Genomic DNA, 57,309 nt, shown 5'->3' with positions numbered 1-57,309 from the left:
GCAACTGGATCATGTGACGGGCGATCTTGTCGTCACCCCCAGAAACGAAGCCGAAGTCATACAGGTCCTGCGGGCCTGTTATGCTCATGATGTGCCGGTGACCGCGCGGGGTGCGGGAACGGGGAATTACGGGCAGGCCATGCCGCTCTCGGGCGGTGTTGTGCTCAACCTGGCCGAGATGCGGGCAGTCAAGCAGATCCGTCCGGGTGTCGTTGTTGCCGAAGCGGGTGCCATCCTCTCGGACATCGACGAAAAGGCGGGGGCGCAGTCTGGTCAGGAGTTGCGGATGCATCCCTCGACCTACCGCACGGCAACGATCGGCGGGTTCGTCGCCGGTGGGTCGGGCGGAATCGGATCGATCAATTGGGGGGGCTTGCGCGATCTCGGCAACGTCATCCGCCTTCGGGTCGTCACTATGGAAGCTGAGCCGAAAGTCCTCGACCTTCAGGGGGAAGATTTGCAAAAGGTGCTGCATGCCTATGGTACCAACGGCGTGATTACCGAAGTTGAGATGCCCCTGACGGCTTCCTATGACTGGGTCGATGTGATTGTCGGCTTCAAAACGTTCATGGACAGCGTCCACTTCGCAGACGATCTGGGCAACCGTGACGGATTGCTGCTCAAGGAAATCGCACCGATCGCGGCCCCCCTGCCGCACGATTACTTTCTGAGGCATCAGAAATTTCTGCGCCGGGAAACCTCTGTCGTGGTGTGCATGGTGGCGCCGTTTGCCATGGATGCCTTTACCGCCTTCGTTGCCCGCAACCCCAGGGCAGAGCTGCTTTACCGGTCCGACACGGCGACCGACGCGGAAAAGAAGGGATTGCCGCCCGCATACGAGCTGACATGGAACCACACCACTTTGCGCGGGCTGCGGGTCGATCCTTCGATCACTTACCTCCAGGTTCTTTATCCCTTCCCCAACCAGGTCGAACGCGTGCGCAAGATCACCGAGTTGCTCGGGGACGAAGTCCCCGGTCACCTGGAATACGTGCGCTTCGATGGGAAGGTGACCTGTTTTGGTTTGCCGGTCGTGCGCTACACCAATGAAGAGCGGCTTAACGAGATTATCAAGCTGCACGAAGACAATGGCTGTCCGATCTTCAATCCGCACCGCTACACCCTCGAGGAGGGCGGGATGAAGCAGACCGATCAGGTTCAACTCGATTTCAAGCGCAAGGCGGATCCAAAAGGGCTTCTGAATCCGGGCAAGATGATCGCCTGGGAAGATCCGAGCTACGATTTTTCTTCCGACAAGTTGTTTCTTTTTCCTGGCTTGCAAAGGGGGGAGTCGTGAGGCTGTGTGACATTGCGCCGCAACACCGCACAATGCGGAGCCGGGAAATACGGTGGATAGCCGGTTCTGGTTTCGTGTGGCCAGATCACCACTTCGTGGGAGGCTAGGTGCGGGTTCTTGTGCTGTATGCCCATCCGGTTGAAACCAGTTTTGCAGCGTCCCTGCATCACCGGGTTGTAGAGGGCTTGACCCATGCCGGGCACGATATTGATGATTGCGATCTTTACGCGGAAGGGTTCGATCCGCTGCTTTCCCGCCAGGAGCGGTTGGGCTACCACGACATCCCGGACAACCGCCGGACGGTTGCGTCCCATGTGGACCGGCTGCTCGCAGCGGAGGCATTGGTGATCGTTGCGCCGGTTTGGAATTTCGGGCATCCCGCCATTTTAAAGGGATATTTCGATCGCGTCTTTCTTCCCGGTGTTTCTTTCAAGATGCGCGGCGGTGAGGTGGTTCCAGCCTTGACACATATTCGAAAACTGTCAGTCGTTACCACCTATGGCGGTTCGCGGTTCCGCGTCCTGCTGGTGGGGGATCCGCCTCGAAAGCTCGCAGGGCGGGTTTTGCGGGCGCTTATCCGTCCGGGCGCCGCGTTCCGTTATCATGCGCTCTATAACATGAATCGCGCCGACGCTCCATCGCGTCATCGCTTTCTGGATCGTGTCGGCCGCGCCATGGAGACCTTTTGATGCGTGTGCTGGTTGTCTACTGCCACCCATGCCAGGAGAGCTTCAGCGCAGCCGTTTGTGCCCAGGTTGTCGATACGCTTGAACAGGGCGGAAACGAGGTTCGTGTGCTTGACCTTTACGCCATGGGGTTCAATCCGGCCATGTCCGCCGATGAGCGCCGGGGGTACCATGATGCCGCCAGCAATCAGACACCGGTTGCCGAACACCTGGAGCATCTCGCCTGGTGCGACAAACTGCTTTTTGTCTATCCAACCTGGTGGTTTGGGTTGCCAGCCATGCTCAAGGGCTGGCTCGATCGCGTCTGGGTGCCGCATGTGACCTTTGAGATGCCGACGGAAAGGGCGCCCATGAAGCCAAAAATGCTTCATATCCAAAAGGTTGGCGTTGTGACAACCTGCGGGGCGAGCTGGCTGGTCTCCAAGCTGATGGGCGAACCCGGCCGGAAAACCATTTTGCGGGGGATTCGCGCGTTGTGCGCCCCAAATTGCCGGTCGCTCTATCTCGCGCACTACAAAATGGACAGTTCGACCCCTGAAAGCCGGTCTGATTACCTCCAAAAAATACAGAAAAAGCTTGCCGGCTTTTAAAAAGCTGCGTTCGGGACAGCATTGTCATTTGACGGTTAAACACCCCGATTACTGGTTGTGACATGCGGCGTCTGGTTTTGGCCGCGTTGCGGACCGTTGACGGTGATGGGGACTATCAAAATGGCTTTCAACTACAAGAAAAGCGTGACATTCCGTCTTGTTCAGGCCTCCAAGGCCCTCAGGTCGCGCTCGGGTAGCCATTTGATGCGCATCGGTCTTCACCCGGGTCAGGAGTTGGTTCTGAAGGTCCTGGCGGATGCCGACGGACGGACAATGAGTCAATTGGCCCTGGCGCTGGGCGTCCAACCTCCCACCGTGACAAAGATGGTGACCCGGCTGTCCGCGCAAGGATATGTCCGCCGGCAAGTCTCCGATACCGATGGCCGGCTTGCCCGTGTTCATCTGACCGAAGCAGGCCGCGCCCTCGTCGAGTCCGTTGACAAGTCCTGGAAGCGTCTTGAGCGCGAAGCAATGGCTGGTCTGGATGACAAAGACAGGAAAAAGCTGCGCAAACTGCTTCGCCAGGTTGAGAAGAATCTGGCGCTTTCCGTCGATAATGATCCAGAACACGATGCGGATATGGAAGATGATGAGGGCAAAGCTGGCAGCAAGAGCGACGAGTTGACGGCGGCTTGACGGTTTCCGGGATCGTGCTCGTCCCGGTGGGTACGGAGGCGTACCGTTTGTGACGCAACCGGCCTTGGGAACGTCGACGGTGGTCTTTATTGTTATCAGGCAAGTGCCGCCGCCGTTCTGCCTGCGCCCCTTTTCAAACCGCGCCACTAGGTTCACCGGGTTGACGATCAGGTCGCGCTGCGGAGGTTCCGCTGTCCTAAGAGATCATAGCCCTGCCTGGTTGCTCCAACCACGCCGACAACGAGTTATGCGGATGACCCAGCCGGCCCCTGACACCGGGGACAATACCCCTGCGCGTGCCTCGGCCAATCCCATTCTTGGCATCGCGCTTCTCGTCCTCGCCTGCCTGTGTTTTTCGATTCTCGATGCGACGGCGAAATATCTCGGCAGTCATGTCCCAACACTGCAGATTGTCTGGATCCGCTTTCTTAGTCATGTGGTGCTCGCGTTCTTGATGTTCCGGGTCTGGGCGAACCCGGATATTTTGAAGACGGGGCGGCCTGTCCTGCAGGGCGTGCGCGCGGTCTGTCTTCTTCTCACCACCGTTTTCAATTTTCTGGCGGTTCAATATCTCCAGCTTGCCGAAACCATGTCGATCATGTTTGCCACGCCCTTTGTCGTCACCGCACTGGCCGGCCCGCTTCTGGGGGAATGGGCGGGGCTCAAGCGCTGGATTGCCATCATCGTCGGCTTTATCGGGGTTCTCATCGTCACCCAACCGGGCATGGGCGGGATGCACTGGGCGGCCCTCTACTCTGTTGCCGCCATGATGACCTATGCGCTCTACGCCTTGTTGACCCGTATGTTGACGGAAACCGAGTCTCCGGCGGGCATGCTGTTTATTTCTGGGATTGTCGCGGCGCTGGCGACAGCGCCGGCCGGCTTGGCTGTCTGGGAGACCCCGTCGGAGCTGACGATCTGGCTCTTGCTGCTGTCGACCGGCGTCTGGGGCGCACTCGGCCACTGGCTGTTCATTGCCGCCCACCGGATCTCGCCGGCGCCGGTGCTTGCACCGTTCATTTATGTCCAGATCGTCTGGATGATCGCGCTGGGTTATTTGATTTTCTCGGATGTGCCGTCCTGGGCCACACTTGCTGGCGCCTCTGTCGTCGTTGCTTCGGGCCTCTTCATCTTGTACCGGGAACGGGTCAAAGGGACTGCCGTGGCCACGGAACTTCCTCCCGAACGTTGATGGGGCTCGCGGAATTCGGGTTCTCGCAGCAATGCGAAATCAGTTTACAGTCGCAATTTCAAGAGGGTGGCGCTAACCTCCGCACGCGATCCGGTGCCTGCAGTCCTTGGAAACCGCGATCTGCCACCTGGCGCCAAGACTTGCCGGAGCCATGTTCCGGGCCACATTCGGATTGTGAAACAGACGATGTCAGATGACGCCGGATCTCCCTCGAAACCGTCTGCGGAAAAGGGGCAGGGCGACCACAGTGCCGGGATCTCCCGGGCCGTGTTGGCGGATGAGGAAGGCGTGCCGGTCAGGCCGGGCAAACGCCTGACGCTAGGTCACATCGCTGACGAATTGGGGATTTCAACGGCCACGGTCTCCCTTGCCTTGAGGGACAGTCCGCTTGTCGCTGAAGACACGCGGCTCAAGGTCAAGGAAACAGCTGACCGGGTCGGCTACATCTACAATCGTTCCGCCGCATCGCTGCGGACGTCCCGTTCCCAGATAATCGGTGTAGCGGTTCATGACATCTTGAACCCGTATTTCGCCGAGGTGTTTTCCGCACTCGAAGACGTCATGGAAGAACAGGGGCAGATGATCTTCATCTGCAATCATCGCGACGATGTGAACCGTCAGCGTGCCTTTCTCAAGACACTGCTGCAGCATCGTGCCGACGGGCTGATCCTTTGTCCTTCGGTCGGTACGACGACCGAAGAGATCAACCGGCTGATCGATCAAGGATTGCCAACAACACTCGTCGCCCGCGAGGTCAAGGGCGTTTGGGCTCCCTGCGTCCGCGGTGACGACATGACAGGCAGTTATCGGATGACACGGCATGTGCTTGCGCTTGGACATAAGCGGATCGGCATGATTGGAGGGCGCCGGTCGAGTTCCACCGGCAGGGACCGCCACGCGGGTTGGCTTAAGGCCCTTCAGGAAGCGGGCATTGATCCGGAACAGCAGCTTGATCTTCCAGAGTTGATGACCCAAGCGGACGGACGCGGGGCTGTGCGGGCGGTCCTGGCGCTGGAACAAAGACCGACGGCTCTCGTTGCCTTCAACGACCTTGTGGCCCTTGGGCTGATGACGGGTCTTCGCCGAGTTGGCATAGAGCCGGGGCCGGAAATGGCGATCACCGGGTATGACGATATCGAAGGGGTGGACAGTCGAACGCCGGCACTGACGACCGTTCGCAATCATGCAGGCAAGATCGGACGTCTCGCCGCACTGACACTGCTGAGACAAATCGCGGGAGAGCGGGTGCCCAATAGTCCGATCCTGATCGAGCCGGAACTGCGGATCCGCGAGAGCGCGCCCGCAAAGGGGGTTCGCCTCGCTCCGCAAATCAGCGAATGAAAACGGCCCGCACCGGGAACGTAAAACAGTTTGGGTGACGGGCGCAGACTTCACCCCGCCGTCTTCACCGCCAAGACCAGGTCCATCACGTTGGTTCCTGTTGGTCCCGTCACCAGGACATCCCCCGCCTCGCGCAGATAGCGGCCCGAATTGGCGGTCGAGAGCGCCAGTTCCGGATCGGGTGCCCGGAACCAGGTCTGCCCGTCAACAAGCCCTCCGGCTGACGCTGTCACGCCATCGGTGCCATCTGTTCCGCCAACCAGGATGACAAGGTCCGGGCGGTTTTGGATCCGCTGCGCCAAGAGCAGCGCCAGAGCCTGATTGCGACCGCCCTCGCCGGGGTTCGGTGGCAATTCTATGGTTGGTTCGCCGCCAAAGACATAAAGACCGGGCTGACCATCCGTCCAGATTTCATCGAGCCGGGTCGCCACAGCTCCCACATCGCCGTAAAGGTTTTCGGCTTCCGACCCGATCGCATAGCCCCGCTCCCTACCCGTCGCGACGATCCGGTGCCGTGCAATCGCGTTCGATGCGATGATTTTCCCGCGATAATTGATGTCGCGATTGGAACAAGCGCCTATCCCGGACCCTATGACCCCGATATCGTCCCCTGCAACATCGGAAATGGCCAGTGTCAGGACACGGCCTCCATGAAAGTGGCTCAGGAGCCGCCCGGCCTTGATGCGCGACAGCCTTTTCCGCTGTGCATTGATTTCGGCAATGTCCGCTCCGCCCGAAATCAATCTTTCGTTCAAATTGCGGTATTCATCCAGACTGGTGCCATCCACGAGCACCTCGGCTAGCGCGGATGCACCGCCGGAAACCAAGACCAACAGATTTGTGTTCGAATCACAGGCCTGAACAAAGTCGAGCGCCTTTTGGCCAGCGCTCAGACTGTTGTCATTGGGGATGGGATGGCTGCTTTCCAGGATGTCCGCTGGTGTTCCGGCAAGGCGTGGGTCTTCGGAATGGGCGTATTTTGTGATCACTAGAGCCTGGTGATGTCGGGCGAGGAAGGGCAGCGCGCCCAGATACATGGAGCATGCAGCTTTCCCGATTGCCAATACCGCGTCGAACGGGGCTGTTTTTTCGGCTTCCAAAGCCTCTGCGACGGCGGTTTCTCCCTGGACAGCGGCAATTCCCATCATGAAGAGGTGTTTGAGGTCTTGTTTTGCATCGTCGAGGCGCAAGGCGTAGTCCTTTAGAATTGAAGTTGTTTTGGCCAGGAGCGGCCCTGGCAATCACGGTACGGCGGCGCAACTTTTCCCTGTTCCCACACGTTACGCTCCAAATTGAGCGATGGCGGATTGGGTTGGTTGTGTTTCGACAGCTCTGGCTTTCGGGGTCTGAGTTGGGCTGATGCTCCAAAATGTCGTTGGTAGTTGGAGAGGCGGCCGAAACTTGGCCTTGACCTTCGCGCAAGCTTGCGCGTTCATTTTCGGGCCGAATTGATCGGCTGCACGAAACTGCAGACTCACGCGGGGCCAAGGGTATGGGAAAGGCGGCGAAACTGGAAGTCTTCCGGCGACTCTTGCCGTTGTGCCTGATGATCCTGGGATCCGTCGGAGCGTTCACGTTCATGACCCCGGTCATCGGATTGATCTGCTGGTTGGCGGCGCTGGGCATTTACGCGGCCATGCCCTTGCCGAAGCTGCCAACCGGTGCTGTGCGCCCAGAACCGCCCATGCCGATCTGGGTCACCGATCTCTTCGGTTTCGTCATTGCCGCCGCCTGCCTGTCCTTGATGCTGATTGGCCTTTATTCCGCTGCAGGTGCGGGGCAGGCGGGATATCTTCTGTTGTTCATTCCCGCCAGTCTTTCCATACCCTTCTTTGTGCTCTCGATCCGCCAAAGGACATCCTGGGCCCGTTTTTTTGGAAACGGTTTCGAGTTTGCGGAAACAGGCTTGCGCACCCGGGTGCGCTATGAAGACGTGCGGCAAGCGCGGCTGCGGGACCGCCGCTCGAAGACGGGTCTTGCGGCATATATCACCGCGCTCGGTTCCTCTTCCCGCAACAAGGTCACCCTGCTGACGGCCGAAGAGGAAAGCCGAACGCTCGTCCTGGTTCGCTATGACGGAACCGAGTTCACGATCTCAACCGAGCTCATTCCCGACATGAAAAAGGTTCTCATTGGCATGGACCGGGCCGGTGTGGAATTGCCGGAGGGCCTGAGCGAACGCGAACGGCAGAATATCCGAAAGAGGCGCGAACGGATGGACAGCCGGACCCAGAAACCCGGGCTCTTGCATCTGCCTGAACAAAAACAAATCGCCCGGATCGCCGCACTCGTCAATCATGCCCGGCGGAAGATTTGAGACGGATCAGCTTTGGGCCCATTCGGGTTTGCGCTTTTCGAAAAATGCGGCGATTCCATCCTGGGCTTCAGGTGTTTCCCAGGTGTCTGCCAAACGTTCTATGGTCGCGTCTATCACGCTTTCGCTGATGTCCGGACCCAGGGATCGGGCAAGGGCTTTCGCTGCGGCAACGGCCGCCGGTGCCGCAGCCAGATAGGGTTTGATTTCCGCGTCGATGGCGGCGTCAAGCTCGGCCTCCGGAACAACGCTTGCGACGAGATCCAGATCACGGGCTTCCGCCGCGCCGAAGATGCGGGCGGACATGAAAACCCGGCGGGCCTTGCCTTCGCCCATCCGGGCCAGAACATACGGGCTGATGGTTGCCGGGATCAGTCCAAGCCTCACTTCGGTCAGCCCGAACTTGGCAGTTTCAACTGCGATGACCGTATCGCAGACGCTCATCATCCCCACGCCGCCTCCGAAGGCCTGACCCTGGACCCGTCCGATCAGCGGCTTGGGAAGTTCGTTCAACGCTTTCAGCATCATGGCCAGTTTACGCGCCTCGATCATGCGGGTTTGACGATCCGCATGGAACTGCTCGCGCATCCAGCCCAGGTCGCCGCCTGCACAGAAGCTCTTGCCTGCCCCCGTCAGGACAACAGCACGTATGGTGGCGTCGGTCCCCAGGGTCGCCGCGGCAGCGGTCAGTTCCTCGATCATGCGCGCGGAAAGCGCATTGTGCTTGTCCGGCGTGTTCAGCGTCAGGGTTGCAACGCCGCGGGCATCCGTCTCAACTGAAATTGTTTCAAACGTCATGCTTATCACCCTCTCAAGGAATGCGCGAAACCGGCGGCTTCGCGCAGGCGGTCGAGGTCAATGCCGGTTTGATATCCGCCGCGGTTCAAGAGCTCGACGACCGCCTCGGTCGCCACATTGCCCTTGGCTCCCGGCGCATAGGGGCAGCCGCCAAGTCCGCCGACAGCCGCGTCGAATGTTCTCAAGCCCTTTTCAAGGCTGATTTCAATGTTATCCAATGCGCGGCCCTTGGTGTCGTGATAGTGGCCAGCGAGTTTTTCGGCAGGGACATGGTCCAGCACGGCATCGAGCATTCGGCCAATCGTTTCTGGTGTTCCCGCCCCGATCGTGTCGCCGAGGGAGACCTCATAGCACCCCAAATCGAAGAGCGTTTTTGCCACTTCGGCGACCTTTTCCGGCGGGGTCGGTCCATCGTATGGGCAGTCGGTCACGCAGGAAACGTAACCCCGCACCGGGATTTCGTCGTGCCGCGCTTTTTCCAGAAGCGGCTTGAATCGCTCGATGCTCTCGGCAATCGAACAGTTGATGTTTTTCCTGGAAAAGCCTTCCGAGGCGGAGCCAAAGATCGCCACTTCATCCGCCAAGGCGCGCTTGGCTGCGCCATATCCTTTTACATTCGGCGTCAAGACCGCATATGTCACCGCCGGATGCCGGTAAATCCCTTCCATCACCTCGGCCGCATCCGCCATTTGCGGAACCCATTTGGGGCTAACGAAGCTGGTGACCTCGATCTTGCGGAACCCGCAGGCGGACAGCAAGTCGACGAGGCGGATCTTGTCCGCTGTCGCGATCAGCTTCTTTTCGTTTTGCAGGCCGTCGCGCGGTCCCATTTCAAACAGGGTGACAAAATCTGTCATTGCGGATCACTCATTCTTCTGCTTCTGCGCGGGCGCGCAATTCCTTGCGGATCACCTTGCCTGTGGTTGTCATGGGGAGGGCGTCGACAAAGGCGACTTCGCGGGGATATTCATGGGCCGCCAGGCGGATTTTGACGAAGCTCGCAATCTCCTCCGCCAATGCGTCAGAGGGCTCGATATCGGATTTCAAGACGATGTAGGCCTTGACGATCTCCGTGCGGCGCTGATCCGGCTTGCCAACCACGCCCGCCATCGCGACGGCGGGGTGCTTGAGGAGACAGTCCTCAATCTCGCCGGGTCCAATGCGGTAGCCGGACGAGGTAATGACATCGTCATCGCGGCCGACGAACCGGATCCATCCGTCCGCGTCGCGCTGGCCTGTATCGCCGGTCAAAAGCCATTCGCCGGTGAACTTGCGGCGCGTTGCATCGGCATTGTTCCAGTATCCCAAAAACATGACCGGATCGGGCGACTTGACCGCGATCGTGCCCAGAACCCCATCGGGTGCCGGCTTGCCGGCCTCATCCACAACATCGACCTGATGTCCGGGAACGGCCCGGCCCATCACCCCCGGGCGGGCTTCCATGATGGCCGCGCAACTGGAGACAATCATGTTGCACTCGGTCTGGCCGTAGAATTCGTTGATTGTCAGGCCAAAGGTGCGCCGGCCCCAGTCGATCAGTTCCGCGCCAAGCGTTTCGCCGCCAGAAGCCACCGATCGCACATTCAAGGTCCAGCGGTCTTGCGGCGCTTCGATCTGGCGCATCATCTTCAGTGCGGTGGGCGGCAGGAAGGCGTTGCGGATCTTGTGATCCTGCAACAGCTGAAACGCGGCTTCCGCGGTGAACTTCCGGAACCGGCAAGCGACGACCGGCACGCCGAGATAAAGCGCCGGCATGAGAACATCCAGTAGCCCGCCGATCCAGGCCCAGTCGGCCGGTGTCCAGATCCGGTCGCCCGGCTGGCCCAGGAAATCGTGGCTCATCTCGACACCTGGCAGATGGCCGAGCAGAACGCGGTGAGCGTGCAGGGCGCCCTTGGGCTGGCCGGTGGTGCCGGAGGTATAGATGATCAAGGCCGGATCGTCAGAACGGGTCTCGAATGGTGTGAAGGTATCTTCGTGGCCCCGCATATGGCCCCACAGATCCTCCGCACCCTCAGCTGCCCCGTCGGCACAGAACAGGGTCGAAAGATGGGGCAACTGATCCCTCAGCCCGCTGAGTTTGACCGCGCCGTTCTCATCCGTGATCACGGCTTTCGCGCCCGAGTTTCCGAGCCGGTAGGACAGGGCCTCTTCGCCGAACAATGTGAACAGCGGGATGGTGATCGCCCCCAGCTTCAGCGCGGCGATATGGGCAATAGCGGCTTCCGGGCGCTGCGGCATGAGAACGCCGACCCGGTCACCGGGCTGAACGCCGCGGTCTTTCAAAAGGTTCGCGAGCTGGTTCGAAAGCCGCTTGAGGTCGGCATAGGAATAGGAGGTAACATCCCCACCGTCCTCCGCAAACACAAGGGCTTCCCGGTCCGGGTCCTTGTCCGCCCACGCGTCGCAGATGGCGACCCCGATGTTGAACTTCTCCGGGATCTGCCACACAAAATTTTCCGTCAGGTTCCCGTAGCTGTTCGTCTCAGGCAGAAGTCTCATTCTCCGCCTCCAGCGCCAAGAGGATTGTCCCGTCGAGAACCTGTTCGCCCGCCTGCGCGAACACTTCCCCAATCACGCCATCACGCGGGGCTTTGAGTGTGTGTTCCATTTTCATGGCTTCCAGGATGACCAGCGGCTGGTCCTTGGTCACAGTCTCACCCGGCTGGGCGTTCATCTCCTTCACAAGACCCGGCATTGGCGCGATGATCTGATCGCCCGCCTCGGCGCTGTCCTCGTCTGCGCTCAGAGGATCCGGGCAACCGATGCGGAAGGCCCGTCCATCCAGGAACACGGCCAGACCGCCGACATCCGGTGTCACCACACCGGATTTGCGCAGGCCGTTGCGGTCGAAGGTGATCCGCGCACCGTCGATCGACACCAGCTTGTAGTCTTGCGGAGCGCTGGCAAGGTGAACCGAGAACCGCATGTCGCCGAGCGCATGGACTTCGATGTCCTGACGCTCGCCCTCGATTTCCAGAAGCGCGAATTGGCGCGACGCGCTCCATATGCGCCACCCGGCAAGACGGTCAAACGGATCGGACCCGGTCTGCGGGCGAGTGAGTCCGAGGGCCGCCATTGCAGCCAGGGCAATCGCGTCTTCCGGCGTTGGCGGCTCGGCAATCAGCGTGTCGAGATCCCGGTCGATCAAACCGGTGTCGACATCGCCTTTCGCAAATCCGGCATTCCGGCATAGCGCCGCCAGAAAAGACGCATTGGTGACGCAGCCGGCGACCTCCGTTGCCTCAAGGCTGGCCAGTAATTTGCCGAGCGCCGCTTCGCGGGTCGCGCCATGTACGATGATCTTGGCAATCATCGGATCGTAAAACGGCGAGATTTCGTCGCCTGCGCGCACGCCGCTGTCGATCCGCGCCTGGGCCTCGGGAAGGTTAAGGTGCGTGAGGGTGCCGATGGCGGGCAGAAAGCCCTTGGCGGCATCTTCGGCGTAAAGCCGCGCCTCGAACGCCCAGCCCGAGAAGGAGAGCTCATCCTGGGTCTTCGGCAACGGGGCGCCGGCGGCAACGCGAAGCTGCCATTCCACGAGATCTTCTCCGGTAATCATCTCCGTGACCGGATGCTCCACCTGAAGGCGGGTGTTCATTTCCATGAAATAGAACCGGTCTGCCCGGAGCCCTTCGGACACGTCAGCGATGAACTCGATCGTGCCTGCTCCCGAATAGCCGATGGCCTTAGCAGCCTTCACGGCCGCTTCACCCATGGCGGCCCGCATCTCCTCCGGCATGTCCGGGGCGGGCGCTTCCTCGATCACCTTCTGGTGGCGGCGTTGCAGCGAGCAGTCCCGTTCGAACAGATGCACGACATTGCCGTGGTTGTCGCCAAAGACCTGGATCTCGATATGCCGCGGCTTGGTAAGGTACTTCTCGATCAGGACCCGGCCGTCGCCGAAGCTGGCCTCGCCTTCGCGCTGTGCCGATTTGAGCGCTGACATGAAGTCTTCTGGCCTGTCGACCCGGCGCATGCCCTTGCCGCCGCCGCCCGCGCGGGCCTTGATCAGGACCGGATAGCCGATCTTGCCGGCCTGGATCTGCAAAAAGCCGGGATCCTGCGTGTCTCGGTGATAGCCGGGCACGACCGGCACACCTGCTTTTTCCATCAAGGCCTTGGCCGCGTCCTTGAGGCCCATGGCCCGGATCGCGGCCGCGCTCGGCCCGATGAAGGTGATGCCCGCGGCCTCCAGCGCGTCGACAAAGTCCGGGTTTTCCGACAAAAATCCGTAGCCAGGATGCACCGCTTCAGCGCCGCTTCGCCGGCAAACGTCTATCAGCTTGTCGATCTTCAGGTAGCTTTCAGACACCGGGGCGGGGCCAATGTGGTAGGCCTCGTCGGCCATGGCCACATGCTTGGCATTGGCATCTGCATCCGAGAACACAGCGACGGTACGAATACCGAGCCCTTTGGCGGTTTCCATGACCCGGCAGGCAATCTCGCCACGGTTGGCAATGAGGATTTTCTTGAACATGTGTTGTTTCCTCACATCCGGAACAGGCCAAATTTCGTGTCTTCGATCGGTGCATTGAGGGCGGCCGAGAGCGAAAGTCCCAGAATGTCACGGGTCTTGCGCGGGTCGACGATGCCATCGTCCCAAAGACGGGCGGTGGCGTAGAGCGGGTGTCCCTGCTCTTCGAATTGATCGATGATCGGCTGTTTGAAGGCGGTTTCCTCTTCCGCCGACCATGAACCGCCTTTTCGTTCAATCCCCTCCCGGCGGACCGTGGCCAGCACGCCGGCGGCTTGTTCGCCGCCCATGACCGAGATCCGGGAATTCGGCCAGGTCCACAGAAAGCGGGGATTGTAGGCCCGTCCGCACATGCCATAATTGCCTGCCCCGAAGGACCCGCCCACAAGCATGGTGATCTTGGGAACCGATGTGGTGGCAACGGCCGTCACCAGCTTTGCGCCATCCTTGGCGATACCGCCGCTTTCATAGGTCCGCCCGACCATGAAGCCGGTGATGTTTTGCAGGAAAACCAGAGGGATCTTGCGCTGGGAGCACAACTCGACGAAATGTGCGCCCTTGACCGCGCTTTCGGAAAACAGAACGCCGTTATTCGCGATGATGCCGACTGGGATGCCGTGAATATGGGCAAAGCCGCAGACCAGCGTTGTGCCGTAGCGGGCCTTGAATTCGTCGAACCGCGAGCCGTCGACGACACGGGCGATCACTTCGCGGATGTCGTAGGGCGTTTTCAGGTCGGCCGGAACAACGCCCAGGATTTCGTCCGGATCATAAAGCGGATCTTCCGGTGCTTGCAAACTGACATCTGCAAATTTCTCCCGGTTGAGATTGGCAACAGCCCTTCGCGCGAGGGCCAGCGCATGCGCATCGTCGCGCGCCAGATGATCGGCGACACCGGACAGGCGCGTGTGCACATCGCCGCCGCCGAGATCTTCGGCTGTGACCTCCTCGCCGGTTGCCGCCTTGACCAGTGGCGGGCCTGCCAGAAAGATCGTGCCCTGGTTCTTGACGATGATGGTCTCGTCGGACATGGCCGGGACATACGCGCCGCCGGCCGTGCAGGAGCCCATGACCACCGCGATCTGGGCAATGCCCTTGGCCGACATGTTGGCCTGGTTGAAGAAGATGCGGCCGAAATGGTCCTTGTCGGGAAAAACCTCATCCTGGTTCGGCAGGTTCGCGCCGCCGCTGTCGACCAGATAGACACAAGGAAGGTTGTTCTGCTCGGCGATCTCCTGCGCCCGCAGGTGCTTCTTGACGGACATGGGATAGTAAGTGCCGCCCTTCACGGTGGCATCGTTCGCCAGGATCATGACCTCCTGGCCCTCGATCCGGCCGATGCCGGCGATCATGCCGGCGGACGGGGCCGCGCCATCATAGAGCCCGTGCGCGGCCATCATGCCGACTTCGAGAAAGGGAGAGCCGGGATCGAGCAGCCGCGAGACACGCTCGCGCGGCAGGATCTTGCCCCGGGACACGTGGCGCTCACGCGCGGTTGGCCCACCGCCATCAAGGGCGACTTGCGCGGCGGCTTTCACAGCCTCCATCGCCTTTTCATGCGCCGCCCGGTTCGCGGCAAAGGCCTCGCTGCGCGGGGTCAGGCCTGATTTCAGGATGCTCATGTCATCCGTTCTCCCGTTGAGTTTTGCCAGGCTCAAGGCTTACGGCCCGGCAGACAAGATTGATGTAGTAATCCTCGACAGTTTGCCGGCTCAAAGTGCCGCTTGCCCGATACCACGTTGCAATCCCTGTGAGCATTGCGATCAGGGCGCGCGTGGTCACCTTGGGATCGTCAAGAGCGTAGCGGCCGTTGGCCGCCCCATCTTCGAGAATGCCGGTGAGGATGGCCTCATACCTCCGGCGTTCGGCATCCACGGCCGCGAAATTGTCCGCTTCGAGGTTTCTGAGTTCCATGTAGGACACGAACACCTCGTCGGCCCGCTCCATGTGATAGCGGATATGGAACCGGGCGAAGGCCACCAGTGGGTCGGTTTGAGGATGTGGTTTGGCACTTGTCCAAGCTGTCAGAAGCTCTCCCATATGGGAGAGCATCAGGTCCTTGAGTATATCCTGTTTGGTGGGAAAGTGATTGTAGAGCGCGCCGGGCTGAACACCCACCTCGGAAGCGATCTGGCGCATCGACACGGCGGCATAGCCATACCTGGCAAACAGGGTCAGGGCGGCCGCCCGGACCTTCGACGCTGTTTGTCTTCTCTTTCCCTGAACCGGGCGTTGCGCCTTTGAGGGCATGTGCCGATCCTCCCTCCCTCAAGAAATAAATGAACGATCATTCATTTTCAAGTGGGTTTGACGGCATTTCCCGTCCTTCGTCCAACCATTTCGCATAAAAGCGGTTTGGCTGGCCTGGATGTAAAAAAACGGACACACTGCCGGGGTTCACAGTAGTGGTCCGGGTGAAGGCCACCTGGTGCATCATGAGGAGCGACGATGAGCGACGACAGCGCAAAAACCTGGGTGGAAGCCGAATGGGCGGACGGCCTTGATGAAGAGCTGGAGATGGAGATTGACGACAATCTGATCGCCAAGGATCTGGCATTCATTTCGGACAAGAAGCACAAGTCGACGCTGGACCGGAACGTCTATTTTCACGAGCTGCTGCGCTTGCAGTCGGAACTGGTCAAGCTTCAGGACTGGGTGCAGCATACCAACGAAAAAGTCGTCGTGGTCTTTGAAGGCCGGGATGCGGCGGGAAAGGGCGGGGTGATCAAACGGATCACCCAGCGGCTCAATCCGCGTGTGTGCCGGGTCGTCGCGCTTCCCGCGCCCAGCGAGCGGGAGAAGAGCCAGTGGTATTTTCAGCGCTATGTGCCGCACCTGCCCGCGGGTGGTGAAATCGTGTTGTTCGACCGTTCCTGGTACAACCGGTCGGGCGTCGAACGCGTCATGGGGTTTGCCTCCGACGATCAGGTGGAGCAATTCTTCAATGACGTACCCGAGTTTGAGCGCATGCTCGTGCGTTCCGGTATCCGCCTTATCAAATACTGGTTTTCGATCACCGACGAAGAGCAGCAACTGCGCTTTCTCATGCGTATTCACGATCCGCTCAAACAGTGGAAATTGTCGCCGATGGATCTGCAATCACGGGTCCGCTGGGAAGACTACACCAAGGCCAAGGAAGACATATTCGAGCGGACGAACATTCCAGAAGCACCCTGGTTCATTGTCGAAGGCAACGACAAAAAACGCGCGCGCCTGAACTGCATCAGCCACTTCCTGTCCATGATTCCCTATCACGAGATCGCACACGAGCCGATCACGCTGCCGGACCGGGTGTTCAATCCCGATTATGAGCGCAAGGTCCTGCCCGACCACCTTTATGTTCCTGAAAAGTACTGAGAAGCTCGCCACCGGTGTGGCCTACAGGGGCGTTGCAGTTGCGGATCGGTCAGTTAACAAGTTAGGACATACCGACCGATCCAAACTGTGAGGTGCGTACATCATGGGCGATGCGAGCAAGGTGGTCCGCTGGGGCATTCTGTCGACCGCGAAAATTGGCCGGGAGAAAGTCATTCCGGGTATTCAGAACTCCAAATACGGAGTAGCGGCAGCCATCGCTTCCCGGGATCTCGGTCGGGCAATGGAAACCGCATCGGCCCTCGGCATCGCGAAGGCTTATGGGTCCTACGATGAGCTTCTCTCGGATCCGGATATTGATGCGATCTACAATCCGTTGCCCAACCATCTGCACGTGCCCTTGACCTTGCAGGCCGTAGAGGCGGGCAAGCATGTGCTGTGCGAGAAGCCGATCGCCCTGAATGCGGAAGAGGCCCGACGGCTCATGAACCTGCCGGAAGGCCGGCTGGTGGCTGAAGCGTTCATGGTCCGGGCGCATCCCCAATGGATCCGGGCACGGGAGATCGTCCGCTCCGGTGCCTTGGGTGAACTGAAGGTGGTGCAGTCCTTCTTCAGCTACTTCAATTCAGATCCGGCCAACATCCGGAACATGGCCGATATTGGTGGCGGCGGCCTGATGGACATTGGCTGCTACCCGATCGTGGCTGGCCGCTATTTCTTTGAAGCTGAACCGAAACGGGCCATTTCCCTGATTGATCGGGACCCGCAGTTTGGAACAGATCGCGTCGCCAGCGCCCTCGTTGATTTTGGGAATGGCCGCCGTCTCGACTTCACTGTGGCGACACAACTGACCCCCTATCAGCGGATCCAGCTCGTCGGAACAGAAAAGCGTCTGGAGATTCTCATTCCGTACAATGCGCCGGGCAATGAAGGCATGGTACTGCGGTTGGATGACGGATCGAAGTTTGCGGACGCTGCCGCAATCTGCGAAACGCTTCCGGTGAGCGATCAGTATGCGGAGTTGACGGATATCTTTGCCCTTTCGTTTTTGGGGGAAATCGATCCGCCCTACGGTCCTGCCGATGCATTGCAGAATATGAAAACGCTGGATGCCCTTTTCGCTTCGGAAAAGACGGGAGCCTGGGCCGAGATCGAGTGAAGTGTAACGTCCGCGCAGGCAAGCGTGTCAAAGCAAAAACCCCACCATTTGGCGGGGTTTTCCGATGTCTGTCCGGCGGGATCTGCAGCGCGCTTATTTCAGCGGCGCCAGAACCATGACCATTTGGCGGCCTTCAAGCCGTGGAGAGGATTCGACTTTTGCGATTTCCGCCGTTTCTTCGCGAACCTTTTCCAAAAGCTTCATGCCGAGGTCCTGGTGGGCCATCTCGCGGCCCCTGAATCGCAGCGTTACCTTGACCTTGTCGCCGTCGTTGAAGAAGCGCAGCATGTTCCGCATCTTCACCTCGTAATCGTGGGTGTCGATGTTAGGACGCATCTTGATCTCTTTGATCTCGACGGTCTTCTGCTTTTTGCGCGCCTCGGCGGCTTTCTTCTGAGACTGGTATTTGTAGCGCCCATAGTCGAGGATCTTGCAGACTGGGGGCTGTGCGTTTGGTTGGATTTCAACCAGATCCATTCCGGCTTCGGCGGCGATATCCATCGCCTCTTCCGTCGGAATGATGCCGCGGTTGTTGCCCTCGTGATCAATCAACTGGACTTCACGGACGCGAATTTCATTGTTGGTGCGCGGACCTTCCTTGGTCGGAGGCGGGGCGCGGAACGGACGGCGAATGGTCGCGATCTCCTCTGTCGTTTCTCTTTAAATGCGATGCATCCGCATGCGGATGCACAAAAACCCTCGTACGCAAGCGCCGAGGTGAAGCTTGACCTCATCAATCTGGCCAAGCCAAGAAACTCTGGTCAAACCGGCCAAAAGTCAACCGGAATCCATCGGTTCCGCCGGAAATGGCGGGTCTTTTTCATCATTTGCATATCTTAGGGTCACCGGCCTTCCGGATGCCCCCTGGCGACCGCGCCGCACCGTCTGAGTTTGGCCGGCTATGGCGCAGCGGTCGAAATCCCCTTATGAAGGCGCCATGCTGCACAATCCCAAGGAGGCGTATTCATGATTTCGGGCCGCCTTTTTGTTCTTCAGACTGTTCGCATCACTGCAGGGCTGATCCTGGCGTTTCTGGCTGCCGGCCTGTTTATCGCCTGGGGTTTTTTCGAAGTGGTATCCGCGCAACCGAATCTGGCGGGGTTTGCAGCGGTTATCGGAACCGGTTTTATGGTGACGGGGGCTATCGGCGCTACCTCTCTCCTTCCGGCTGTTGTTCTTGCAGGTTTTGCGGAAGTGTTCCGGTGGCGCAGTTGGGTCTACCATGTTGGCATGGGCGGTGCGGTGGGGGCGGTCTTGTGGATTGTCGGCGATCCGTCGGGTGGCGCCGATGGTGTCAGACCGGGGCTGCCGGTCGCGCTTGCCAGCGGATTTTTCGCAGGCACCGCTTATTGGATATGCGCGGGGCGTTTTGCCGGATGCTGGCGCCTGCTTGGTTCGGGCGCCGGTGTCACAAACAATGATTGACATTCAGCGTTTTGCGGAAAAATCCGGGTCAGGCAAGGTGTCCTCCTCCAGTGCTTCCTTTGCCAGAGCGTAGTGCTCAGGGCGCAGATGGGCGCGGATCATCGTCAGCGTCGCCATTAGGATTGTCGCGTCGTCGCCAAACCCGAGTCCGACTACAAAATCCGGGACAACATCGATTGGCAGAACGAAATAGGCCAGTGCCGCAAAGATGGAGGCCCGGACCTTTGTCGGCGTGGCCGGGTCAAGGGCACAATAATATCCGGCAACCACGTCCTGCATGAATGGAACGTATTTCGCGGCCTTCCGCATCGTGCGCAGGAGCTTCAGCCGCACAGACTCTTTCTGCTCCTCCTCGGGGCCGAGGATTTCAGGATCAAAACCAAGGTCTTTGAAGGAAGAAGATGCGGTCATGACCTTTCTCTATCGGGGCATGCATTTAGATGGGGGATCCACGGCAAAAATCAATGCGTCCCGAAAACGGCTTCTCATGTGTATCAGCACAAGCGGCGCTGCGCCGCTTGTGCTGTGATTGTTGATCTACTCTTCAGTCAAGCCCGCGTGTCTCAAGCAGCCTGCGCGCGATCACCTGCGCCTGGATTTCCGCAGCGCCTTCGAAAATGTTCAAAATGCGGGCGTCGCACAGGATGCGGGAGATCGCATATTCGAGCGCAAACCCATTGCCACCGTGGATCTGCAGCGCATTGTCGGCCGCCGCCCAGGCAACGCGGGCCCCCAGCAACTTGGCCATGCCGGCCTCCAGATCGCAGCGGCGGCCAGAATCCTTTTCCCATGCGGAGAAATAGGTCAGCTGCCGGGCGACCATGGTTTCCGCAGCCATGATGGCAAGCTTGTCGGATACGCGGGGGAAAGCGATGAGCGGTTTGCCGAACTGAACGCGGTCCTCGGCGTATTTCAACCCGATATCAAGCGCGGACTGGGCCACCCCGATCGCCCGGGCAGCGGTCTGGATCCGGGCGCCCTCGAAAGTCTGCATCAGCTGCTTGAAGCCTTGGCCTTCGACTTGGCCGAGAAGATTCTCAGCGCTGACTTCGAAATCGTCGAAAGCAATCTCGTATTCCTTCATGCCGCGATAGCCCAGAACCTCGATCTCGCCGCCGGTCATGCCCGGCGCGGGGAACGGGTCCTCATCCGATCCGCGTGGTTTTTCCGCGAGGAACATGGACAGGCCCTTGTAACCCGGTTCGTCGGGATTGGTCCGGGCCAGGAGGGTCATCACGTCAGCCCGAACGGGATGGGTGATCCACGTCTTGTTGCCATTCACCTTCCAAACGTCCCCGTCCTTCACGGCACGGGTTCTGAGAGATGCCAGGTCGGAGCCGGTGTTCGGTTCCGTAAAGACGGCGGTCGGGAGGATCTCGCCGGAGGCAATTCTGGGAAGCCATTTCTGCTTTTGGTCTTCCGTGCCCCCGCACAAGATCAGTTCCGCCGCGATTTCCGACCTGGTCCCGAGCGATCCGACGCCGATATAGGCCCGGGACAATTCTTCCGACACGACACACATTGCCTCCTTTCCGAGGCCAAGCCCGCCGTATTCCTCCGGGATGGTCAGTCCGAAAACGCCAAGTTCGGCCATTTGAGCGATCACATCGAGCGGGATGTAGTCGTTTTTCAAATGCCACTCGTGGGCGTAGGGGGTAACCTTGTCCTCCGAAAAGCGCCGCATTTCATTGCGGATCTGCTCCATTGTGTCGTCCAGCCCCGTCGCGCCAAACACGGATTCACCAGCTTTGTGGCGAATGAGATCTGTGATCCGGTTCCGGATTTCGGTCGTGTTGCCCGTCGCGATCAGTTCTTCAACGTCGTTCGTGCGGGCCTTTGCGCAATCGGCCGCAGATAGGCCGAGATCCGCGGGGCGGACGAATTCCCCCTGGTTCATCGGTATGCCGCCGAAGGTCTGGGACAGGTATTCGGAGAAACTGAGCCGGACCAGAAGTTCTTCAAGCTCGCCGAACGCACCCGCCTCGCTCAACCGGACCGCATACCCGTGCATCTGACGCAGTGCTTCCGCATAAGTGGCCAGCCAAGCCAGGCCATGCGTGGCCCGCTGCTCCCGCTCCAGCGCGCTGGACGAAATGCGACCGTCGGCAGAGACGTTTTCGCGAATTTTCCGCGCTGCGGTATCGACAAGGGCGTCAAGGCTCCCGACGGCACGCTCCGTCATGTCGAGAAAGGAATGACCGGGATCCGGGACAGGCATCACTGCACTTGACATTCAGGCTCTCCGTTTTCGAATGTTTCTTTCTTATCGCTGTTTGGGTAGCTATGTTGCGCCGCGGTAGCTCCGATGTCGAGCCCGCATTTATAAGCCTTTGGGATGATGAGTTGCCTCATGGCCTGCCGGCTTGACGTTGTTACGCTGGAACCGCCACAACAAGATCATGTTACAGATGCTTTTCAAGTCGGGTGCGTATCGTGTTCTATCGGATGCGGTCGGCCATTTCAGCCGCGATGACGGGTTCGCCATGGCCTCCCATGTCGCTCTGTCAGGCCTTTTGGCCTTGTTTCCGCTGCTGATTTTCATCGCGGCTCTGGCGGGTTTCATGGGGCTCCACAATGCGGCCGATCAGGCTTCGAGCCTTCTTTTTGACACCTGGCCCCAGAACGTCGCGCAGCCCGTGGTCAACGAGGTTCAGCGCGTTCTGACCGAACCGCGCGGGGACATTCTCACGTTTGGTGTTCTTGCCGCGCTCTGGTTCGCTTCGAATGGCGTCGAAGCGCTGCGCACCGCTTTGAACCGCGCTTATCGGCAGAATGAGACGCGGAATTTCATTTTCCTGCGCTTGCAGTCGCTCGGCCTTGTCATTCTTGGCGCCATCGTCATGATCGGTTTCACGTTTCTGGTCGTCCTCGCGCCGCTCGCGATCAGGGCGCTGACGCAGTGGATGCCAAGTGTCGAAAACTTCCTGCTGTCGATCGGCGTCGCCCGGTACGTGGTTGCCGGTTCGCTGGTAACCATCGGCTTGTTCGTGGCCCATTGGGCCTTGCCGATTGGGCGGCGGTCTTTTTTCGAACTTGTTCCCGGCGTGCTGGCGACCCTTGTCATGTGGATGGCGGCTGGATCGGCTTTTGGCGCATACCTCGCCAGTTTTGCTAATTATGTGACCACCTATGGGGGCTTGGCCGGCATCATGTCGGCATTGGTCTTCCTCTATATCTGTTCCGCGGCTTTCATTCTCGGTGGTGAATTGAATGCCGCTTTGGTGCGGCAACGCAAACCCGAGCCTGCCCGATGAGAGGGGCCTGAGGCGGGATCCATGGCGAACGTCCGGCGGGGAGCGGCTTGTCCTTGCTGCAGGGCCGGTGAAAAGGACCGCAGCCGCTAATTCGGTGTTTCGAACAGGCGGCTCCGGATGATCAGGACCGCGCCGACCACCAGCGCCATGCCTGCGATCTGGATGGGCATCAGCACTTCGCCGAACAGGAAGTAGCTCTCGATCGCTGTGGCGACCGGCACGAGGTAGAACAGCGAGGCAACCTGTGAAACCGCCCCTTGCCGGATAAGCAACATAAGCAGCAGGATTGCCCCGATTGACAGAACGGCAACGAGCCATCCCAGGGCAAAGAGAAACTGTCCCGACCATTCGATCGTCCAGCTTTCGGCCGCCGACAGGGGCAGCGTGACCGCGAGTGCTCCGATATATTGCCAGAAGGTCGCGGCAAGCAAATCCGTATTGGGGACGAAACGCTTCTGGTAGACGGTGCCGATGCTGATGGCCAGAACGGCGATGAAGGCGGCCCCGATGGTCGCCGGACCTATGCCCGATCCCGCGGTCTGAAGTTTGGGTCCAAGAACGAGAACCAGTCCAAGCCCGCCAAGCACCAAACCGGCCCAGTGTTTCGGCCGGATCTGCTCGCTCAACAGCGCTGCGGCTGTGACCGCGCTCAACACAGGCTGCAAGCCGACCACAATCGCACTGGCGCCTGCCGGCATTCCCTGGTCGATTGCCCAAAAAATGCCGCCCAGATAGATGCCGTGCACGAGCATTCCGGTAACAATACAATGGCCGATGGCCACCCCGTCCTTCGGCCAGCGCGCGCCCAGAAACAGACCGATCAGGACAAGACACGGCAGGACCGCCAGGAAGCGGACACTGAGAAACACCATGGGGTCGGCATAGGGGGCGCCGAGTTTCGAGCCAATGAAGCCGGTGGACCACAGGAGAACGAATAGGAAGGGTGCGGAGCTGACTAGAAAGGGGCGCAAGAAATGGCCTGCATTCAATTAGGGTTGGATTTGCACCACCTATAATCAGGTGCGGTTTCGCAGTGAAATCTGCTGGCTGGAGCTTGAACAGGAGCACTTCTTTAACGGTTAAACGCCAACTTGTCCAAAGTAACGTTCAAAGCGACAGCGGAGCAGGCGATCGATGCGCACACCTTCCTTCACCGGTGCCGGTTTTCTGGGAAACCTGACCGTCAGGGCCCGGATCTTGTGCTTGAGCGTCTTGACCGCATTCGGGCTGATCGTCATGGGGTTGGTGTTCTGGTGGAGCCAGAACGCGGTCGGCACAGCGTTCCGCAGCTTTGAAGCGAGCGCCATGATGGCTCATGATGTCGCGGATTTGACGGCGCGCGCAAATGACATGCGGGTTATCGAAAAGGCCTATTTATCGAGGCCTGGCGCGGATCTATTTGCCGAGTTCAATTCCACTCTTGCCAACGCGAAAGAAGTGCTGGCCGAAATCGGGCAAAAGCCGGCGGCCGCCGGCTTGTCCGCTGAAATCGCCGATGTTCGCGATACGCTTGAGGGTACGCAGGGGGCGTTCGAGATGCTCGACACGCTGCAGAACCGGATCGGCTACACCTCCCAAAGTGGCCTGCGCAAGCAGCTGGACGAATTGTCGGGGGCGGTGCAGGACCGGTTGCAAGAGGAGTTGAAGTTCGGTGGCGGACCTGATTTCGAGAAGCTGGCCCGGGCCATTCTGGCTGTTCAGCTTTCCGAAAAAGAATACACGCTCAACCGCACTCCAGAGGCCAAGGAGGCGTTCGATACGGTATTTGCCAGCTTCGAGGAACTTCTTGGAAAAGCCTATATACAAAATGCGATCAAGGATGAAATCGCGCAGAACATGACCAGCTACCGGGCGACCTTCGACGACTACACGCAGGCGCTTGCCGAGTTCGGCGACAGTCTGGTTTTGCTTGAAGACCTGTTCGCCTTGATCCCTCCACATATCAATGCGTTAAACGAAGCTGTTCGGCAGAGCGAGATTGTGGCCGGGGATGAGTTGGCCGCCGCGCGATCGGTCTCGACGGCCATTGTTGGCAGTCTGATTGCGGGTTTGCTCGTTGTCCTGACCGGGTTTGCTGTTGTGATCGGCGGATCGATTTCCGGCCCGCTTGCCCGGCTTCGTCAGGCTATGGAGAAATTGGCATCCGGCGAAACGGAAGTCGACCTGCCAGCGTCTGGCGGACGAACGGAAATCGCGGCCATGGCAAGGAGCGTGCAGGTCTTTCGCGACAATGCCATTGAACGGCGACATCTGGCTGCTTCGCAGCAAGAAGAGAACCGCAAGCGGGATGAGCGCGTGGATCGTTTGGAGCATCTGATCGCCGGTTTCGAGGCAACCGTGGCAGCTGCGCTGGGCAATCTCGATACAGCGACCGAAAATTTGCTGGAGACGTCCAGGTCCATGGAAACCGCGTCCGACGACGTGTCGAACGAGGCCGCGAGCGCGGGAGCCGCAGCACAGGTGGCCACTGAGAATGTGGCCCGGGCGAGCCAATCGACGGATGAATTGGCCGCCTCGATCAATCAGATTTCGAGCCAGGCGACAAAGTCGACATCGGTTGCGCAAAAAGCGGTCGAAAGCGCGAGCGGGACGTTTGAGACCATGCAAACGCTGTCGGCGGCAGCCGATCGCATTGGTGAGGTCATGGGATTGATCCGGGATATCGCGAACCAGACCAACCTTCTGGCGCTCAATGCGACAATCGAGGCCGCCCGCGCCGGAGAAGCCGGAAAGGGGTTCGCGGTGGTAGCGGCGGAGGTGAAGCAATTGGCTGAACAAACCTCGAAAGCGACCGAAGAAATCGCGTCCCAGGTCGAATCCATTCAAGGATCGACCAGCGATGCCGTTGTTGCCATCGAGCAGGTCAGCGAAATCATTTCCGAAATGGAGGGCCTGGCGTCAAGTGTGGCCAGCGCCGTCGAAAATCAGGAAAACGCGGTCCGGGTGATTGCGGAAAATGTCAGCCATGCCTCCGAGAAATCCCGGGAAGGTGCAACCCGCATGTCCGCGGTCGGCTCGGCCGCCCACCATGCCCGGGCAACCGGGGATCAGGTGGAACAACTCGCCAATTCACTCGCCGAACAGGGCCGGGTCATCCGTCAGGAAATCTCCGAATTTCTCGCGGATGTGCGGGCTGCTTGAACCGGCGGAAACTGGACCAAGCGCTGAAGGGCATGTCGCGGGCCGCCGCCGTGGTGTGGTGACGCGCCTGCGGCTTGATCGTTTGGAAAAAACCGCGGCCCTATGCTACGCAACGCATTCCATCAATGACCGAAGCAGGCATGTCAGGAATGCAGGAAACAATCGTTATTGTCGGCGCGGGCCAGGCCGGGGCCCAGGTTGCCCAGTCTTTGCGTGCGGAAGGTCATGAAGGTCCGATCCGTCTGATCGGTGAGGAGCCCCATCCGCCCTATCAGCGGCCACCTTTGTCGAAAAAGTACCTAGCCGGAGATCTGGGTGCGGAGGCGTTGTATCTGCGCCCTCCCGCGTTCTACACGACCCACAATATCGATCTGATCCCGGACACGCGCGTGACCGGAATTGATCGTGCAGCCAAAAGAATTCGGCTGGCGAACGGCGATACGCTTGATTACGGCCGTCTGGTTCTTGCCACCGGAACACGATCCCGCACCTTGGACTTGCCCGGAAGTGATTTGCCCGGTGTGATGACCCTCCGTGGCATGGTGGATGTGGATGCCATCCGCATGCGCATGGTGGCTGCCAAGACCATCGTTATCATTGGAGCCGGTTATATTGGGCTCGAGGTCGCGGCTGTTGCGCAAGGCATGGGCAAGGCGGTGACCGTTGTGGAGGCGCTGGACCGGCCGATGAAACGGGTGGTTTCGCCGCAGGTATCCAGCTATTTCGCCGGTCTGCACCGGGCCAGAGGCGTCACGTTGCTTCTCGATACCGGTGTTGATGCAATCGAGGGCACAGCCGAGGGTATCGACGGCGTCCTGTTGTCGTCAGGCAAAACCATCCCGTCGGACCTGATTCTCGTTGCGGTCGGTGCGCAGCCCAACGATGAGCTTGCGGCCGAAGCGGGTCTTGAAACGGACAACGGCATTCTCGTCGACGGCGCCGGCCAGACAAGCGATGAGTGCATCTTCGCTGCCGGCGATTGCAGCCGCTTCTTCTCGGCCCGTTACGGGCGATCCGTCCGTATGGAGAGTGTTCAAAACGCGATCGATCAGGCCAAGGCGGTTGCGACCGCTTTGTGCGGCGGTGAGGTCGACTATGATCCCCTGCCATGGTTCTGGTCCGACCAGTATGACATCAAGCTTCAGATTGCCGGGCTCTCGGATGAGTACGACAACACCGTGGTTGTCGGGTCTCCAGAAGACCACAAGTTCTATGTTGCCTATCTGAAGAACGGGCAGCTGATTGCTGTCGACAGCATCAATTCGCCGCGGTCTCACATGATGGCCCGCCGTGTGATCGGCGAGGCTTGGCGCGAGGACCTGTTGCCGGGCGCCTGATTCCCGTGGAACTGTGTGTCCGCAAGATCATTCCGAAGCGGCGTTTTGCTTGATCAGGCGGACCACCTCTGCCGGGACCTCAAGATGCGGCATATGTCCGACCCGGTCAAACACATGGGTCGCGATCTGACCCGGCAGCTTGTGAGCCTGGCGGGTCGGCAGAACGCGGTCTTGTGTTCCCCAGATCACCTTGATCGGCATTGGCAGGTCCGCAAGATCCTTCACTGGCAGTGTTTTCTGGACCGGGCCATCCGTGATTTCTTCCACAATCGCTTTCAGAGTGGCTACAGCGCCGGGTCTTTTGCGGCTTTCGGCGGCGGCTTCCGCCAGGAATTTCGGAAGCTTGAACTCATAGCCGAAGAAATTTTCAAGCAGCATTTCCAGCGTCTCCGCATCGCTGGCGCTCGCATAGCGCTTGAGCAGCTTTGCATTGATTTCCGGTCCGAAACCGCCGGGGGCAAGGAGGGTCAGACTGGCGACTGTCTGTGGAGTGCGGAGCGCGACAAGGGCCGCGACGGCTCCCCCCATCGAATGGCCGACCAGATGAACCCGGCTGAGGCCGAGAGCTTCAAGAGATTGCTGCACTGCTTTGGCCGCGATGGCCGCATTTCCAATCCGCGGCCAATCGAGCGCCTGGCCATGCCCAGGCAGATCGAAGGCAATGGAACGGCGGTACCGGGCAAGTGCGGTCTGAATGTTGATGAAGGTTTGCCGGTCTCCGCCGAACCCGTGCAGGAGAACGATTGGCGCGCCCCTGTTCCCGGTTTCGTCCGGCTGCTCGTGGAACGGCAAAACGGCCGGAGGGGCGGGGCGAAGTTCGGTCATGGATGGCTCCGGAAACGGTGAGTGAAATGCCTTGTGGGGAAACCACGGCTTGAGTGTGGCCGGGCGAGGTCTTAAGAACGGGTTAACCAATCTTGCGCAATTTGACCAGTGCCGAAGCCGGGTTGGCATATGCTTTGAGCTGCATGGGGGAACGAAGGCGATGAAGATGAAGCGGGCGATACTTGGTTTGGTCTGTGCGGTTGCCGTGGTTGGCGCTGCTCCGGCGGAAGCTTCAAACCGGTTCTTTGATCCGAGCACCGGAACCTGGCAGACCTATAAGCTGACGACGGATGCAGCCAGCGAGATCGCCCGGAAGAAATATCAGCGCAAGATGGTGACTTACCGCAGCAATGTGGAGCCGGGAACCATTGTCATCGATACCAGGCGGCGGTGGCTGTATCACGTTCAGGAGAACGGCAAGGCGATGCGTTACGGCATTGGTGTCGGCCGGGAAGGCTTTACCTGGAAGGGCACTGAAAAGATCACGGCCAAACGGAAATGGCCGGGCTGGACGCCGCCGCAGGAAATGATTGTCCGTGAGCGCAAGAACGGCCGGAACCTGCCTTCCTATATGCCGGGCGGCCCCGAAAACCCGCTTGGCGCACGCGCCCTCTATCTCGGGAATACACTCTATCGTATCCACGGAACCAACGAGGACTGGAGTATTGGACGGGCCGTCTCCTCCGGCTGCATCCGTATGTTCAACGAGGATGTGGAACACCTGTACGAGCAGATTCGGGTGGGCACCAAGGTCAAGGTCCTTTAGCTTCCGTCACTCAAGTCGAGTGTGAACAGCGGTTGATCGGCAGAAAAACCGCTCAGGTGATAGCTGCCAACGGGGCGGGCCAGTTTGGGTTGCAGGTCCGCGATCTCCTTTGTGATCAAGAGGTCTACCCCAACCTGCTTTGTCAGCGCCTCTATCCGGGCGGCGGCATGGACGGTCTGTCCTATGACGGAAAAGCTCAGCCGCTCGGGAATGCCAATATTGCCGAACATCACATCTCCGACCGAAAGCGCTATGCCTGCCTTGAGGGTCTGAGTGGAAAGCCCGGATGCGTTCACCATGGCGATCCGCCGGCGGGCTTCCCCGGACGCTCTGAGCGCTCGCTCGACCGCCGTTGCCAAACCTTCCGCATCGATCGGGAAGACCGCCAGCACCGCATCGCCGATGAAATCGAGAATTTCGCCGCCGCATTCTATGACCGGACCGGCGGTGGCCTCGAAATAGCTGTTCAGCCACGTGATATAGCAATCCGCGCCCAGTGCCTCTGCGATTTCTGTCGAATGGCGCATATCGCTGTAGAAAATGACCGCGGCGATCCGCTCTCCGTCACCGCGCCGGATTTGCCCGGCCAGGACCTTTTTTCCGGCAATTCCGCCCAAATAGGTTTGTGCAAGCGTTTCAGTAATCTGCGCTTGCACGCTGGCTCTGGCGGCAAGAGCGAAGCGTTTCTGAACGTGAGCAATGGTCTCAAGGTCTTCATTCGAAAACCCGCCGGGCGCCTTTGTTGCCCAACTGACTAAAATGCCAGTCTCTTCACCCTCATCAAGCAAGGCCGGGATTTCAAACCCTGTGGCGAGCACGAAATAGTCCGAGTAACCCAGGCCAGCGAGATGCGTCAGGATTGGAAAGCCGAGATCCTCCGGGGTCCCTGTGAGCCGCCGTCGCAAGAGTTTCTCGTCGGTAAAAAGGGCGGCGCGCATGGGACTGTTGAGCCATGCATCCGAGCCGGTTTCGTTATGGGCGTAAGTTTCATGATGAACAGACAAACCGCTTTCCCAGAAAGCCATCTCGGCTTCTATAAGCGGGTGGAGGGTCGACCATCCGAGAGCCGTGCGGTCAATCTTGAGGCCGGCGTCTCTTAGACGGTCACACAACTGTCCGAACATCGACGGCAAAGAAGAAGACGCCAAAGCCTGGCCAATCAGCCAGTCTTCGACAGCATCAATGTCGCGCGCCTGTGTCATGCTGGCAGATTATCCATTGGTTGGGGCTACTACCATGAGAATTGGCTATTCCGTCTGCGCTTCAGGATCGTGGGCCACCGAGCCTGCCGGAATGATTGTCCAGTTTACGACCGCAGGCGGCATTTTCCCGCCTCCGGCATAGGGTGCATCAAATACACCTTGTGCGGTCAGGGCGGGATATCGTTGGAGAATGCCAGCGGGGGGCAGGCTTTCCTCGCCGCGCCAAACAATCATGACACCTTTTTTCTGGACATCGGAAAAGTCGATCCAAGGCGATTGCGAGAGATCATGCTCCAGAAACATGCTCGGACGGTCCGGCGAGAACAAGGTGATGTTCGCGGTGGACCACATATCACCCGCAACATAGGCCAGGTGCGTTCCGGTTTCTGTCCGCCAGATCGCGGTCAGTTCGGCGGCAATGGCCGCTCCGGGATAGTGAATGCGGGTTTGTTTGGTTTTCCAAAGCGGTTCGAAACTGGCCTGTCCGATCGTTGCGCCGAACACAACGATCTGAAGCATGCAGGCGACCGCGAGTGCGCGCCGTGGGGCGGTGAATGCCCCAGGTAGCCTGAGGAACCAGACGGTCAGGACCCCGGAGAGCACAAACATTGGCGTGCCCCACATGTGTTTGAAGTCGTTTCCTGTGGCAAGCGAGGTCAAAAGCACAACGGTCAGGGGGACTGATGCGAACCAAATGAGAAACCGCCGGTCTTGCGTGTCTGCCGCTTCCGAAGCATCGAACTGGCCGGACTTTCGCAGAGCCGCGACGCCCGCGATCCCCAATCCGGCCAGACACACCAAAAACAGACCGCCGTGATTGGCGATCTGCGCCGCAAGAAAATTGAGCGGGTTGTAGACGTGGTCGAACCAGTTCTGGGCTCCGACACTGCGGCTTGCCGCATAACTGAACGTGATGAAGTCGGTTTGGATCAGCCAGACGACATGCGGTGCGATCAGGATCATGGCTGTTGCTGCCGCCACATAGGGTCCCGGTTTCGCCAAGATCCGCCATCCGGCCGGAAAGACAAGGGCGTAGAGGCCGATTGCACCGATCAGGAGGGCCACGAAGTATTTGGTGTAGAGGCCGAAAGCAGCCAGGACGCCCAGGGCGATCCAGTCTGCCATCCGGTTCTCGGACAGCCCCCTATGAAAGAAGAAAATCATTCCCGCCCACACAGGAATTTGCAGGATGTTGGGATTGAATTCCGGTACGGGTATCGTGAAATAGAAAGTGACGCTGGTCAGGACAACCGCCCAGAATGCCTGGTTTTGCGACAGGCCCATCCGCCGCGCCAAGGCCCATATGAATGCATAGCCAGCGGCGATTGAAAGGGCGCTGAGCCAATATCCGCCAAAGCTGCTGCCTCCGGTTAATTGGAAACTGATCTCCAAAAGCCAGGCCTGCATCGGCGGGTGCTTGGTGTAGCCGAGCGCCATTTCCCGCCCCCAGGCATACCCCTCCACCACGTCCAGTGGCGGATTGGGGAAGAGAAGGCTGGGGACCAACGCCCATAGGAGGCACAAGGACCCAGCATAGAAAAGCGCGGCGCGGCCTGCTGTCATTGTCTGTCTCGAAACGGGTTAGGATGTCCGACTGGGGGCGGAAAAAGCCCAAAGGCGGGCCCCAAGAAAACTCAGCCCGGGCACGATCGCGATCGCCACCACAAGCCCGATACTCTCGGGCCAGGGTGTCAGGGCGAGCCAAGCGGTCAGCACTCCGGAATTAACCATAAAGCCAGCCAGGGCGATGATGAAGAAACGGCGCATTCTGTGCGTGGTTCGGCTGTGTCCGTTGGGCTCCGCAAAGCTCCAGAAGTGATGGCCGGCAAAGGAGAAACAAAAGGCAACCAGAAAGCCTGCCACATTGGCGGGGAAGGCCTGGAGCATTCCGCTTTGAAGCAAGCCGAGGGAAACGGTCGTGTGGACGAGTGTCGCGAGCGCGCCGACAACGGCAAACCGCCCGGCCTTGCCGGCCTCGGCTTTCATCCAGCCCGCGGCATCCGCGGACCTAGTCATGTTGAGCCTCTTTCTTCTCAAGCGTGGTCTCGCCATGGATGACGTCTTGCACCAGATAAAGAGGCCGTTGTTTGGCTTCGTTGAACAGCCGCGCCACATACTCCCCGATCATGCCAATCGACAAAAGTTGAACCCCGGAAAACACCAGCACCGCGACCATAAGCGAGGCATATCCCGGTACATCGATCCCGTGAATCATGACGCGTAGAATGAGGAAAATAGCATAGAGGAAGCCCAGTCCTGCAACCACAGCCCCGCCATACAGCCAGATCCGCAGCGGCAGGGTGGTGAAGGCGGTGAGGCCGTCAATCGCGAAGTTCCAGAGCTTCCAATAGTTCCATTTGCCCTCGCCCGCCCGCCGCGCAGGCCGCTCATAGGGAACGGCCATGGCCGGAAATCCGACCCAGGCGAACAAGCCCTTCATGAAACGGTTCCGCTCGGGCAGTTGCAGGAGAGCATTGACGACGGCGCGGTCGAGGAGCCGGAAATCTCCGGCATTTGCAGGCATGTCGATATTGGCGAGGCGGTTGAAGACCCGGTAGAAGAGTCCGGCCGTCGATCGTTTCACCAAGGTGTCGGAAGACCTGTCCACGCGCACACCGTAAACGACGTCATATCCGGATCGCCAGCCCTCAACCATCTGCGGAATGAGGTCCGGCGGATCCTGCAAATCCGCATCCAGGATCACCAGGATGTCGCCCTCTGCGTGAGCCAATCCGGCGGACATGGCCGCTTCCTTGCCAAAATTCCGGGACAGGGAGATCAGTCGGCCGGGCAATCCATTGCGCAGTTCACCGGCAATCGTCTCGGCGGTGGCGTCACGGCTTCCGTCGTCGACAAAAATATACTGATAAGGAAGACCCAGCTTGTCCAGAACCCCGCGTGTTTCCTCCAGAAAAGGCGAAATCACTTCGGCTTCGTTGTAAACGGGGACGAGAAGATCGATGCGCGGCCGGTCCGTGCGTGCCGCTGCCCTGCGGGAGAGATAGAACGAACTGGCATGTGGGGTGGGGGCTTGCATCGGGGCGGGTCTTCTTTTGTCTGAACTTTCGCGCAAACTGCCGGATTTCCAAGAAAAAGGCCAGACCCACCGGGGTCTGGCCACTAGCGCACCGGGTGTTTCGCTTGAAACGCCCAATGCGCGCCTACTCGAGAAGCGATCAGCTTGGGGCGTGAAATCGGTTCCGATGAAACGCCCCCTGATCTAGGGCTTGATCGTCTGTGGATGGCCCTAGACCAGGGCGCCGTGACAGTGCTTGAATTTCTTGCCCGAACCGCAGGGACACGTCTCGTTGCGCCCGACCTTGCCCCAGGTCGCCGGGTTGTTGGGATCACGCTGGCCCGGAGTCATGGCGGCCAAACGTGCATCCGCCGCAGCAAGCTCGTCTTCACCGGTGAGGGGATCAATGTGATGTGCGTGCATTTCGGGCAAGGGGGCCGGTGCGGTGATCGCCGGTGCCTGTTCCTGAACCAGTTCCAGACGCAGCAATTGGCTGGTGGTCACCTGGCGGAGCTGGGCGAGCATGGATTCAAACAGTGTGAAGGCTTCGGTCTTGTACTCCTGCAGCGGGTCACGCTGGCCGTAGCCGCGGAACCCGACAACGGAACGAAGATGATCGAGGTTCGACAGGTGCTCACGCCAGAGGTTATCCAGTGTTTGGAGCAGGATCGACTTTTCCACCTGGCGCCACAGGGCTGGCGTGTAGCGGGCAACTTTTTGGGCCATCGCTTCATCGGCCGCCCGCTTCAGGCGGTCGCGCACCTCTTCGTCCGCAATGCCTTCCTCGTTCGCCCAGTCCTTGACGGGCAAGTCGAGATTGAGCAGCGTGCGCACTTCTTCCTGAAGGCCTTCGGTGTCCCACTGCTCGGGATAGGCCCGTTCCGGAATATGGCGCGATACCAGGTCTTCGATGACATCGTGGCGCATGTCGGCCACCGTCTCTTGAAGGTTCTCACCGTCCATCAGATCGATGCGCTGGTCGAAGACCACGTGCCGCTGGTCGTTCATGACGTTGTCGAACTTCAGAAGGTTTTTCCGAATATCGAAATTGCGCGCCTCGACCTTTTGCTGCGCTTTCGCCAGAGCCCGGTTGATCCACGGATGGGTAATCGCTTCGCCTTCCTCAAGACCAAGCTTCTGCAGCATGGAATCCATCCGGTCCGATCCGAAGATCCGCATCAGATCATCCTGAAGGGACAGGAAGAACTTCGAACGGCCCGGATCGCCCTGGCGGCCCGAGCGGCCCCGCAACTGGTTGTCTATCCGTCGGCTTTCGTGCCGTTCCGTTCCGATCACGTACAGCCCGCCCGCGTCGAGCGCCTGTTTCTTGAGCGTCTCGATTTCCGCGCGGATCGCGGCTTCCTTGGCCGCCCGCTCCTCGCCTTCCGGCAGATCACCGAGCTCCTGCGAAATTCGCATCTCAGGGTTGCCGCCGAGCTGAATGTCTGTCCCGCGGCCGGCCATGTTGGTTGCAATTGTCACCGCGCCGGGGAAGCCGGCCTCGGCGATGATCATCGCTTCCTGCTCGTGGTAGCGGGCATTCAGGACGAAGAAGACCTTGGAGTTGGCACCTTTTTCCCTGGCGGCTTTCAAGGCCTTCGCATCAGTCACGTCGACTTGCTTGTAACCATGCTTCTTCAGGCGTTCCGCAAGATATTCGGACTTCTCAATGGATGTCGTGCCGACCAGAACAGGTTGACCGCGCTCCTTGCAGTCATCGATCAGATTGACGATCGCGCCGAATTTTTCCTCGAATGTCCGGTAGACTTCATCATGTTCGTCGATGCGGGAAACCGGAAGGTTTGTCGGAATTTCGACCACTTCAAGGCCATAGATGTCGGCAAACTCGTCCGCTTCCGTGGATGCCGTTCCGGTCATGCCGGCCAGCTTGTCATACATGCGGAAATAGTTCTGGAAGGTAATCGACGCCAGGGTCTGGTTTTCCGGTTGAATCCTGGCTTTTTCCTTTGCTTCCAGCGCCTGGTGCAAGCCTTCCGAGAAACGGCGTCCGGGCATCATGCGGCCGGTGAACTCGTCGATGATCACCACTTCGCCGTTGCGCACAATGTAGTCCTTGTCGCGCTGAAACAGCTTGTGCGCCTTCAATGCTTGCTGCAAGTGATGCACGACCGACACGTTTTCCACGTCGTAGAGGGACTCGCCCTTCAGCAGATCCGCTTCGCGAAGCAGTGTCTCCAGCTTCTCGTTGCCGGCTTCGGTAAAGGTCGCCGACCGCTGCTTTTCATCCAACTCGTAGTCTTCCTCCCCCAGATGGGGAATGAAGGCGTCGACCGTGTTGTAGAACTCGCTGCGATCTTCCAAGGGGCCGGAAATTATCAGAGGCGTTCGCGCCTCATCGATCAGAATCGAATCCACCTCATCGACAATCGCAAACGCATGTCCGCGCTGAACCATCGAGGCCCGGTCATGCTTCATGTTGTCGCGCAGATAGTCGAAACCAAACTCGTTGTTTGTGCCGTAGGTGACGTCCGCGGCATAGGCGGCGCGCCGTTCATCATCCGACAGACCATGGACGATGCAGCCGACGGACAGGCCGAGGAACTTGTATACCTGCCCCATCCAGGCGCTGTCGCGCTGGGCGAGATAGTCGTTCACGGTAACCACATGTACGCCCCGGCCGGTCAAGGCATTGAGATAGACCGGCGCCGTGGCAACCAATGTCTTGCCCTCACCGGTCCGCATTTCCGAGATCTGCCCGGAATTGAGCACCATGCCGCCTATCAGCTGTACATCGTAATGCCGCTGGCCAAGGGCGCGTCGGGCAGCCTCCCGGGCCGTTGCAAATGCCGGGACCAGCAGGTCGTCCAGTGAGGCGCCATTCGCGATTTGCGTCCGGAAGTCGTCGGTTCGGGCCCGCAACTGTTCATCGGATAGGGCCTGCAGATCGCTTTCCAGCGCATTGATTTGAGAAACCTTCGACCTGAAGGATTTGACTTTCCGGTCGTTCGAAGATCCAAATATTTTCCGGGCGAGGGCACCAAGGCCAGCCATGTGGCGGTCCTTCCTTATCGGGCGGCGCGTCTTGCCGATCTCGCGCCAGCCCATGAAATCGTCTCAATTGGTATCCACGCTCGCTGGGTGGTCCGGTCTTGGAGCCTAAGCCGCGCGGCGAATACGGTTGCCACCCCGCGTGGGATGGACGCTCGACAGATAAGAGGACCCCCGATAGTTGTCAACGCTGGCGCCTTGCGCAAAGGTGCGACGCTCACACGTTGCGCCGGGCGCGCTTCAACGCCAAATCATTCTCGATCGGACGGAAAAGGACACTCGATGTTCCAAAACACCATTCGCCGACCCTTTGGGTCTCTTCTCATACCCGCATTGGCCGTTTTTATCGGTTCCGCTACGGTTAACGCCTCCGAACCGGATGATGTGGTCGCGACGGTTGGCGAGACGGAAATCACCGAAGCGGATCTGGCCTTTGCCGCCCAGGACCTGGGCCAAGAGCTGCAGAGGTTCCCGCCAGCTCAATGGCGAGCGATTCTGCTTGATGTCCTTGTCGACATGGAGATCCTGGCCCAGGCGGCCCGCGACGCGAAAATCGATCAGGATCCCGACTTTCAAAGGCAGATCGATTTCCTGACTCTCCGGGCACTCCGAAACGCCTACATCGCGCAGGAAGTGGAAGGGGCCATCACCGATGCGGATCTCGAGACAGCCTACGCCGAGACCTTCGCCGACTATCAGGGTGAAGAGGAGCTCAATGCCCGTCACATCCTGGTCGAGGAAAAGGCCGAAGCTGAAGCGGTCATAAAGGAGCTTGAGGCGGGCGCTGACTTTGCCGAATTGGCCAAAGAACGCTCTACCGGTCCCTCCGGTCCCAATGGCGGCGATCTGGGGTATTTCACGAAAGGTCAGATGGTAAAGCCTTTCGAAGATGCGGTACTAGCGCTCGAACCGGGCCAGATCACAGAAGAGCCGGTAGAGACCCAATTTGGATGGCATGTGATCAAACTGGAAGACCGCAGGACGCAACCCAAGCCGAAACTGGCAGAGGTCGCCCCACAGCTGCGTCAGCAATTGGCACGCGAGAAATACGCCGAAACCATGGAGGCGCTGAAAGCAAACGCGGCTGTCGAAATTCTGGATGAAGACCTTAAAGACGCGCCCCGCTCCGAATAGATCAGCGAAAACCGCATTGAAAAGGGTTTGGGCCGCCATGGCGGCCCGAACCCTTTTTTCCGGGTGCGTTTCCGGCTTGCGAAGCAAAGCGGCATCAGGCATGGCTGCGGTGACAACTGCCAGGAACATTTCATCATGACCGAGACCGTGTCGCCGCTTGCTCCCACCTCCTTTCCCGAGATGCCCGATATCAAGGGTGTGCGGCTTGCCACAGCAGAAGCGGGGATCAAGTACAAGAACCGAACCGACGTCCTGCTGGCATCGTTGTCGCCCGGCACCACTGTCGCCGGTGTGTTCACAAAGTCCAAATGCCCGTCGGCACCGGTTGATTGGTGCCGACAGCAGTTGGGCGGAGGCGTCGCCCGGGGGCTTCTGGTAAACTCGGGAAATGCGAATGCATTTACTGGCAAGACCGGGGTTGAGACGGTGCGCCTTTCGGCGGAGATCGCCGCTCGTGCTCTGGATTGCAGTCCTTCCGAGATCTTTCTCGCCTCGACCGGCGTGATCGGCGAACCGCTCGATGCCCGAAAGTTTGAGGATCCGTTGCACGGCATGTCGGGGCGGATGACCACGTCCTGGCTGGACGCCGCCAGAGCGATCATGACCACGGACACCTTTCCGAAGATTGCCACGGCGTCTGTGGAAATTGATGGTGTAATGGTTCACATCAACGGGATCGCGAAAGGCGCAGGCATGATTGCGCCGGATATGGCGACAATGTTGTCTTTCATATTTACAGATGCCCCGGTGTCCTCCGCAGTTCTCCAGTCCGCGCTGTCTCGCGAGGTCGAGAACAGCTTCAACGCGGTGACTGTCGACAGCGACACGTCAACCTCCGATACGGTGCTGGTGTTTGCGACCGGAGCGGCGCGTCAATCCGGGCTCGAGCCGATCGACACGGTCGAAGATCCTCGGGCGGACGGCCTGTTGCTTGCCTTGCGTGATGTCATGCAGGACCTCGCGCAGCAGATCGCGCGCGATGGCGAAGGCGCCCGGAAGTTCGTGGAAGTGCAGGTCGAGGGCGCTGAAACGGATCTATCTGCCAAGAAGATCGCCCTTTCGATCGCGAATTCGCCTCTGGTCAAGACGGCGTTTGCCGGCGAGGACGCCAATTGGGGCCGTGTCGTGATGGCCGTTGGAAAGGCCGGTGAACCCGCCGACCGGGACCGGTTGGCGATTTGGTTCGGCGATGTGCGGGTTGCTGTCAATGGAGCGCGCGATCCGGGCTATAGCGAGGAAGCCGCGTCGGAGGTGATGAAGCAAGCCGAGATCGTTTTGCGGGTTGATCTGGGTTTGGGTAGCGGATCCTTCCGCGTGTGGACCTGCGATCTGACCAAAGAGTATGTTGCGATCAACGGGGACTATCGAAGCTAGGCGGGTCGGTGTTCCGCGCTGTGAGCCCTTTGCAAGTTAACGAACTCTTTTTTCCCTGATCAGAATTGGAACATCCGGAATGGGCAGACTGGTTCTCGTGGCGGCTTGTGCCTTGATCGACCCTGACGGACGGATTCTGTTGGCTCAGCGTCCGGAAGGCAAGGCCATGGCCGGATTGTGGGAGTTTCCGGGCGGCAAGGTGGAAGCCGGGGAGCGTCCGGAAGAAACACTTATCCGAGAACTTTACGAAGAACTGGGCATAACCGTTAACGAAACGTGCTTGGCGCCGCTGACCTTCGCCAGCCATCGTTATGAAGATTTTCACCTGTTGATGCCACTTTACGTGTGCCGGCGGTGGGAAGGCACCGCGCGTGGACAAGAAGGGCAGGCCCTGAAATGGGTTCGTCCGCTTCGATTGCGGGACTATCCGATGCCCGAAGCAGATGAGCCATTGATACCGCACCTCTTGGACCTGGCGCCGAATTGAATGTTTGAACCCTGGTCAGAAGGTTTTCGCGATGCGCCCGGTCTGTGAAATCTCCGATATCGCATCGAAGTTTCTGTATGCCTGCAAAACCTTTCGAACGGACGATAGCGGCGCCACAGCTGTTGAATACGGCTTGATGCTTGGTCTTATCATTGTGGCCATTATGGGAACCATGGCTGCCATCGGAACATCGATTGGCGATGCCTTTGAAACCATTTCCACAACCTTGAACCCACCCCCACAAACCTAGGTTCAAGGCCGTACCGCATTCACCTGCCGCTGCTTTTCTCCGATCTGGTTTCTCCAAGTTTGACTTCCTTGGCGCCTAGGGCGTCGGCCAGTCTCGATTTGGCTGAGCCTGGCCGTAGCGGTTTCTGCTGGCTCTCATGAGGCGCCCAACCGCTTAGAGAAACAACAGAGATTGTCGCCCGGATCCGGCCGTCCGGGTCGGCATGGGTGAGGGCGTAAAGCTCGCCTGCGCGAATGAAGAAATCCTTGCTCACCGGGTTGGCCGGCCTCTCGCGAAGCACAGAGGTCGCGCCCATTGCCCGCAAATCGGCCATAAGATTGAAAATCGTATCGTAGCGCACGGTCAGCAGGTCGACATCCGCTACGGGAAGCGCGAACCCTGCCCGTTGCAACAAGGCTCCCAGATCGCGTGTGTCAGCGAAAGGGGAGACACGAGGAGACCCGCCGCCAGTTCGCTCGATCTCGGTTCGCAGCAAGACATCTCGAAGTTCCTGTAGCGTTCCGCTTCCCGGAATTGAGGCAAGGAACAGTCCATCCGGGCGCAGAGCTTTTCGGATCTGCATCAGGACACCGGGTAGGTCGTTTACGAAACAAAGGGCTGGCCCGGCCACAATCAAATCGAGCGTGCCGGGGCCAAACGGCAGGAATTCGTCGTCCAGAACCAGATCGGGCGGCGGCAGCGCTGGGTCGGAGTGGAACAGATCGGCCCGGATGATCGTGTCTGCCTTTCCGCTGGCGCGCAGCATCGCCGATATGTGGCCCGCATGCCCGCCGAGATCCAAGGCAAAGCCAAATTCGCGTTGGATCGCCGACAGCCGGACCCCGAGATCGTCCGCGATGGCTTTGAACAGGAAATCCATTCCCGCCGTTTGCCGTTCAAGGGCCCGCTTTGCTCTTTGCTTCAACAGATTCCGTTCGAAGAGGTTTGCCTGATCCATGGGCTTTCCGATTGTAGGCGCCAACTGATCCCCCTCATATGGCATTGGAAGGGATCAGGTCAAAAACATGCTAGGATCGTTTCTGTGAGGTGGTGCAATGGGTCGGGGTTACTCAGACGTGATGCGGTTCATGTCCGCCGGTGCGGGTATCACCGGCCGGGGTATCCTCGACTTTCTGCTGCCGCCACGCTGTTTGACATGCGACACCGTAACGGGTCACAAGGGGCATGGGCTGTGCGGTGCCTGCTGGTCGCGCGTGAGATTCCTCGAGCAGCCATGGTGTTTGCGATATGGGACGCCGTTCGAGCATGAGGTGGGTGTCGATGCGCTCAGCCCGCGTGCCATCGCGTTTCCTCCCGCTTTTGATCGTGCCCGGGGAGCGTGCTGGTATTCCGGTCCAGCGCGCGACCTGGTTCTTGGCTTGAAATTCGCCCGGCGCCGGCACCTTGCCCTTTCGATGGGGCGCTGGATGGCGCGCGCCGGGACGGAGCTTTTGCGGGACAGGCCGCTGATCGCACCTGTTCCGCTCCATCCGCGCCGGCTGCTGCAAAGACGGTTTAACCAGTCGGCCGATCTTGCAAAGGTTGTGGCAAGTCTTTGCGATAGCGAGTTCGTCCCGGACTTGTTGAGGCGAACGCGGCACACCCGCGCGCAGGTTGGCCTGAATGCCACCGAGCGGCAGAAGAACCTGCGCGGCGCTATTGCATTGACGCCAGATGCTGGATCTCGGGTTTTCGGCCGCCCGGTCCTGCTGGTGGATGATGTCATGACCACGGGAGCCACGATGGCGGCGTGCGTAAAGGTTTTGAAACAGGCAGGGGCGCGGCAGATCGACGTTTTGGTTTTTGCGATCGCCGACCCGGCGGGCATGGCTAGGGAACATGGCGCAGAACTGAAAGATAAACTGTAACAGGTTGATGACTTGTGGCAGGCCAGTCTGGCCGCATATAAGCGACAAGATGAAATGGCGCGGTTCGCGGACTGAGGAAGATAGATGACGGCAAATGTTGTGATTTACACTCGCCAGCTTTGTGGGTTCTGCACGGCAGCGAAACGCCTGTTGGACAAGAAAGGCGTTTCGTACCGGGAAGAGGACGCGACCTTCGATCCGGCGCTTCGACAGGAAATGATCAAGAAAGCAAACGGGCGATCGACCTTCCCGCAGATCTTTATCGGCGACGTACATGTCGGCGGTTGCGACGAGTTGCACGAACTGGAGCGTGCGGGCAAGCTGGACAGCCTGCTGGCCGTATGATCCGTTTTTGAGTGCGGAAGGGGGACCGAATGCAAGAGTTTGTCGCCGCCTGCGTCCAACTGCGCAGTGGCCGCAGCGTCGAGGAAAATCTCGATGTTGCCGAACGGCTCATTTGTTCGGCCGCAGAGAAAGGTGCACGGTACATTCAGACCCCGGAAATGACCAATGTGCTGGTTCGTTCCCGGGAAGAACTTTTCGACCGCATCGCACCGGAGGAAGACGATCCGTTTGTCCGCGCCTTTGCTCGCCTTGCCAAACGCCTGGGCATCTATCTCCATGCGGGGTCCTTGGCGATCCGAGCTGGCGAGGCGCGGGCCGTCAACAGGGCATTCGTGTTCGGGCCGGGTGGAGAGACACTCGCCCGTTACGACAAGATCCATATGTTCGACGTCGATCTGCCCGATGGCGAAAGCTGGCGGGAGTCGGCGACCTACAATCCGGGTGAGTGCGCGATCCTTGTCGACCTTCCCTTGATGAAGCTTGGGCTTGGCATTTGCTATGATGTTCGATTTCCGGATCTGTTTCGCGCGCAGGCCCTTCATGGTGCCCAAGTTCTGACGGCACCGGCGGCCTTCACACGGCAAACGGGGAAGGCGCATTGGCATGTCCTGCAGCGCGCCCGCGCCATTGAAAACGGTGCTTTCATGATCTCCGCCGCGCAAGGCGGGCAACACGAGGACGGGCGCCAGACTTTCGGACACAGCGTCATCGTCGATCCATGGGGTCAGATCTGCGCTGAATGTGACAATGGCGAACCGGGCTTCATAACGGCCGCCATCGACTTGAAGATGGTTGGCAAGGCCCGCAGAAGCATTCCGAATTTATCCAACACAAGACCCTTCACGATGAAGAACGTTGCGGTGGCGAGGCCCGAGGAGCTGACTTCGTGATCCGATACAGTTTGGTGTGCGACTCGGGCCACGCCTCCGAAGGTTGGTTTCGCAATTCAAGTGACTTCGATCGCCAACAAACGGGCGGCCATCTGTCTTGTCCCCTCTGCGGGAGTTTGCAGATTGTCAAAGGGCTGATGGCGCCCGCCGTTTCCACGTCCCGAAGCCGGGAAGCGCGATCGGCCGAACCCGCGGGAAACAAGGACGGCAGTATGAGGGAATCGGATCCGGTCTCCGTATCGGGGGCCGCAGTGGCGCCTCCCTCCAACACAGCCGCGATCCTGCCCCCTGACCTGCGTCAGAAGGAGATTGCGGCCGCCTATCGCCTGCTCAGGGCGCAAATTATCGCCAACGCCGAGAACGTCGGCAGCGATTTCGCCCGGGAGGCACGCAAAATGCATCATGGGGAAACTCAGGAACGCACCATCTACGGCGAAACCACGCGCAAAGACGCAGAGGCCCTTCTCGATGAGGGCATTGACATCCTGCCGCTGCCCGCTCCGCCCGAGGACGCCAACTGAACCGGTCCAGCGCGCAACCGGCAAGGGCCGCTTATCGCTCGGAAACCGGCTTTTTCCAAGATCTCGGCGCCTCGCGCGTTTTCCGAAGGCCTGATGCCCGGGTGCGGTGCGCCTTCACCCGTCGCCTTCTTTCGCCTCCCGCTTGATGCGGCCGCCACTGCCGAGGTCTTCCAGTGCGTCCGGCTGGAACTCCTTGATCTGATGTTTGGCATGCTCGGTGTAATCGGTCACCATCTCGGTGAAAAACGTTCCAAGCCGGTTGATTGCGTCTTCGGGCCTGCCGCAGTGTCCAAGGTCCTCTGCACAGTCCAAATCCGCTTTCAGGCGCTTTTCAACAAATGCCAAGTGGTTTTCAAATGCCCGTTCGGCATGATTCCAGAACATGCTCTGGACGGTCTCAATGTCGTCGGTCACCTTCACCTCGGCATTCGCCGTCAGTCTGTCCGGCCGCCAGAACTCAAAAGTGCCGCGGAACGTCTCGTTGCCAAAGGCCAGATAGGGGAAGGGAATGTTGGTCCTCGTTGACATGTCATCCTCCTCTCGTCGCTTCGCCGGGCGCTTCCACAGTCAGGCGAGGCCCGTTTGAGCGGCGCAGAATCGTAAGACAGCAACCGGGCACCGGATTTGATCTAAATCATATATGAGAGGTAACTTTTTCCAGGAAGGAAACGGTTCAGGAGGATTCCATCCATGACTTTAGCACCGAAGTGGTCTGTGCGGGCTCCTCCAGCGTTGAAAGATGTCCGCTTCCGCGAATGACTGCGAGACAGCTGCGCGGGATGAGGGCGTGGATTTCTTCTGAAAGCTCCGGCGGTGTCAAACGGTCGCCTTCTCCGACGACCACGAGAGCCGGGCAGTCGATGGCGGCCAGATGCGGGCGGGAATCGATCCGGTTGATCAAGGCGGTCTGTTGCCGGATGAAGGCGTCCGGGCCCGTGGTCATGGCCATCTCGACCACGATCGCACGGAGCTGCTCGTCATCTTCGCGGCTCTGGTGAACAAAACCGGGAAACAGGAGATGGGGAATTTTTTTGAAGTCTTTTTTCCGAGCGAGTTCTATCAAAAACAGGCGCCGCTCCGTCTGGTCGGGTGTGTCCGGCCGTGCATTTGTATCCAGAAGGGACAGACGCGTCACCCGCCCGGGGGCTACTCTCATGATCTCCATGGCGATGTAGCCGCCCATGGACAGTCCGATCAGGGCAAACCTTTCAGGTCCGGCCTCGAGAATGGATGCGGCGATTTCCCGTATGCTGCCGTGGTCGCGATGGTTTGCGATCAGAATGGGATGATCGGCGAACGCGGCGATTTGGGGAGCATAGACAAGCTCATCGCAAAGGAGGCCGGGAATGAAGACAATCGGTTCCCTCATGAGGCTTTGGGGCGTTCCGCTAGCATCATGTAGTTGACGTCCATGTCGCGGCTCTTGTTCCAGCTGTCGCTGACCGGGTTGTAGAAAACCCCCGTGCGGTCGATGATTGACAACCCCGCTTCGCCGAACGGACCTTCGATCTCATCCGGCTTGACAAGCTTGTCATAGCTATGGGTGCCCTTCGGCAGCCAGCGTAGAACATATTCCGCTCCGACAATCGCCAAGGCATAGGCCTTGAAGGTCCGGTTGATGGTCGCGATGAACATCAGCCCGCCCGGGCGCACCATGTTCGCGGTTTTTGTCAGAAACATTGGAACATCGGCGACGTGCTCCACGACTTCCATGTTCAGGATGACGTCGAAGGTTTCTCCGGCCTGCGCAAGGTCTTCGGCTGTCGTAGCGCGGTAGTCGATCTCGAGACCGGACTGGACCATGTGGATCTTCGCCACCTCGATGTTGGTGGTCGATGGATCTGCACCGACAACATCGGCTCCAAGGCGGGCCATCGGTTCACTCAGCAAGCCTCCACCGCAGCCGATATCGAGAAACCGTAGACCTTCGAAAGCGTTGGATGCTTTCGGATCGCGTCCAAAATGCGCGCAAACCTGCTCTTTGATATAGGTGAGGCGGACCGGATTGAACTTGTGGAGAGGCTTGAATTTACCAGCTGGATTCCACCACTCCTGGGCCAGCGCCGAAAAGCGCGCCACTTCATCCTTGTCGACGGTTCCTGTCCCGGAGTCCGTGTGGGTGCTCATGCCGATATCCTTCCATGTGGGTTCGCCGCGCGCGCTTTCTCCCTTTGTCGTTCTAAGGTCCCGGGTGATTTGTCAAGCAGTGCAGTTGCGGCTTTTCCGCTGGGGCTGTATGCATGGCGCCCGATCCAACGGGCGCGTTCTGCGTTCCAGCTTCAACTCAAGACGACGACGATCGATATGGCGCGACTGGTTATGAAATTCGGCGGTACCTCTGTGGCCGACCTCGACCGTATCCGAAACGTGGCCCGCCACGTGAAACGGGAGGTCGATGCCGGGCATGAAGTGGCGGTTGTTGTCTCGGCCATGGCCGGCCAGACCAACAAGCTTGTTGAGTATTGCCGCCAGGCGTCGCCCCTGCACGATGCCCGTGAGTACGATGCGGTGGTCGCCTCTGGTGAGCAGGTCACGTCCGGGCTATTGGCCATCGTATTGCAGGATTTGGGCGTCAACGCCCGCTCCTGGCAGGGTTGGCAGGTGCCGATCAAAACCGACGAAAACCATGGCGCCGCCCGCATCCGCGAGATCGATGGCAGCGTCCTGATCGACCGTCTTGGGCAGGGGCAGGTCGCCGTAATGGCGGGTTTTCAGGGATTGTCTCCGGACAATCGCATATCCACCCTCGGCCGGGGCGGGTCCGATACAAGCGCCGTCGCCATCGCCGCCGCGATCAAGGCCGACCGTTGCGACATTTACACCGATGTTGACGGTGTCTACACAACCGATCCGCGGATCGTACCGAAGGCCAGGCGGCTGGATCGCGTGTCGTTTGAAGAGATGCTGGAAATGGCCTCGCTGGGCGCCAAGGTGCTTCAGGTGCGTTCGGTCGAAATGGCCATGGTACATGGAGTGCCCACGTTCGTGCGTTCAAGTTTCGATGATCCGGATGCGCCACAGGTCGGCGACGGAAATCTTCCCCCTGGAACCCTAATCTGCGACGAGGATGAACTCGTGGAACAGCAAGTTGTGACCGGCATTGCGTTTGCCAAAGATGAAGCCCAGATCTCAATCCGCGATGTGGCGGACAAACCCGGGGTGGCCCAATCGGTGTTCGGACCGCTTGCCGATGCGAATATCAACGTCGACATGATTGTCCAAAATATCTCTCCGGATGGGAAAACGACCGATATCACCTTCACAGTGCCCGAGACGGATTATCAGCGCGCGCTGTCAGTTCTTGAGGCCAATCGCCGCGAAATCGGTTTCCAGAACGTCGAGTGGGCAACCGATGTCGTGAAGGTCTCGGTGATCGGAATCGGTATGCGGTCTCATGCGGGTGTGGCTGCGCAGTGTTTCCGGGGTTTGGCGGAAAAAGGCATAAATATTCGCGCCATAACAACTTCAGAGATAAAAATTTCCGTTCTTATTGATTCTGCCTATACGGAACTTGCCGTTCGGACTCTCCATTCGCTATACGGTTTGGATGGATAAAGATCCGCCGAGCGTTCGGCGATCGCGGGGGGCGGCTCGGGTAACGTGCGGGCCCAGACACGGGTAGAGGTGAGCAATGCGAAGCAGCCTCGCTGGTCCGCGCCTGTTGCTCCGGCGGCTGCGCGAGGTCATGGCGGAGCCGATAAAGGCTCAAGAACGGCTCGACAAGATCGTGGTGTTGATCGCGTCCAATGTCGTTGCCGAAGTGTGTTCCGTCTACATCTTGCGGGCAGACGGTGTTCTGGAACTCTATGCAACCGAAGGCCTCAATCGTGATGCCGTTCATCAGGCGTCCTTGCGCGTGGGGGAAGGCCTGGTTGGGTTGATTGCCGCCGAAGCAAGGCCTCTCAACCTGCCGAATGCCCGTGCGCATCCCGGATTCGCCTATCTGCCTGAAACTGGGGAAGAGGCCTACAACTCTTTCCTCGGTGTGCCAATCCTGAGAGCGGGCCGGACTCTTGGCGTGCTTGTTGTTCAAAACAAGTCGCATCGCACCTATCTGGAAGATGAGGTGGAAGCGCTTCAGACGACCGCCATGCTGATCGCCGAAATGGTGGCTGCAGGCGAGCTCGAGGCCATCGCTCAAAAGGGTACAGGTCTGGACTTGTCCCGTCCGATCCATGTCTCTGCGATGGGCCTGGCGGAAGGCGTTGGTATGGGGCATGTCGTCCTACATGAGCCGCGGGTGGTCGTCACCAATCTGATCGCCGAGGACCCGGATGCGGAAAGCGCCCGTCTTGATGCGGCAATCACCCGTTTGCGGGTATCCATCGACGATCTTCTCGCCAGTGGCGATGTCGCGGCGGCGGGTGAGCACCGGGAGGTTCTTGAGGCGTACCGGATGTTCGCTCACGACAGGGGGTGGATCCGCCGGATCGAGGAAGCCATCCGCAACGGTCTGACGGCGGAGGCCGCCGTCGAGAAGGTGCAGAGTGATACGCGTGCCCGCATGCTCCGGCAGACCGATCCCTATCTTCGGGAACGTTTGCACGATCTTGACGATCTGGCCCACCGCCTCATCCGGGAGTTGATGGGCCGCAAACATGGCCCCCACGCGTCTGAATTGCCCGAAGACGCCATCCTTGTCGCCCGCAACATGGGAGCTGCGGAGCTTTTGGATTATGGCCGGGACCGGATCCGTGGACTGGTGCTGGAAGAGGGCGGGGCCACAAGCCACATCACGATTGTCGCGCGGGCGCTGGGCATACCCTTGGTGGGACAGGTCGACGATATCGTCAGTCTGGCCGACGCGGGGGACGCGATTATCGTCGATGGCGATGCCGGCGACGTTCACCTGCGTCCGCCCCACGATGTTCAACAGGCCTATGCGGAAAAGGTTCGCTTTCGTGCAAGGCGGCAAGCGCAATACCGCAGGTTGCGAACAAAGCCATCGATCACCAAGGATGGTGTTGACATCACGCTGCAGATGAATGCCGGGCTTTTGGTGGACTTGCCGCATCTGTCGGAAGCGGGGGCTGCGGGGGTGGGTCTGTTCCGTACCGAACTGCAGTTCATGGTCGCATCGTCCTTTCCGCGAATGGGGGAGCAGAAAGCGCAATATCAGCAGGTGCTGGAAGCTGCCGGTGGGAAGGCCGTGACTTTTCGGTCCCTCGATATCGGTGGGGACAAGGTCCTGCCTTACCTCCGGTCGATCCAGGAAGAAAACCCGGCGATGGGATGGCGGGCCCTGCGTCTTGGTCTGGATCGTCCAGGTTTGCTGCGAACGCAGATCCGCGCGCTGCTCACGGCGGCAGTGGGGCGTGAATTGAAGCTCATGTTTCCTATGGTTGTCGAAGTGGACGAGTTTCTCAAGGCGCGCAACCTGGTGGAAAAGGAGCTTGCCCACCTCAAGCGCCATGGCCACGCCGTTCCCGAATCCATCCGGCTGGGCGTCATGATCGAGGTGCCCTCACTTTTGTTTCAACTGGACGAATTGATGACCCATGTCGACTTTGTGTCGGTTGGCTCGAACGATTTGTTTCAGTTTTTCTGCGCCGCCGATCGTGGAAACACGCGCGTCGCCAACCGGTTCGATAGTTTGAACATCAGCTTCTTGAGGGCCTTGAGGCAGATCGTTCTCGCCGGGCAGGCAAACCATGTTCCTGTCACCTTGTGCGGTGAACTTGCTGGCCGGCCGCTCGAAGCCATGGCTTTGATCGCCCTTGGCTATCGGGATCTGTCAATGTCTCCGGCCAGCCTAGGTCCGGTCAAGGCGATGGTCCGTACGCTGGACGCCAGCCGGTTGTCCGCGCGTATTCTGCCGAGGCTGGAACCTGGCCATTCGGACACGGACATCCGGGCTTTGTTAAAGCGCTTCGCAAGCGAAATGAACGTTTCGCTCTAGCTTTGCTATCTTATCCTATCAGATCCTTACAGGAGACGTGAGCGCATGTTGGCGCGTCAAAAGCTCGATACACTGTTGGACCGTTTCGCTGAAATCGAGCACCAGATGTCAGCCAATCCGGATCCGGCGACCTATGTCAAACTGTCGCGCGAATATTCCGGGCTTGAGCCGTTGGTGCAAAAGATCCGCGCTTTGATCCAGGTGGAAGCCGATCTCAAAGGGACACTGACCTTGCTGGAGGACAGTGCCACAGACCCGGAAATGCGCGAACTGGCGGAAGTGGAAGCAGATGAACTGGGCGAAAAAGTCGAAGTGCTCGGGAAAGCCGTGCGCCTCGGGCTTCTGCCCAAAGACGCGGCCGATGCCAATGATGCGATTTTGGAAGTTCGGGCCGGTACCGGTGGGGACGAGGCTGCGCTGTTTGCCGGCGACCTGTTCCGGATGTACCAGAGATATGCGGAACTGAACGGCTGGAAGGTTGAAATCCTGTCGGCCAGCGAGGGCGAAGTCGGCGGCTACAAGGAAGTCATTGCGTCCGTATCCGGTGAAAACGTCTTTGCCCGGCTGAAATTTGAGTCCGGCGTGCATCGCGTTCAAAGGGTGCCTACGACCGAATCTGGTGGCCGTATCCACACGTCTGCGGCAACCGTCGCCGTTCTTCCACAGGCCGAGGATGTGGACATAGACATCCAGGACAGCGATTTGCGCATAGATACCTTTCGTGCGTCCGGCGCGGGTGGACAGCATGTCAACACCACTGATTCCGCGGTTCGGATCACCCATGCGCCGACCGGGATCGTTGTTTCCGTTCAAGATGAACGATCCCAGCACAAGAACAAGGCGAAAGCCATGCAGCTGCTCCGCGCCCGGATCTATGACGAGGAACGCGCGCGCGCGGCGAACGAACGAACCGAAGCGCGGCGTGTCCAGGTGGGGTCCGGCGATCGTTCCGAGCGGATTCGCACCTATAATTTTCCGCAGGGCCGGGTCACCGACCATCGGATCGGGCTCACCTTGTACAAGCTGGAGCAGATTCTGGCGGGAGAAGGGCTCAATGAAGTGATCGAAGCGCTGACCGTTGATCACCAAGCCACGCTCCTTGCGGCGGAAGAAGGCACAGCGTGACCCTCTGGGATGTCTACCGGGCGATCCGCGACCGGTTCAGGTCGGCAGGTCTCCCAACGGCTGATTTGGACGCACGGGTTCTGGTATCTCATGCCGCCCGCATCGCGCCGATGGATCTGCCGATGCGCTGGGACGAAACCGCCGGTCATGATGTGAAAGCCGACACGGACCGGTTGGCAGACTTGCGCCTGTGCGGCGTTCCGGTTGGCCGTCTTGTGGGCGAACGTGAGTTTTTCGGACTGCCCTTCGAATTGAATGCTGCGACCCTGGAGCCCCGTCCCGATACAGAATTGCTCGTGGAGACCGTACTGGAGGCCACGCATGAGAGCGATGCCTTTACATTTGCCGACCTGGGAACCGGTACCGGGGCGATTGCCGTTTCGATCCTCGTGAACCGCCCGGCGGCGTTTGGGCTTGGAGTGGATCTTTCTGAAACGGCCTTGCAGTGCGCCTGCGCCAATGCCCACCGCCATGGGGTCGGTGATCGCTTGCTGCCCGTGCGCGCCGACTTTGGCACGCCGCTCGCCCCCGGCCTCGATTGGATAATTTCCAACCCGCCCTACATCCCCTCTCCGGTGATAGGCTCGTTGGACGAATCAGTTCGTGTTCACGATCCTCTGCTGGCCCTGGACGGCGGGCCGGACGGCCTATCTGCCTATCGCCGGATCAGCCGGCAGGCCGGTCAAAAATTGCGGCCGGGTGGGCGGCTTCTGCTTGAAATCGGATACGATCAGGACGTTTCTGTAAGCGGTTTGTTGACCGGCCAAGGGTTCACCGGCATCGAAATGCGGAGGGACCTGTCTGGTCACCCGCGCATGATCATGGCGCGATTGCCAGAGCCTTGAGCGTTTTGATCCAAGTGCGAAAAAGCGCTTGGAAATCCCGGCGGAAAGCGCTAGGTTCGCGACACCGAGACTGGAAATGTGATCGGCGTTCAGCAGCATGTCTCTCCGGAAACGTGGGGACAAGCGCAGGCATAACGGTTTAAACCTGTGTCGAACGGGTGTTTCCGGGATTAGGGATTGTCGAATATACAAGCGGTGATCAGACGGTCGGAAGCGGCCGAGAGAGCCGTGTCCGGTTTACAGCAGACGGGCCGCTCGTAAGCGCCGGGGTTTCGGCGAAAATTTCGTATCGGTATTTTTTAATCCCGATGTTGGGTCGGCGTTTCGCCGACCGCCGTTCCTTAAGAGAAAACGGCAGGATGAGACCAGGAAATCAAAGCAACAAGCGCATGCGAGGACGGGGCCGCAAGGGTCCGAATCCGCTTTCACGGACCTACGAATCGAATGGTCCAGACGTTAAGATCCGCGGAACTGCCCAGCATGTCGCGGAAAAATACCAACAGCTGGCGCGGGACGCTCAAGCTTCCGGCGACCGTGTGATGTCGGAGAACTATCTCCAGCACGCGGAGCACTATCTGCGCATTATCGCAGCCGCTCAGCCTCAGACGGTTCAGCAGAACGCGCGTTCAGAGCACGAGGACGGCAGCGAATTGCACCAGGGAAGTGGATCTGCACCGTCCCAAATGGGTGAGCAGCCCCCGCTCGACCAGCCGGACGTTTCCGTCGTTGACGAGGATAGCCCGCAGCCTTTCATAGAAAGCATGCCGACCATTGATGCGGCAGGCCAGGTCAATGGAAACGGCGGCCGGGGCGAAGCGGGCACAGGCGACGCTGACGACGAAAAGCCAAAGCGCCGGGTGCGGACACCCCGTGCCCGTGCACCCAAGCGCGTTGCCTCCGATTTGTCCGGCACGGATCCGGACAGCGATGCTCTGGCAGCAGCGGGCGAAGGGGAAGGCGGCGCCGGAGGCGTGGAGGCAGACGCGGCGGAGAAGCCCAGAGCCCGGCGCGCAGCCCGGACGAGACAAACGAAGAAGCCAGCTGAGGCCGTCGACGCGGAAGTGGTTGCTGCGGGCGAATAACGGCGCGGCTGCCTACCGGTCGTCTCTGATCCCGAGAAAGCCCTACAAAAGCTTGTGCGAATAAAACGCGGTGCCTGTAAAGGGGCCGCGTTTTTGTTTTCAGGCTGAGCAAACACGCGCTATCCCCTTTTGTGTTGAATTTGCAACACCTATATGAAAGGGCGGTCACGAGACCGCATGGGTGCCCGATCTGCGGGGCCCATATCCCAAACGTCCATCATGCTTCGGGTGGTTGGACGAAAAGGAGGACAGATTATGAATTTCGAGAAATACACGGAGCGCGCGCGTGGATTTGTCCAGTCCGCTCAAACCTACGCTCTCGGGCAAGGGCACCAGCAGTTCACGCCCGAACACATCCTTAAGGTATTGCTGGATGACCCCGAAGGCATGGCTGCCGGACTGGTGACCCGGGCTGGCGGAGACGTCAAATCGATCCAGGCCAATCTGGAGGCAACCCTTTCAAAGAAGCCCAAGGTCTCCGGCGGGACCGGGCAGCTCTATCTTGCGCAGGCGACCGCCCGATTGTTCGATCAGGCGGAAAAAGTGGCTGAAAAGGCTGGAGACAGCTATGTGACGGTCGAAAGGCTTTTGCTTGCGATCGCCATGGATGGTGACAGTGAAGCCGCGAAGCTTCTGGCAGGAGCCGGGGTGACACCCAATGCGCTGAATGAAGCCATCAACAGTCTTCGCCAGGGCCGCACGGCCGACAGCGCTTCTGCTGAAAGCCAGTATGACGCCTTGAAAAAATACGCTCGCGATCTGACACAGGTGGCCCGGGAAGGCCGGCTCGACCCCGTGATTGGCCGCGACGAGGAAATTCGCAGGACAGTCCAGGTTCTGTCCCGCAGAACAAAGAACAATCCGGTCTTGATCGGCGAGCCTGGTGTGGGCAAGACCGCCATCGCCGAAGGGTTGGCTCTGCGGATTGTCAATGGCGATGTTCCAGAATCCTTGAAAGACAAGCAGCTTCTGGCGCTCGATATGGGCTCGCTCATCGCCGGGGCGAAATATCGGGGTGAATTCGAAGAGCGGCTGAAAGCGATCTTGTCGGAAGTGGAGAGCGCTGCGGGAAAAATCGTCCTCTTCATCGATGAGATGCACACGCTGGTTGGGGCGGGCAAGGCGGAAGGGGCTATGGATGCATCCAACCTGCTGAAACCTGCCCTCGCGCGCGGCGAGCTTCACTGCATTGGTGCGACCACCCTCGATGAATACCGCAAGCACGTAGAAAAGGACGCTGCGCTCGCACGGCGTTTTCAACCCGTTTTCGTGAGTGAACCGACCGTTGAGGACACGATTTCGATCTTGCGGGGGATCAAGGACAAATACGAGCTTCACCATGGCGTACGGATCACCGATGCGGCAATCGTGTCGGCTGCAACTTTGTCCAACCGGTATATAACCGACCGTTTCCTGCCCGACAAGGCGATCGATCTGGTCGACGAGGCTGCCAGCCGGTTGCGCATGCAAGTCGATTCCAAGCCAGAGGAACTTGATGAGCTTGACCGGCGCATCATCCAGTTAAAGATCGAGCGCGAGGCATTGAACGCCGAGGATGACGAAGCGTCGAGGGACCGGCTGGCAAAGCTGGAGGCGGAATTGTCCGGTCTGGAGGAAAAATCGGCCGTCCTGACCGCCCGATGGCAAGGCGAAAAGGAAAAACTGAATCTTGAACAGAAGATCAAGGAGCAGTTGGAACAGGCCCGTATCGATCTGGAAATCGCGCAGCGGCGCGGTGACCTGGCAAAGGCCGGCGAACTCGCATACGGGGTCATCCCTGATCTGGAGCGCAAGCTTCAGGAGGCCGAGGCGGCCGACGACGAGGGGGCTATGGTCGACGAGGCCGTCAGTTCCTCCCACGTCGCGCAGGTCGTGTCCAAGTGGACGGGCATCCCGGTTGACAAGATGCTGGAAGGTGAACGGGACAAACTCTTGCGCATGGAGGACATGCTGGCTGGCCGGGTGATCGGGCAATCGGAGGCCATTCATGCGGTATCAACGGCCGTCCGCCGGGCACGGGCAGGGCTTCAGGATCCAAATCGCCCGATCGGTTCGTTCATGTTCCTCGGGCCGACCGGCGTGGGCAAGACCGAGCTGACCAAGGCGCTGGCGAATTTCCTGTTCGATGACGACAGCGCCATGGTTCGCATCGATATGTCGGAATACATGGAAAAGCATTCGGTCGCCCGCCTGATCGGTGCGCCTCCCGGGTATGTCGGCTACGAAGAAGGGGGCGCGTTGACGGAAGCGGTCCGTCGGCGGCCCTATCAGGTTGTCCTGTTCGACGAGATCGAAAAGGCCCATTCGGATGTCTTCAACGTGCTCTTGCAGGTCTTGGACGACGGACGGCTGACTGATGGTCAGGGACGCACGGTGGACTTCCGCAACACCTTGATCATCATGACCTCCAACCTGGGCGCGGAGTATCTCGTGAACCAGCCCGAGGGGCAGGACAGTTCTGCGGTGCGTGACGAAGTGATGGGGGCCGTTCGGGGACATTTCCGTCCCGAGTTCTTGAATCGGCTGGATGAAATTGTCTTGTTCCATCGTCTGCAGCGCAACCAGATGGCCGATATCGTGAAGATCCAACTGGATCGTCTGCGTAGCCTCCTTGCCGAGCGGAAGATCACACTTCAGCTTCATGACGATGCGCTCGCCTGGCTGGCCCTAAAAGGGTACGATCCGGCCTACGGCGCCCGGCCCCTGAAGCGTGTCATTCAAAAGGAGGTTCAGGATCCACTGGCCGAGAAGCTGCTGGCCGGGCAAATCCTGGACGGACAGACCGTGGAAGTGAGCGCGGGCGGCGATCGTCTGGTGTTCGCCAACCGGCAGGGCGAGGCGGCCGCAGCGTGATGGCCGGCCAATCGCGAGCATCGGCGGCTCGGCCGGTGTCTTTGTGATGCTCTTGCATCGCAGGGACAAACAATGAATGGGGCGGGCCGTTGCGGCTGACACCATTTCCTGACCAGATTGGATCGCTTCGTGATCAATCTGGTCAGGAGAAATGTTCCAATACTTCGAGATTGCGCCCAATTCTTCCGGTCAGACGGACGTGTACCGCTTCAGCCGGAGCGAGGTGTATTCCAGGGCCTGCATGTCATCAGCTCGAACCGGAGGTTGAGCCGGCTGCCGGGCCGGCTCTCATACCACGGATGAGGTCTTACTGTGCCGAGGCAACCCGTGAGGGCACGCGTGCACGGTCGATAAGCGTATCGATCCGCTGGCGTTCCTGCTGGAAGGCCGCCAGCATGTCGCCGTCCAGAACGCGTCCGCGCGGCAGGCGAATCCGCATTGGGTCGACAAATCGACCGTTGACCTTGACTTCGTAGTGAAGGTGCGGGCCCGTGGACAGCCCGGTCGATCCGACATAGCCAATGATCTGACCTTGTGACACCTGTCCGCCTTCCCGAATGCCTTCGGCAAAACCGGTCAAATGGCTATATGTCGTGGTATACCCATTGGCGTGCCGCAACTCGATGCGCCGGCCATAGCCGGAAGACCATCCCGCTTTGACAATGGTCCCGTTCCCCGCGGCCATGATCGGCGTGCCGCGTGGGGCAGACCAGTCCACACCTGTGTGCATCTTCCGGTATTTGTGGATCGGGTGGACGCGCATGCCGAACCCCGATCTGAACCGGCCACTGGACAATGGTTTGCGCATGAGGAATTTCTTGGCGCTCTGGCCGTTCTCATCATAATAATCGACGATCCCATCATCAGGTGTCCGGAACCGGTAGAACAAACGCTCGCTGGAGCCCGTCGTCAGTCTTGTGAACAGGATTTCCGGGGTTTCTGAGTTGACAGTTTCGTCGGCCGCAAAGAACAGCTCGAGCGCATCTCCGGGCTGGACCCGCGAGTTGAAATCAACATCGAAGGAATAAATCCGGATCAGTTCGTCAATGACCGGTTGCGACAGCGCCTGCTCCAGCCCTGTCTGGTAGAGGCTGTCGTAAATCGCCGGAGTGGGGCCGCCATAGGAAATGCGGTCTGCTTCCGCAAACGCATCAGCGAGGAATGTTGCCGGCGCTTTCGCCTTCACGAAGGCCCCGGTGTCCGACCGGGCAACCGTGGCCTGATGGTCGGTATCGGAATAAAGGCTGATCCGTTCCGGCCGCATGCGGCCGGTCTCATCCGGGCTGGGGGCATAGCCGATCCGCAGGCGCTGACCGGCAATCAGGTTTTCGAAACCGAACGCCGTTGCGAATGCGTTGTAGATCAGCTCCGCTTCCTCAGGGGTCGCATCATGGTCCTGAAGCACGTCCTGAAAATCGGCTTCTTCCGTGATCGGGATGATTTTCTCATCCATGCCCACAAATCGCGCTTCATCGTCGCGCTTTGATACAAAGGATACATTTTCAGGCGTGATGCGGACCGCGTAACGCGCAAGATCGGGCTGGCGCGCCAAATTGAAATCAAACCGGCCCGGATCGACAACCGCGCGGGCCGCCGCATCAACGGCAGTCCCCATCAGGAAGCGCGCGGATTGGCGCACTTCATATTCAATCTCGGGTTCGGACAGCGCTGATCCGCCCCGCGCCGGTAGCGCATCGAGCGGAAAGGATGTCAGGCTGATGCTGACCTCTCCTTCTACCTTTGCGCCATAAATGCTCTCCGAGAGAAGCGGGGTGTTTGGCGTGGCCAGCGGTGTGATCTGGACGTCGGAAAACATGTTGAGCGGATTGAAGGCGGGAATCGCGGCGGCCAGTTCCGGATCGGTCCGGGTGGCAAGGGTCGAACTGACCAGCGCATAGGGGCGCACGCGGATGTGGTCGCGTTCGCCTTCGCGCGCGACAACATTCACGTCTATGATCTGTTTGTTGGAGAAAGCCGTCGCGGATTTGGTGATCCGGTCTCCCTTCGCGACCAGCTCGGTATCCTCCTCAAGTCCATTGAGACCGGTCGGCGCGAGCGCGGCGGCCAGTGAATAATGTCCGTCAAGAGCCGCCGTTAACGCCCCCCCCATCAGGGCCACAGATGTCACGCCGGTCAGGACCGTACCGGTTAGCCACCGGATCGAGACCTGACGCCGGTCTTTCAGCACATGCTGATCGCCATGCATGACGAGCGGTGGTTCTTCGCCGAGACATATATCGGCCTGCTTGTGGAGATGTCGCGATCCAAATTGCATCGGGTCTGGTCAAAACTGCTGTTCGAGAGAAACGTTTATGGTCAGGGAACTGCCCCGCGTTTGCCCATGGTCGACTGGTCGGCCACGAAAACGTCGATATTAAGACGCCGATGTGGCGACTGGTGCTGAAAAGGTGCCCGGAACGCGCGAAAAGGTCAATTCCGGGAATCGGGCGGATCGATCAGACGCCCTGGTGGCGATCCCACCCTCCCGCTTCGCGAACCCGGCCGGAACAGATGGGCGGGACGGGCCGGACGATCGACCGGCCGTCGTCCTGGCGCTCTTATGTGAATCTTTTTTGACAATTCGTGTTGACTCCCAAAACCGGCCTGCGTATAACCCACCCATCGACGGCGGCGCCGCCTTTTCGCGGCGTCCTTCATCGTCGGCTTCACCGGAAAAGACAGTTATGACACCTGGCTTAAAGGCAGGTTGTTCAGCGTCTGGGATGTGAGAAGCTGTGACCTTTGGGTCAGTTCTTTGACAATTAGGATTTGAAGGAAGGGAAGCGTGGACGGCGTTGGCCTTGCGGCTGGATGGTTTGACTGTCTGGCACTTGAGCAAGAGTTACGCAGGTACGCTGATCTTCTAGGTCAACCGGG

The 57,309-nt window shown here is 59.5% G+C and carries 50 protein-coding genes (1 of these 50 only partly in view); 28 read left to right on the top strand and 22 right to left on the bottom strand.

Annotated elements, in window-relative coordinates; all coding sequences use genetic code 11:
• The 6 genes from F0184_RS18265 to F0184_RS18240 form a co-directional block, all read left to right on the top strand.
• Positions 1–1,297, top strand: partial view of an FAD-binding oxidoreductase gene (locus tag F0184_RS18265; protein ID WP_150497647.1) — the 3' portion only. 116 nt of this gene lie to the left of the window's left edge; only the last 1,297 of its 1,413 coding nucleotides appear in the window; its start codon lies off the left edge, out of view; its stop codon occupies positions 1,295–1,297.
• A 107-nt stretch (positions 1,298–1,404) separates the two neighbouring features.
• Positions 1,405–1,986 (top strand): NAD(P)H-dependent oxidoreductase, encoded by a 582-nt coding sequence (locus F0184_RS18260; RefSeq protein WP_150497646.1) that lies wholly within the window; start codon positions 1,405–1,407, stop codon positions 1,984–1,986.
• Positions 1,986–2,573: an NAD(P)H-dependent oxidoreductase gene (locus F0184_RS18255; protein WP_150497645.1), complete on the top strand. Its 588-nt coding sequence runs from the start codon at positions 1,986–1,988 to the stop codon at positions 2,571–2,573. Before F0184_RS18260 ends, F0184_RS18255 begins: the two co-directional genes overlap by 1 nt.
• Before the next feature lie 120 nt (positions 2,574–2,693).
• Complete coding sequence (locus F0184_RS18250) at positions 2,694–3,209, top strand: MarR family winged helix-turn-helix transcriptional regulator (protein ID WP_150497660.1); 516 nt, start codon at positions 2,694–2,696, stop codon at positions 3,207–3,209.
• 253 nt (positions 3,210–3,462) lie between these two features.
• On the top strand, positions 3,463–4,401 hold the full coding sequence (locus tag F0184_RS18245) for a DMT family transporter (protein WP_150497644.1): 939 nt from the start codon (positions 3,463–3,465) through the stop codon (positions 4,399–4,401).
• 186 nt (positions 4,402–4,587) lie between these two features.
• On the top strand, positions 4,588–5,742 hold the full coding sequence (locus F0184_RS18240) for a LacI family DNA-binding transcriptional regulator (RefSeq protein WP_150497643.1): 1,155 nt from the start codon (positions 4,588–4,590) through the stop codon (positions 5,740–5,742).
• 50 nt (positions 5,743–5,792) lie between these two features.
• Here the strand turns inward: F0184_RS18240 and F0184_RS18235 are convergent, their stop codons facing one another.
• Entirely contained in the window at positions 5,793–6,932 is a 1,140-nt protein-coding gene (locus F0184_RS18235) for a glycerate kinase type-2 family protein (protein WP_208998554.1), read from the bottom strand.
• A 389-nt stretch (positions 6,933–7,321) separates the two neighbouring features.
• On the opposite strand from F0184_RS18235, the gene F0184_RS18230 reads away from it, so the two are divergent.
• Positions 7,322–8,059, top strand: coding sequence for a hypothetical protein (locus tag F0184_RS18230; RefSeq protein WP_150497642.1), 738 nt, complete (start codon positions 7,322–7,324; stop codon positions 8,057–8,059).
• 6 nt (positions 8,060–8,065) lie between these two features.
• Here F0184_RS18230 and F0184_RS18225 read toward each other — a convergent pair whose 3' ends face one another.
• From F0184_RS18225 to F0184_RS18200, 6 genes are read right to left on the bottom strand one after another with little or no spacing between them, the layout of a single operon-like run.
• Complete coding sequence (locus F0184_RS18225) at positions 8,066–8,854, bottom strand: crotonase/enoyl-CoA hydratase family protein (RefSeq protein ID WP_150497641.1); 789 nt, start codon at positions 8,852–8,854, stop codon at positions 8,066–8,068.
• A 5-nt stretch (positions 8,855–8,859) separates the two neighbouring features.
• Positions 8,860–9,711 (bottom strand): hydroxymethylglutaryl-CoA lyase, encoded by an 852-nt coding sequence (locus F0184_RS18220; RefSeq protein ID WP_150497640.1) that lies wholly within the window; start codon positions 9,709–9,711, stop codon positions 8,860–8,862.
• A 10-nt stretch (positions 9,712–9,721) separates the two neighbouring features.
• Entirely contained in the window at positions 9,722–11,356 is a 1,635-nt protein-coding gene (locus tag F0184_RS18215; protein ID WP_150497639.1) for an acyl-CoA synthetase, read from the bottom strand.
• Positions 11,340–13,334, bottom strand: coding sequence for an acetyl/propionyl/methylcrotonyl-CoA carboxylase subunit alpha (locus F0184_RS18210; protein WP_150497638.1), 1,995 nt, complete (start codon positions 13,332–13,334; stop codon positions 11,340–11,342). Before F0184_RS18210 ends, F0184_RS18215 begins: the two co-directional genes overlap by 17 nt.
• An 11-nt stretch (positions 13,335–13,345) precedes the next feature.
• Positions 13,346–14,953 carry a carboxyl transferase domain-containing protein gene (locus F0184_RS18205; protein WP_150497637.1) on the bottom strand — a complete coding sequence of 536 codons (1,608 nt, stop codon included), beginning with the start codon at positions 14,951–14,953 and terminating at the stop codon, positions 13,346–13,348.
• Between the two features lies 1 nt (position 14,954).
• Positions 14,955–15,581, bottom strand: a complete 627-nt coding sequence (locus F0184_RS18200; RefSeq protein ID WP_150497636.1) for a TetR/AcrR family transcriptional regulator — start codon at positions 15,579–15,581, stop codon at positions 14,955–14,957.
• Positions 15,582–15,779: 198 nt separating this feature from the next.
• Here F0184_RS18200 and ppk2 point away from each other — a divergent pair, with 198 nt between their 5' ends.
• Together ppk2 and F0184_RS18190 are read left to right on the top strand one after the other, a co-directional pair.
• On the top strand, positions 15,780–16,688 hold the full coding sequence (ppk2, locus tag F0184_RS18195) for a polyphosphate kinase 2 (RefSeq protein WP_150497635.1): 909 nt from the start codon (positions 15,780–15,782) through the stop codon (positions 16,686–16,688).
• Between the two features lie 103 nt (positions 16,689–16,791).
• Positions 16,792–17,805: a Gfo/Idh/MocA family protein gene (locus F0184_RS18190; RefSeq protein WP_150497634.1), complete on the top strand. Its 1,014-nt coding sequence runs from the start codon at positions 16,792–16,794 to the stop codon at positions 17,803–17,805.
• 93 nt (positions 17,806–17,898) lie between these two features.
• On the opposite strand, the gene infC is transcribed toward F0184_RS18190, so the two are convergent.
• Positions 17,899–18,438 carry a translation initiation factor IF-3 gene (gene infC, locus F0184_RS18185; protein WP_150497633.1) on the bottom strand — a complete coding sequence of 180 codons (540 nt, stop codon included), beginning with the start codon at positions 18,436–18,438 and terminating at the stop codon, positions 17,899–17,901.
• Positions 18,439–18,771: 333 nt separating this feature from the next.
• Here infC and F0184_RS18180 point away from each other — a divergent pair, with 333 nt between their 5' ends.
• Positions 18,772–19,230, top strand: coding sequence for a translation initiation factor IF-3 (locus F0184_RS18180; RefSeq protein ID WP_150497632.1), 459 nt, complete (start codon positions 18,772–18,774; stop codon positions 19,228–19,230).
• A gap of 3 nt (positions 19,231–19,233) precedes the next feature.
• Here F0184_RS18180 and F0184_RS18175 read toward each other — a convergent pair whose 3' ends face one another.
• The gene (locus F0184_RS18175; protein WP_150497631.1) at positions 19,234–19,641 is read right to left on the bottom strand and encodes a YkvA family protein; all 408 of its coding nucleotides are present in this window, start codon (positions 19,639–19,641) and stop codon (positions 19,234–19,236) included.
• Between the two features lie 133 nt (positions 19,642–19,774).
• Complete coding sequence (locus tag F0184_RS18170; RefSeq protein WP_150497630.1) at positions 19,775–21,463, bottom strand: acyl-CoA dehydrogenase family protein; 1,689 nt, start codon at positions 21,461–21,463, stop codon at positions 19,775–19,777.
• Positions 21,464–21,629: 166 nt separating this feature from the next.
• Between F0184_RS18170 and F0184_RS18165 the strand changes: the two genes are divergently transcribed.
• Positions 21,630–22,484, top strand: a complete 855-nt coding sequence (locus tag F0184_RS18165) for a YihY/virulence factor BrkB family protein (protein ID WP_172972162.1) — start codon at positions 21,630–21,632, stop codon at positions 22,482–22,484.
• Between the two features lie 86 nt (positions 22,485–22,570).
• Here F0184_RS18165 and F0184_RS18160 read toward each other — a convergent pair whose 3' ends face one another.
• Positions 22,571–23,455, bottom strand: a complete 885-nt coding sequence (locus F0184_RS18160; RefSeq protein WP_244299314.1) for a DMT family transporter — start codon at positions 23,453–23,455, stop codon at positions 22,571–22,573.
• Between the two features lie 163 nt (positions 23,456–23,618).
• On the opposite strand from F0184_RS18160, the gene F0184_RS18155 reads away from it, so the two are divergent.
• Both F0184_RS18155 and F0184_RS18150 read left to right on the top strand, forming a co-directional pair.
• The gene (locus F0184_RS18155) at positions 23,619–25,625 is read left to right on the top strand and encodes a methyl-accepting chemotaxis protein (protein ID WP_150497629.1); all 2,007 of its coding nucleotides are present in this window, start codon (positions 23,619–23,621) and stop codon (positions 25,623–25,625) included.
• Positions 25,626–25,774: 149 nt separating this feature from the next.
• Positions 25,775–26,962, top strand: a complete 1,188-nt coding sequence (locus F0184_RS18150) for an NAD(P)/FAD-dependent oxidoreductase (RefSeq protein WP_150497628.1) — start codon at positions 25,775–25,777, stop codon at positions 26,960–26,962.
• 27 nt (positions 26,963–26,989) lie between these two features.
• Here F0184_RS18150 and F0184_RS18145 read toward each other — a convergent pair whose 3' ends face one another.
• Positions 26,990–27,787: an alpha/beta fold hydrolase gene (locus F0184_RS18145; protein ID WP_150497627.1), complete on the bottom strand. Its 798-nt coding sequence runs from the start codon at positions 27,785–27,787 to the stop codon at positions 26,990–26,992.
• Between the two features lie 160 nt (positions 27,788–27,947).
• On the opposite strand from F0184_RS18145, the gene F0184_RS18140 reads away from it, so the two are divergent.
• Positions 27,948–28,553, top strand: a complete 606-nt coding sequence (locus F0184_RS18140; RefSeq protein ID WP_208998553.1) for a L,D-transpeptidase — start codon at positions 27,948–27,950, stop codon at positions 28,551–28,553.
• Here the strand turns inward: F0184_RS18140 and F0184_RS18135 are convergent.
• The 5 genes from F0184_RS18135 to secA form a co-directional block, all read right to left on the bottom strand.
• A complete protein-coding gene (locus F0184_RS18135) occupies positions 28,550–29,755 on the bottom strand; it encodes an adenylate/guanylate cyclase domain-containing protein (RefSeq protein WP_150497625.1) in 1,206 nt (401 codons plus the stop codon). The genes F0184_RS18140 and F0184_RS18135 overlap by 4 nt on opposite strands.
• A gap of 45 nt (positions 29,756–29,800) precedes the next feature.
• Positions 29,801–31,318 carry a glycosyltransferase family 39 protein gene (locus F0184_RS18130; RefSeq protein WP_150497624.1) on the bottom strand — a complete coding sequence of 506 codons (1,518 nt, stop codon included), beginning with the start codon at positions 31,316–31,318 and terminating at the stop codon, positions 29,801–29,803.
• Between the two features lie 18 nt (positions 31,319–31,336).
• Positions 31,337–31,771, bottom strand: a complete 435-nt coding sequence (locus F0184_RS18125; protein WP_150497623.1) for a GtrA family protein — start codon at positions 31,769–31,771, stop codon at positions 31,337–31,339.
• A complete protein-coding gene (locus F0184_RS18120; RefSeq protein ID WP_150497622.1) occupies positions 31,764–32,792 on the bottom strand; it encodes a glycosyltransferase family 2 protein in 1,029 nt (342 codons plus the stop codon). The genes F0184_RS18125 and F0184_RS18120 overlap by 8 nt, the downstream gene beginning before the upstream one ends.
• A 210-nt stretch (positions 32,793–33,002) precedes the next feature.
• Positions 33,003–35,783: a preprotein translocase subunit SecA gene (gene secA, locus F0184_RS18115; RefSeq protein ID WP_150497621.1), complete on the bottom strand. Its 2,781-nt coding sequence runs from the start codon at positions 35,781–35,783 to the stop codon at positions 33,003–33,005.
• A gap of 279 nt (positions 35,784–36,062) precedes the next feature.
• Between secA and F0184_RS18110 the strand changes: the two genes are divergently transcribed.
• The 4 genes from F0184_RS18110 (at position 36,063) to F0184_RS18095 (ending at position 39,025) form a co-directional block, all read left to right on the top strand.
• Positions 36,063–36,914, top strand: a complete 852-nt coding sequence (locus F0184_RS18110; protein ID WP_150497620.1) for a peptidylprolyl isomerase — start codon at positions 36,063–36,065, stop codon at positions 36,912–36,914.
• 135 nt (positions 36,915–37,049) lie between these two features.
• Positions 37,050–38,288 (top strand): bifunctional glutamate N-acetyltransferase/amino-acid acetyltransferase ArgJ, encoded by a 1,239-nt coding sequence (gene argJ / locus F0184_RS18105; RefSeq protein ID WP_150497619.1) that lies wholly within the window; start codon positions 37,050–37,052, stop codon positions 38,286–38,288.
• Positions 38,289–38,367: 79 nt separating this feature from the next.
• A complete protein-coding gene (locus tag F0184_RS18100; RefSeq protein ID WP_150497618.1) occupies positions 38,368–38,775 on the top strand; it encodes a (deoxy)nucleoside triphosphate pyrophosphohydrolase in 408 nt (135 codons plus the stop codon).
• Between the two features lie 31 nt (positions 38,776–38,806).
• Entirely contained in the window at positions 38,807–39,025 is a 219-nt protein-coding gene (locus F0184_RS18095; protein WP_150497617.1) for a Flp family type IVb pilin, read from the top strand.
• A gap of 19 nt (positions 39,026–39,044) precedes the next feature.
• On the opposite strand, the gene F0184_RS18090 is transcribed toward F0184_RS18095, so the two are convergent.
• Entirely contained in the window at positions 39,045–39,974 is a 930-nt protein-coding gene (locus F0184_RS18090; protein WP_371871154.1) for a methyltransferase domain-containing protein, read from the bottom strand.
• Positions 39,975–40,083: 109 nt separating this feature from the next.
• Here F0184_RS18090 and F0184_RS18085 point away from each other — a divergent pair, with 109 nt between their 5' ends.
• The 4 genes from F0184_RS18085 to F0184_RS18070 all read left to right on the top strand — a co-directional run bounded on the left by F0184_RS18085 (position 40,084) and on the right by F0184_RS18070 (position 42,628).
• Positions 40,084–40,872 carry a ComF family protein gene (locus tag F0184_RS18085; RefSeq protein WP_208998552.1) on the top strand — a complete coding sequence of 263 codons (789 nt, stop codon included), beginning with the start codon at positions 40,084–40,086 and terminating at the stop codon, positions 40,870–40,872.
• Positions 40,873–40,956: 84 nt separating this feature from the next.
• Complete coding sequence (grxC, locus tag F0184_RS18080; protein WP_150497615.1) at positions 40,957–41,217, top strand: glutaredoxin 3; 261 nt, start codon at positions 40,957–40,959, stop codon at positions 41,215–41,217.
• Between the two features lie 29 nt (positions 41,218–41,246).
• Positions 41,247–42,107, top strand: a complete 861-nt coding sequence (locus F0184_RS18075) for a carbon-nitrogen hydrolase family protein (protein WP_150497614.1) — start codon at positions 41,247–41,249, stop codon at positions 42,105–42,107.
• Positions 42,104–42,628: a DUF1178 family protein gene (locus F0184_RS18070; protein ID WP_150497613.1), complete on the top strand. Its 525-nt coding sequence runs from the start codon at positions 42,104–42,106 to the stop codon at positions 42,626–42,628. Before F0184_RS18075 ends, F0184_RS18070 begins: the two co-directional genes overlap by 4 nt.
• A 114-nt stretch (positions 42,629–42,742) precedes the next feature.
• Here the strand turns inward: F0184_RS18070 and F0184_RS18065 are convergent, their stop codons facing one another.
• The 3 genes from F0184_RS18065 to ubiG all read right to left on the bottom strand — a co-directional run bounded on the left by F0184_RS18065 (position 42,743) and on the right by ubiG (position 44,755).
• A complete protein-coding gene (locus F0184_RS18065; protein ID WP_150497612.1) occupies positions 42,743–43,156 on the bottom strand; it encodes a hypothetical protein in 414 nt (137 codons plus the stop codon).
• A 145-nt stretch (positions 43,157–43,301) separates the two neighbouring features.
• Positions 43,302–43,997: an alpha/beta fold hydrolase gene (locus tag F0184_RS18060; RefSeq protein WP_150497611.1), complete on the bottom strand. Its 696-nt coding sequence runs from the start codon at positions 43,995–43,997 to the stop codon at positions 43,302–43,304.
• Positions 43,994–44,755: a bifunctional 2-polyprenyl-6-hydroxyphenol methylase/3-demethylubiquinol 3-O-methyltransferase UbiG gene (ubiG, locus tag F0184_RS18055; RefSeq protein WP_150497610.1), complete on the bottom strand. Its 762-nt coding sequence runs from the start codon at positions 44,753–44,755 to the stop codon at positions 43,994–43,996. Before ubiG ends, F0184_RS18060 begins: the two co-directional genes overlap by 4 nt.
• Before the next feature lie 177 nt (positions 44,756–44,932).
• Between ubiG and F0184_RS18050 the strand changes: the two genes are divergently transcribed.
• From F0184_RS18050 to clpB, 6 genes are all read left to right on the top strand, one after another.
• Positions 44,933–46,183 carry an aspartate kinase gene (locus F0184_RS18050; protein WP_150497609.1) on the top strand — a complete coding sequence of 417 codons (1,251 nt, stop codon included), beginning with the start codon at positions 44,933–44,935 and terminating at the stop codon, positions 46,181–46,183.
• Positions 46,184–46,259: 76 nt separating this feature from the next.
• A complete protein-coding gene (gene ptsP / locus F0184_RS18045) occupies positions 46,260–48,527 on the top strand; it encodes a phosphoenolpyruvate--protein phosphotransferase (protein WP_150497608.1) in 2,268 nt (755 codons plus the stop codon).
• Between the two features lie 45 nt (positions 48,528–48,572).
• Entirely contained in the window at positions 48,573–49,652 is a 1,080-nt protein-coding gene (gene prfA, locus F0184_RS18040; RefSeq protein WP_150497607.1) for a peptide chain release factor 1, read from the top strand.
• A complete protein-coding gene (gene prmC, locus F0184_RS18035) occupies positions 49,649–50,497 on the top strand; it encodes a peptide chain release factor N(5)-glutamine methyltransferase (protein ID WP_150497606.1) in 849 nt (282 codons plus the stop codon). The genes prfA and prmC overlap by 4 nt, the downstream gene beginning before the upstream one ends.
• A gap of 359 nt (positions 50,498–50,856) precedes the next feature.
• Positions 50,857–51,579, top strand: a complete 723-nt coding sequence (locus tag F0184_RS21090) for a DUF4167 domain-containing protein (RefSeq protein WP_150497605.1) — start codon at positions 50,857–50,859, stop codon at positions 51,577–51,579.
• 255 nt (positions 51,580–51,834) lie between these two features.
• Positions 51,835–54,432 carry an ATP-dependent chaperone ClpB gene (gene clpB, locus F0184_RS18025; protein WP_150497604.1) on the top strand — a complete coding sequence of 866 codons (2,598 nt, stop codon included), beginning with the start codon at positions 51,835–51,837 and terminating at the stop codon, positions 54,430–54,432.
• Positions 54,433–54,739: 307 nt separating this feature from the next.
• Here the strand turns inward: clpB and F0184_RS18020 are convergent, their stop codons facing one another.
• Positions 54,740–56,707, bottom strand: a complete 1,968-nt coding sequence (locus F0184_RS18020) for a M23 family metallopeptidase (RefSeq protein WP_208998551.1) — start codon at positions 56,705–56,707, stop codon at positions 54,740–54,742.
• Between the last annotated feature and the right edge of the window lie 602 nt (positions 56,708–57,309).

Origin of the sequence: Roseibium aquae, from assembly GCF_008711285.1 — a bacterium.
Lineage (GTDB): Bacteria > Pseudomonadota > Alphaproteobacteria > Rhizobiales > Stappiaceae > Roseibium > Roseibium aquae.
Note: the sequence above shows the minus strand (reverse complement) of the source record. Positions and strands in the feature narration are given on the sequence as shown.

Excerpts from the sequence above, each read along its gene's own strand:
- F0184_RS18120 (WP_150497622.1), bottom strand. The coding sequence starts at position 32,792 with ATGCAAGCCCCCACCCCACATGCCAGTTCGTTCTATCTCTCCCGCAGG.
- F0184_RS18190 (WP_150497634.1), top strand. The coding sequence starts at position 16,792 with ATGGGCGATGCGAGCAAGGTGGTCCGCTGGGGCATTCTGTCGACCGCG.
- F0184_RS18180 (WP_150497632.1), top strand. The coding sequence starts at position 18,772 with ATGATTTCGGGCCGCCTTTTTGTTCTTCAGACTGTTCGCATCACTGCA.
- F0184_RS18100 (WP_150497618.1), top strand. The coding sequence starts at position 38,368 with ATGGGCAGACTGGTTCTCGTGGCGGCTTGTGCCTTGATCGACCCTGAC.
- F0184_RS18215 (WP_150497639.1), bottom strand. The coding sequence starts at position 11,356 with ATGAGACTTCTGCCTGAGACGAACAGCTACGGGAACCTGACGGAAAAT.
- F0184_RS18175 (WP_150497631.1), bottom strand. The coding sequence starts at position 19,641 with ATGACCGCATCTTCTTCCTTCAAAGACCTTGGTTTTGATCCTGAAATC.
- F0184_RS18170 (WP_150497630.1), bottom strand. The coding sequence starts at position 21,463 with ATGTCAAGTGCAGTGATGCCTGTCCCGGATCCCGGTCATTCCTTTCTC.
- F0184_RS18220 (WP_150497640.1), bottom strand. The coding sequence starts at position 9,711 with ATGACAGATTTTGTCACCCTGTTTGAAATGGGACCGCGCGACGGCCTG.
- F0184_RS18125 (WP_150497623.1), bottom strand. The coding sequence starts at position 31,771 with ATGACTAGGTCCGCGGATGCCGCGGGCTGGATGAAAGCCGAGGCCGGC.
- ptsP (WP_150497608.1), top strand. The coding sequence starts at position 46,260 with ATGCGAAGCAGCCTCGCTGGTCCGCGCCTGTTGCTCCGGCGGCTGCGC.
- F0184_RS18050 (WP_150497609.1), top strand. The coding sequence starts at position 44,933 with ATGGCGCGACTGGTTATGAAATTCGGCGGTACCTCTGTGGCCGACCTC.
- secA (WP_150497621.1), bottom strand. The coding sequence starts at position 35,783 with ATGGCTGGCCTTGGTGCCCTCGCCCGGAAAATATTTGGATCTTCGAAC.
- F0184_RS18155 (WP_150497629.1), top strand. The coding sequence starts at position 23,619 with ATGCGCACACCTTCCTTCACCGGTGCCGGTTTTCTGGGAAACCTGACC.
- ppk2 (WP_150497635.1), top strand. The coding sequence starts at position 15,780 with ATGAGCGACGACAGCGCAAAAACCTGGGTGGAAGCCGAATGGGCGGAC.
- F0184_RS18140 (WP_208998553.1), top strand. The coding sequence starts at position 27,948 with ATGAAGATGAAGCGGGCGATACTTGGTTTGGTCTGTGCGGTTGCCGTG.
- F0184_RS18075 (WP_150497614.1), top strand. The coding sequence starts at position 41,247 with ATGCAAGAGTTTGTCGCCGCCTGCGTCCAACTGCGCAGTGGCCGCAGC.
- F0184_RS18255 (WP_150497645.1), top strand. The coding sequence starts at position 1,986 with ATGCGTGTGCTGGTTGTCTACTGCCACCCATGCCAGGAGAGCTTCAGC.
- F0184_RS18165 (WP_172972162.1), top strand. The coding sequence starts at position 21,630 with ATGTTACAGATGCTTTTCAAGTCGGGTGCGTATCGTGTTCTATCGGAT.
- F0184_RS18245 (WP_150497644.1), top strand. The coding sequence starts at position 3,463 with ATGACCCAGCCGGCCCCTGACACCGGGGACAATACCCCTGCGCGTGCC.
- F0184_RS18200 (WP_150497636.1), bottom strand. The coding sequence starts at position 15,581 with ATGCCCTCAAAGGCGCAACGCCCGGTTCAGGGAAAGAGAAGACAAACA.
- argJ (WP_150497619.1), top strand. The coding sequence starts at position 37,050 with ATGACCGAGACCGTGTCGCCGCTTGCTCCCACCTCCTTTCCCGAGATG.
- F0184_RS18020 (WP_208998551.1), bottom strand. The coding sequence starts at position 56,707 with ATGCAATTTGGATCGCGACATCTCCACAAGCAGGCCGATATATGTCTC.
- F0184_RS18135 (WP_150497625.1), bottom strand. The coding sequence starts at position 29,755 with ATGACACAGGCGCGCGACATTGATGCTGTCGAAGACTGGCTGATTGGC.
- F0184_RS18130 (WP_150497624.1), bottom strand. The coding sequence starts at position 31,318 with ATGACAGCAGGCCGCGCCGCGCTTTTCTATGCTGGGTCCTTGTGCCTC.
- F0184_RS21090 (WP_150497605.1), top strand. The coding sequence starts at position 50,857 with ATGAGACCAGGAAATCAAAGCAACAAGCGCATGCGAGGACGGGGCCGC.
- F0184_RS18145 (WP_150497627.1), bottom strand. The coding sequence starts at position 27,787 with ATGACCGAACTTCGCCCCGCCCCTCCGGCCGTTTTGCCGTTCCACGAG.
- F0184_RS18230 (WP_150497642.1), top strand. The coding sequence starts at position 7,322 with ATGACCCCGGTCATCGGATTGATCTGCTGGTTGGCGGCGCTGGGCATT.
- F0184_RS18060 (WP_150497611.1), bottom strand. The coding sequence starts at position 43,997 with ATGAGGGAACCGATTGTCTTCATTCCCGGCCTCCTTTGCGATGAGCTT.
- F0184_RS18150 (WP_150497628.1), top strand. The coding sequence starts at position 25,775 with ATGCAGGAAACAATCGTTATTGTCGGCGCGGGCCAGGCCGGGGCCCAG.
- clpB (WP_150497604.1), top strand. The coding sequence starts at position 51,835 with ATGAATTTCGAGAAATACACGGAGCGCGCGCGTGGATTTGTCCAGTCC.
- ubiG (WP_150497610.1), bottom strand. The coding sequence starts at position 44,755 with ATGAGCACCCACACGGACTCCGGGACAGGAACCGTCGACAAGGATGAA.
- F0184_RS18250 (WP_150497660.1), top strand. The coding sequence starts at position 2,694 with ATGGCTTTCAACTACAAGAAAAGCGTGACATTCCGTCTTGTTCAGGCC.
- F0184_RS18210 (WP_150497638.1), bottom strand. The coding sequence starts at position 13,334 with ATGTTCAAGAAAATCCTCATTGCCAACCGTGGCGAGATTGCCTGCCGG.
- F0184_RS18205 (WP_150497637.1), bottom strand. The coding sequence starts at position 14,953 with ATGAGCATCCTGAAATCAGGCCTGACCCCGCGCAGCGAGGCCTTTGCC.
- F0184_RS18225 (WP_150497641.1), bottom strand. The coding sequence starts at position 8,854 with ATGACGTTTGAAACAATTTCAGTTGAGACGGATGCCCGCGGCGTTGCA.
- F0184_RS18240 (WP_150497643.1), top strand. The coding sequence starts at position 4,588 with ATGTCAGATGACGCCGGATCTCCCTCGAAACCGTCTGCGGAAAAGGGG.
- prfA (WP_150497607.1), top strand. The coding sequence starts at position 48,573 with ATGTTGGCGCGTCAAAAGCTCGATACACTGTTGGACCGTTTCGCTGAA.
- F0184_RS18095 (WP_150497617.1), top strand. The coding sequence starts at position 38,807 with ATGCGCCCGGTCTGTGAAATCTCCGATATCGCATCGAAGTTTCTGTAT.
- F0184_RS18085 (WP_208998552.1), top strand. The coding sequence starts at position 40,084 with ATGCGGTTCATGTCCGCCGGTGCGGGTATCACCGGCCGGGGTATCCTC.
- F0184_RS18110 (WP_150497620.1), top strand. The coding sequence starts at position 36,063 with ATGTTCCAAAACACCATTCGCCGACCCTTTGGGTCTCTTCTCATACCC.
- grxC (WP_150497615.1), top strand. The coding sequence starts at position 40,957 with ATGACGGCAAATGTTGTGATTTACACTCGCCAGCTTTGTGGGTTCTGC.
- F0184_RS18065 (WP_150497612.1), bottom strand. The coding sequence starts at position 43,156 with ATGTCAACGAGGACCAACATTCCCTTCCCCTATCTGGCCTTTGGCAAC.